46 protein-coding genes and 1 tRNA gene (1 of these 47 running past the window's edge) are annotated in these 57,671 nt (G+C 38.5%); 13 read left to right on the top strand and 34 right to left on the bottom strand.

Going from position 1 to position 57,671, the window contains the following annotated elements:
- The 3 genes from CBW18_RS18120 to CBW18_RS18110 all read right to left on the bottom strand — a co-directional run.
- Nucleotides 1-189 carry the start of a right-handed parallel beta-helix repeat-containing protein gene (locus CBW18_RS18120; protein ID WP_088302796.1) on the bottom strand. It extends 714 nt beyond the left edge of the window, so the window shows 189 of its 903 coding nt (coding positions 1-189); its start codon is at nt 187-189; its stop codon lies beyond the left edge, outside the window.
- A 270-nt stretch (nt 190-459) separates the two neighbouring features.
- On the bottom strand, nt 460-1,110 hold the full coding sequence (locus CBW18_RS18115) for an outer membrane lipoprotein carrier protein LolA (protein WP_088302795.1): 651 nt from the start codon (nt 1,108-1,110) through the stop codon (nt 460-462).
- A 60-nt stretch (nt 1,111-1,170) separates the two neighbouring features.
- Entirely contained in the window at nt 1,171-3,768 is a 2,598-nt protein-coding gene (locus CBW18_RS18110) for a DNA translocase FtsK (RefSeq protein ID WP_088302794.1), read from the bottom strand.
- 339 nt (nt 3,769-4,107) lie between these two features.
- On the opposite strand from CBW18_RS18110, the gene CBW18_RS18105 reads away from it, so the two are divergent.
- Nucleotides 4,108-4,761, top strand: a complete 654-nt coding sequence (locus CBW18_RS18105; RefSeq protein ID WP_088302793.1) for an ankyrin repeat domain-containing protein — start codon at nt 4,108-4,110, stop codon at nt 4,759-4,761.
- Nucleotides 4,762-4,803: 42 nt separating this feature from the next.
- Here the strand turns inward: CBW18_RS18105 and CBW18_RS18100 are convergent, their stop codons facing one another.
- The 5 genes from CBW18_RS18100 to pyrF form a co-directional block, all read right to left on the bottom strand.
- Nucleotides 4,804-5,022 carry a PspC domain-containing protein gene (locus tag CBW18_RS18100; protein ID WP_010601800.1) on the bottom strand — a complete coding sequence of 73 codons (219 nt, stop codon included), beginning with the start codon at nt 5,020-5,022 and terminating at the stop codon, nt 4,804-4,806.
- A gap of 129 nt (nt 5,023-5,151) precedes the next feature.
- Nucleotides 5,152-5,367: a hypothetical protein gene (locus tag CBW18_RS18095; protein WP_140418711.1), complete on the bottom strand. Its 216-nt coding sequence runs from the start codon at nt 5,365-5,367 to the stop codon at nt 5,152-5,154.
- A gap of 378 nt (nt 5,368-5,745) precedes the next feature.
- A complete protein-coding gene (locus tag CBW18_RS18090; RefSeq protein ID WP_088302791.1) occupies nt 5,746-7,050 on the bottom strand; it encodes a DUF2851 family protein in 1,305 nt (434 codons plus the stop codon).
- Nucleotides 7,051-7,172: 122 nt separating this feature from the next.
- Nucleotides 7,173-8,084: a DMT family transporter gene (locus CBW18_RS18085; protein ID WP_253249082.1), complete on the bottom strand. Its 912-nt coding sequence runs from the start codon at nt 8,082-8,084 to the stop codon at nt 7,173-7,175.
- A gap of 144 nt (nt 8,085-8,228) precedes the next feature.
- Nucleotides 8,229-9,059, bottom strand: a complete 831-nt coding sequence (pyrF, locus tag CBW18_RS18080) for an orotidine-5'-phosphate decarboxylase (RefSeq protein WP_088302790.1) — start codon at nt 9,057-9,059, stop codon at nt 8,229-8,231.
- A 420-nt stretch (nt 9,060-9,479) separates the two neighbouring features.
- On the opposite strand from pyrF, the gene rho reads away from it, so the two are divergent.
- Together rho and pssA are read left to right on the top strand one after the other, a co-directional pair.
- Nucleotides 9,480-11,201: a transcription termination factor Rho gene (gene rho / locus CBW18_RS18075; RefSeq protein ID WP_088302789.1), complete on the top strand. Its 1,722-nt coding sequence runs from the start codon at nt 9,480-9,482 to the stop codon at nt 11,199-11,201.
- A gap of 65 nt (nt 11,202-11,266) precedes the next feature.
- Nucleotides 11,267-11,959, top strand: coding sequence for a CDP-diacylglycerol--serine O-phosphatidyltransferase (gene pssA, locus CBW18_RS18070; protein WP_088302862.1), 693 nt, complete (start codon nt 11,267-11,269; stop codon nt 11,957-11,959).
- Between the two features lie 34 nt (nt 11,960-11,993).
- Here the strand turns inward: pssA and CBW18_RS18065 are convergent, their stop codons facing one another.
- Both CBW18_RS18065 and folK read right to left on the bottom strand, forming a co-directional pair.
- Nucleotides 11,994-12,365 carry an Hpt domain-containing protein gene (locus CBW18_RS18065; RefSeq protein WP_088302788.1) on the bottom strand — a complete coding sequence of 124 codons (372 nt, stop codon included), beginning with the start codon at nt 12,363-12,365 and terminating at the stop codon, nt 11,994-11,996.
- Between the two features lie 16 nt (nt 12,366-12,381).
- Nucleotides 12,382-12,888, bottom strand: a complete 507-nt coding sequence (folK, locus tag CBW18_RS18060) for a 2-amino-4-hydroxy-6-hydroxymethyldihydropteridine diphosphokinase (RefSeq protein WP_088302787.1) — start codon at nt 12,886-12,888, stop codon at nt 12,382-12,384.
- A gap of 38 nt (nt 12,889-12,926) precedes the next feature.
- Here folK and sppA point away from each other — a divergent pair, with 38 nt between their 5' ends.
- Nucleotides 12,927-14,693, top strand: a complete 1,767-nt coding sequence (gene sppA / locus CBW18_RS18055) for a signal peptide peptidase SppA (RefSeq protein WP_088302786.1) — start codon at nt 12,927-12,929, stop codon at nt 14,691-14,693.
- 79 nt (nt 14,694-14,772) lie between these two features.
- Here the strand turns inward: sppA and CBW18_RS18050 are convergent, their stop codons facing one another.
- From CBW18_RS18050 to CBW18_RS18040, 3 genes are all read right to left on the bottom strand, one after another.
- On the bottom strand, nt 14,773-16,533 hold the full coding sequence (locus tag CBW18_RS18050; RefSeq protein ID WP_088302785.1) for an ABC transporter ATP-binding protein: 1,761 nt from the start codon (nt 16,531-16,533) through the stop codon (nt 14,773-14,775).
- Complete coding sequence (locus CBW18_RS18045) at nt 16,517-18,253, bottom strand: ABC transporter ATP-binding protein (RefSeq protein WP_216359265.1); 1,737 nt, start codon at nt 18,251-18,253, stop codon at nt 16,517-16,519. The genes CBW18_RS18050 and CBW18_RS18045 overlap by 17 nt, the downstream gene beginning before the upstream one ends.
- Before the next feature lie 150 nt (nt 18,254-18,403).
- A complete protein-coding gene (locus tag CBW18_RS18040; RefSeq protein WP_088302783.1) occupies nt 18,404-19,003 on the bottom strand; it encodes an LURP-one-related/scramblase family protein in 600 nt (199 codons plus the stop codon).
- 117 nt (nt 19,004-19,120) lie between these two features.
- On the opposite strand from CBW18_RS18040, the gene CBW18_RS18035 reads away from it, so the two are divergent.
- Nucleotides 19,121-19,966 (top strand): S1 RNA-binding domain-containing protein, encoded by an 846-nt coding sequence (locus tag CBW18_RS18035; RefSeq protein ID WP_088302782.1) that lies wholly within the window; start codon nt 19,121-19,123, stop codon nt 19,964-19,966.
- Between the two features lie 82 nt (nt 19,967-20,048).
- Here CBW18_RS18035 and CBW18_RS18030 read toward each other — a convergent pair whose 3' ends face one another.
- The 3 genes from CBW18_RS18030 to CBW18_RS18015 form a co-directional block, all read right to left on the bottom strand.
- Entirely contained in the window at nt 20,049-20,714 is a 666-nt protein-coding gene (locus tag CBW18_RS18030) for an MCP four helix bundle domain-containing protein (protein WP_088302781.1), read from the bottom strand.
- Between the two features lie 190 nt (nt 20,715-20,904).
- Nucleotides 20,905-22,338, bottom strand: coding sequence for an ATP-dependent RecD-like DNA helicase (locus CBW18_RS18020; RefSeq protein ID WP_088302779.1), 1,434 nt, complete (start codon nt 22,336-22,338; stop codon nt 20,905-20,907).
- 247 nt (nt 22,339-22,585) lie between these two features.
- Nucleotides 22,586-23,725 carry a putative sensor domain DACNV-containing protein gene (locus CBW18_RS18015; protein ID WP_088302778.1) on the bottom strand — a complete coding sequence of 380 codons (1,140 nt, stop codon included), beginning with the start codon at nt 23,723-23,725 and terminating at the stop codon, nt 22,586-22,588.
- Between the two features lie 309 nt (nt 23,726-24,034).
- On the opposite strand from CBW18_RS18015, the gene CBW18_RS18010 reads away from it, so the two are divergent.
- Genes CBW18_RS18010 through coaD form a run of 3 tightly spaced genes read left to right on the top strand, consistent with a single transcriptional unit; the run spans nt 24,035 to nt 25,878 of the window.
- Nucleotides 24,035-24,841, top strand: coding sequence for a DUF3822 family protein (locus tag CBW18_RS18010; protein ID WP_088302777.1), 807 nt, complete (start codon nt 24,035-24,037; stop codon nt 24,839-24,841).
- Entirely contained in the window at nt 24,832-25,368 is a 537-nt protein-coding gene (gene rsmD / locus CBW18_RS18005; RefSeq protein WP_088302776.1) for a 16S rRNA (guanine(966)-N(2))-methyltransferase RsmD, read from the top strand. Before CBW18_RS18010 ends, rsmD begins: the two co-directional genes overlap by 10 nt.
- Before the next feature lie 48 nt (nt 25,369-25,416).
- On the top strand, nt 25,417-25,878 hold the full coding sequence (gene coaD, locus CBW18_RS18000; RefSeq protein WP_088302775.1) for a pantetheine-phosphate adenylyltransferase: 462 nt from the start codon (nt 25,417-25,419) through the stop codon (nt 25,876-25,878).
- A 594-nt stretch (nt 25,879-26,472) separates the two neighbouring features.
- Here the strand turns inward: coaD and CBW18_RS17990 are convergent.
- Entirely contained in the window at nt 26,473-27,084 is a 612-nt protein-coding gene (locus tag CBW18_RS17990) for an NUDIX domain-containing protein (RefSeq protein WP_088302773.1), read from the bottom strand.
- Here CBW18_RS17990 and pyrE point away from each other — a divergent pair.
- The 3 genes from pyrE (at nt 27,083) to clpB (ending at nt 31,133) form a co-directional block, all read left to right on the top strand.
- The gene (pyrE, locus tag CBW18_RS17985; protein WP_088302772.1) at nt 27,083-27,733 is read left to right on the top strand and encodes an orotate phosphoribosyltransferase; all 651 of its coding nucleotides are present in this window, start codon (nt 27,083-27,085) and stop codon (nt 27,731-27,733) included. The genes CBW18_RS17990 and pyrE overlap by 2 nt on opposite strands.
- Before the next feature lie 47 nt (nt 27,734-27,780).
- Nucleotides 27,781-28,179, top strand: a complete 399-nt coding sequence (locus CBW18_RS17980) for an SRPBCC family protein (protein ID WP_088302771.1) — start codon at nt 27,781-27,783, stop codon at nt 28,177-28,179.
- Nucleotides 28,180-28,520: 341 nt separating this feature from the next.
- A complete protein-coding gene (gene clpB, locus CBW18_RS17975) occupies nt 28,521-31,133 on the top strand; it encodes an ATP-dependent chaperone ClpB (protein WP_088302770.1) in 2,613 nt (870 codons plus the stop codon).
- 72 nt (nt 31,134-31,205) lie between these two features.
- On the opposite strand, the gene CBW18_RS17970 is transcribed toward clpB, so the two are convergent.
- Both CBW18_RS17970 and CBW18_RS17965 read right to left on the bottom strand, forming a co-directional pair.
- Nucleotides 31,206-31,412 (bottom strand): helix-turn-helix transcriptional regulator, encoded by a 207-nt coding sequence (locus CBW18_RS17970; protein WP_088302769.1) that lies wholly within the window; start codon nt 31,410-31,412, stop codon nt 31,206-31,208.
- Nucleotides 31,413-31,415: 3 nt separating this feature from the next.
- Nucleotides 31,416-31,907 carry a DUF2975 domain-containing protein gene (locus CBW18_RS17965; RefSeq protein WP_172406572.1) on the bottom strand — a complete coding sequence of 164 codons (492 nt, stop codon included), beginning with the start codon at nt 31,905-31,907 and terminating at the stop codon, nt 31,416-31,418.
- Between the two features lie 440 nt (nt 31,908-32,347).
- Between CBW18_RS17965 and CBW18_RS17960 the strand changes: the two genes are divergently transcribed.
- Nucleotides 32,348-33,208, top strand: a complete 861-nt coding sequence (locus CBW18_RS17960) for an RNA polymerase sigma factor RpoD/SigA (RefSeq protein ID WP_010601359.1) — start codon at nt 32,348-32,350, stop codon at nt 33,206-33,208.
- Nucleotides 33,209-34,420: 1,212 nt separating this feature from the next.
- Here the strand turns inward: CBW18_RS17960 and CBW18_RS17955 are convergent.
- From CBW18_RS17955 to CBW18_RS17920, 8 genes are all read right to left on the bottom strand, one after another.
- Nucleotides 34,421-35,284, bottom strand: a complete 864-nt coding sequence (locus tag CBW18_RS17955; protein WP_172406571.1) for an AMP nucleosidase — start codon at nt 35,282-35,284, stop codon at nt 34,421-34,423.
- An 82-nt stretch (nt 35,285-35,366) separates the two neighbouring features.
- On the bottom strand, nt 35,367-36,638 hold the full coding sequence (clpX, locus tag CBW18_RS17950) for an ATP-dependent Clp protease ATP-binding subunit ClpX (protein ID WP_371566952.1): 1,272 nt from the start codon (nt 36,636-36,638) through the stop codon (nt 35,367-35,369).
- The gene (gene clpP / locus CBW18_RS17945; protein WP_088302766.1) at nt 36,592-37,299 is read right to left on the bottom strand and encodes an ATP-dependent Clp endopeptidase proteolytic subunit ClpP; all 708 of its coding nucleotides are present in this window, start codon (nt 37,297-37,299) and stop codon (nt 36,592-36,594) included. The genes clpX and clpP overlap by 47 nt, the downstream gene beginning before the upstream one ends.
- Nucleotides 37,300-37,362: 63 nt before the next feature.
- Nucleotides 37,363-37,722 (bottom strand): four helix bundle protein, encoded by a 360-nt coding sequence (locus CBW18_RS17940; protein ID WP_029283759.1) that lies wholly within the window; start codon nt 37,720-37,722, stop codon nt 37,363-37,365.
- A gap of 60 nt (nt 37,723-37,782) precedes the next feature.
- Nucleotides 37,783-39,132: a trigger factor gene (gene tig, locus CBW18_RS17935; RefSeq protein WP_088302765.1), complete on the bottom strand. Its 1,350-nt coding sequence runs from the start codon at nt 39,130-39,132 to the stop codon at nt 37,783-37,785.
- A gap of 136 nt (nt 39,133-39,268) precedes the next feature.
- Nucleotides 39,269-39,350, bottom strand: a tRNA-Leu gene (locus CBW18_RS17930).
- Nucleotides 39,351-39,672: 322 nt separating this feature from the next.
- A complete protein-coding gene (locus CBW18_RS17925; protein ID WP_088302764.1) occupies nt 39,673-39,975 on the bottom strand; it encodes a hypothetical protein in 303 nt (100 codons plus the stop codon).
- A gap of 51 nt (nt 39,976-40,026) precedes the next feature.
- Nucleotides 40,027-40,827 (bottom strand): ABC transporter substrate-binding protein, encoded by an 801-nt coding sequence (locus tag CBW18_RS17920; RefSeq protein WP_088302763.1) that lies wholly within the window; start codon nt 40,825-40,827, stop codon nt 40,027-40,029.
- 80 nt (nt 40,828-40,907) lie between these two features.
- Here CBW18_RS17920 and CBW18_RS17915 point away from each other — a divergent pair, with 80 nt between their 5' ends.
- On the top strand, nt 40,908-42,014 hold the full coding sequence (locus tag CBW18_RS17915) for a major royal jelly family protein (RefSeq protein WP_253249081.1): 1,107 nt from the start codon (nt 40,908-40,910) through the stop codon (nt 42,012-42,014).
- Here CBW18_RS17915 and CBW18_RS17910 read toward each other — a convergent pair.
- The 7 genes from CBW18_RS17910 to CBW18_RS17880 all read right to left on the bottom strand — a co-directional run bounded on the left by CBW18_RS17910 (nt 41,998) and on the right by CBW18_RS17880 (nt 57,484).
- A complete protein-coding gene (locus CBW18_RS17910; RefSeq protein ID WP_088302761.1) occupies nt 41,998-42,693 on the bottom strand; it encodes an ABC transporter ATP-binding protein in 696 nt (231 codons plus the stop codon). The genes CBW18_RS17915 and CBW18_RS17910 overlap by 17 nt on opposite strands.
- A gap of 107 nt (nt 42,694-42,800) precedes the next feature.
- Nucleotides 42,801-45,206, bottom strand: coding sequence for an ABC transporter permease (locus CBW18_RS17905; protein WP_088302759.1), 2,406 nt, complete (start codon nt 45,204-45,206; stop codon nt 42,801-42,803).
- A 69-nt stretch (nt 45,207-45,275) separates the two neighbouring features.
- Entirely contained in the window at nt 45,276-47,666 is a 2,391-nt protein-coding gene (locus CBW18_RS17900) for an ABC transporter permease (protein WP_088302758.1), read from the bottom strand.
- Between the two features lie 74 nt (nt 47,667-47,740).
- A complete protein-coding gene (locus CBW18_RS17895) occupies nt 47,741-50,119 on the bottom strand; it encodes an ABC transporter permease (protein ID WP_088302757.1) in 2,379 nt (792 codons plus the stop codon).
- 78 nt (nt 50,120-50,197) lie between these two features.
- Nucleotides 50,198-52,576, bottom strand: a complete 2,379-nt coding sequence (locus CBW18_RS17890) for an ABC transporter permease (RefSeq protein ID WP_088302755.1) — start codon at nt 52,574-52,576, stop codon at nt 50,198-50,200.
- Between the two features lie 78 nt (nt 52,577-52,654).
- Nucleotides 52,655-55,033 (bottom strand): ABC transporter permease, encoded by a 2,379-nt coding sequence (locus CBW18_RS17885; protein ID WP_088302754.1) that lies wholly within the window; start codon nt 55,031-55,033, stop codon nt 52,655-52,657.
- Nucleotides 55,034-55,111: 78 nt separating this feature from the next.
- A complete protein-coding gene (locus CBW18_RS17880) occupies nt 55,112-57,484 on the bottom strand; it encodes an ABC transporter permease (protein WP_088302752.1) in 2,373 nt (790 codons plus the stop codon).
- Nucleotides 57,485-57,671: the final 187 nt, after the last annotated feature.

The following is a 57,671-nucleotide window of genomic DNA, read 5'->3' as shown; positions in this document are numbered from 1 at the left end:
TGATATGGCAGTTTTTAAAGCTGCTTCAGTAGTTACTGTAGCACTTACAGCCGCAGCTGCCAATCCCAATTTGTTTGGCTGAACGATGGATTGACCATCTGCAACTTCAGCCGTTGTAGTGTTGTCTTTCTTGCATCCGAACAATGCAATAGCCATCCCGAGTACGAGAATACCTGAGTTTTTTTTCATGATAATAGAATTATATTTGGTTATTAATGATGATGAAATTAATAATTAAACTACAATAATGTATCATAAATCATATATATCTATGCAATCGTTCCCGTAACTAAAAAAGAACTTAAATTACAAAACCGGATATCCAGTGGATACGCATGACTTGTAATTAAATAGGAAGTAAAAGGTATATCAAAGAAAAAGCGATCTAACCAGGGAATATCCTGATTAAATCGCTTATCATATCTATAGCGCTGAAACAAGCGCCGTCTGCTGAAGCTGTTACCGCAAATCAACTACTTCCACACCAGGATATTTTTTGGCATCAAAGGCAAAAGTCGTTTCCGGTACATTCACATTGGGCGAGAAAGTTTTCACGTTATACGTGTATTTGTTTCCATTCTTATCAAACAACACCACATTTGCAATCTGTTTGGCAGCCTTATCAATACTTAAGCGAACTTTAAAGATTGATTTTTTGGTATCAACCGGTGTTAAATCAATCATCTGATAGGTTTTCGCACCAGCCTTTTCTTCCCCGGTATAAACATATTTAAAACCTTTTTCATAAACGGTAAAGATTTTAGCCGGATTAATGGCATCACCACTGTTATCTACGTTACTCACCTGAACTTCTTTGTCTTTTTTAAGATAAGTCCACTGGCTTTTACCATCACTGAACAATTCCTGATTGGTCATGGCCACCTTATACTTATTGGAGTTGGCCTTAACATACAAGGTACCTTGCTGTGTTTCCTTCACCTTTGCTTTGGGGTTATCCAATGTGAAAGAAAAATCTGTTTTAACTACGTTGTACGACTTATATTTTTTACTTACTTCTGCTAAAATTGCTTTAGCCCTGGCATCAGTCTGGGCATAAGTTGATGTGGTAAAGGCAACAACCACCATGACTGCTGAAATTAATTTCTTCATTTTTGTGCTTTTAAATTTTCTTGTGAAAGGTCAGAGTAGATTTTTTACGATTGGTTTAATCTAATCTTTGCTATTCATCTCATTCAAGAATTGTTCCAAAGAATATTCATCCGGATATAAAACTTCACGTGCCTTACTGCCTTCAAAAGGACCGACAATACCGGCAGCTTCCAGTTGATCAATGATCCGGCCGGCACGGTTATAGCCCAGCTTCAGTTTACGCTGAATGAGGGAGGTAGAACCTTGCTGGTGCATCACAATCAGCCTTGCAGCATCCTCAAAAAACTTATCACGCTCATTCGGATCAAAATCTGCCTTACTGCCTTCACCAGCTTCATCGATATATTCAGGCAGTTGATACGCATCAGCATAACCACGTTGATTGCCGATAAATTCAGAAATCCGATCCACCTCTGGTGTATCCACAAATGCACATTGTAGGCGGATTAAGTCGCTTCCGGTAGATAAGAGCATATCTCCCCTGCCGATCAGCTGGTCGGCACCACCACTATCCAAAATGGTACGCGAATCAATTTTAGATAAAACCCTGAAGGCTAACCTGGCCGGGAAGTTGGCTTTGATGGTTCCGGTAATGATATTCACAGACGGACGCTGTGTCGCCAGTACCAGGTGAATCCCGATGGCCCGTGCCAGCTGTGCCAAACGGGCAATGGGCGCCTCCACTTCTTTACCAGCGGTCATCATTAAATCGGCGAACTCATCCACCACCAATACAATAAAAGGTAAAAAGCGGTGTCCGTTGTTTGGATTTAACTTCCGTTTGATGAATTTATCATTGTATTCCTTCAGGTTTCTGACCTGTGCATCTTTCAATAGATCATAGCGCTGATCCATCTCGATACAAAGTGAATTCAGGGTGTTTACCACCTTTTTGGTGTCGGTGATGATCGCATCCGCTTCTCCCGGTAGCTTGGCCAGGAAATGGCGTTCAATTCTGTTGAATAAGGTTAATTCTACTTTTTTCGGATCAACCAGTACAAATTTTAACTGTGCAGGATGTTTTTTAAATAACAGCGAAACCAGTATGGAGTTAATCCCTACTGACTTACCCTGCCCTGTTGCCCCGGCAACCAATAAGTGGGGCATTTTGGCTAAATCAGCAATAAAAACTTCATTACTGATCGTTTTACCGAGTGCGATCGGCAGATCCATCGTATTGGATGTCCATTTTTCGGTGTTCAGAATACTGCGCATCGGCACCATTTCCGGATGTTGATTCGGTACTTCAATACCAATGGTTCCTTTTCCGGGCATGGGTGCAATAATCCGGATCCCTAATGCCGCTAAAGAGAGTGCAATATCATCTTCCAGGTTTTTGATCTTTGAAATCCGGACACCAGGTGCCGGGATAATTTCATAGAGCGTAACCGTTGGACCAATGGTTGCCTTAATCTTATCAATTTCGATGTTATAATGATTAAGGGTTTCTACAATCTTGTTTTTATTGGCTTCCAGTTCTTCGGCATTAACTGAAATCTTATTGGTACCATAATTTTCCAGTAAATCTACCGTAGGGTATTTATAGCCGGACAAATCCAGCTTTTCATCGTAATTACCAAACTGTTCGACCAGGTCATCTGATTTTTTATCTTCTTCTGTTTTTTCTATGGTAAAAACAGGTTCTTTTTCTTCATCAATTACAGGCTCAACTGTTAGGGGCATGGATTCAGCCACCGAAGTGGCAATGGGTAAATTGGTGGCCATTGGCGATAACACTACTGGTGCAATTACCACATCTTCTACTTCTTTTTGTTCAAACCGGCTGGGCTGTAAAACCACGTTCTGCTGCTTTCTTTCATTTCCTGTTCCCGATTTATCCCGAACAGGAAATTCGATTGGTGCAGAGCGTTCATCTTCTTCTCTTTTGTTGGCAAATTTCTCGCGCACCTCATTTACAAAATCAGGCGTTTCATTGTCGAGATAAACTTCCTTTTCTTTACGTTCGGGAAATTTAAAATCAATGTTATAGGCAATGATCAGAATGGATAAGCCTGCAAAGGCAATTAAACCGGCAACCCCGGCGGCACCAATCTGCGCAGCCAGTAATTTGTTGCTCCAGTAGCCAAACTCACCTTCTACATAATGTGGCGATTCTGCCCAGAAGCCATGTGCAAAACCTAAGGTTAGGGAAATGAACAACAGAAAGAAAAAACTATACCCCAGTGTTTTAGAAATGGAAAGGATTTTGACTTTAAACAATAAGCGGTAGCCGATAATAAAAAACGCCAGTACAAATAAAAAGGAGGCAATGCCAAACCACTCATAAATAAACTGATGCGATAACAGCGCACCGAACTTTCCCAGCCAGTTCTGAACAACAGGCGTAGTCACACCGGCATCTTTCAACTCCTCTGCTGTCTTGAATAAATTCCCCCAGCCGCCGTTGGCGTCGATCACATAACTCTGATCGTCCTGCCAGGTAAATAAATAGGACGTAAAAGCGATTAAGAAATATAAGGAAAGGATGACAAAAAACAGTCCTGCAATTTTCACAGCACGGCCATCCTGCAAGTCGAAGCTCGGCAGATACTCTCTTTTTCCTTTAGGCTGGCGATTAAAAGATGACCTGCCTGATGCATTTTCAGCACCTTTATCTCTGAATGTATTGGTTTTAAACTGGTTTCCCCTTACCGCCATTTTCTATCCTAATAATGATTAACGAACAAATATAAATATATAGTTGTATCTATCATGATTTAAAATATCCACTACATAAAAGAATGATCAGCAGTTAAACCTTTAGCTCAAAATCACGTCTATGATTTAACAGCACACAGTTGTACGTTTTGTCAAATGAAACGGATTTGTTTTAGGTTTTACCCCCGTTTGGCCAGGAGTGGCGAAACGGGGTTTTTATTTAAAAGCCATACCAGATATTCTTTTTGTCAGAAAAAAATACGGCAAAAAGTTTCAAAAATTAAATAATTATTAATTTTTCACTACTTTAAGTCAGTTTTTACAAAAGATTAATTCTACATGAGCATAGCGAAACTTGAAGAACAGATAACGCTGGGAAATTTTCAGGCAGTTAAAGATATTTTGATCGAAAACCCGGCATTGGCCAATACCAACACATCACATCAGATTTCTCCCTTATTATTGGCCTGCTATTACAAAAAGCAGCAAATTGTCGATTTGATTGTGGAATTTACAGCTGATTTAAACTTGTTTGAGGCTTGTGCGGCAGGTAAATTTGATACGGCAACATTACTCGTTTTCCAAAATCCGGAGCATATCAATACCTGGTCTGATGATGGATTTACACCGCTGGGTTTGGCCTGTTATTTTGGCCATGAAGATTTGGCGCGGTTTCTTATACTCAAGGGTGCAGATGTGAACATTCCCTCTAAAAATGGCTTTAATGTCTTTCCGATCCACTCTGCTGTGGCATCAAATCATGTCAACCTGACTAAAATGCTTCTGGATGCAGGTGCCTATCCTAATGTTTGCCAAAAAGCAGGCTTAGCCCCATTACATACCGCAGCACAGCTGGGCAATATCGCGTTGATCATTCTCCTGCTGGAACATGGTGCTGAAGTAGGTTTAAGAATGGAAGGCGGAAAACTACCCGCAGATTTAGCTGCTGAAAAGGGTTTTCATGAAATTGCCGAAATATTAAGAGAAGATTAGTTTCTGTCATGGTGAATCGTCAGCTGTACATGACCCACTGATCTACTCCCAGATTCTCAACCGCATTTTTTTCATGTAAGTCCTGATGTCCAGCACCACTGCGGCCAGAAAGTAAAACAATATGGGGAAGCCAACCGCCAGAAATGACGAATAGATAAAAAATAAACGAACCTTAGCCGTACTCATGTTTAACTTATTGGCAAGATAAGTTGACACGCCGAAACTTTGCTGTTCAAAATAGGTGATGATTCTCTGAAACATTTTAAGCTTATTTTAAATCCAACGCAATAGAAAAATAAATCAAGCAAAATAATAATGCCAATTGAATACTAATTTAGGTATAATATTTAGATAAAAATGCATGAATTAAATATGATACCGATAAAGAAGTTAATCCAGCACCAGTTTATCAAAATCCTGCCTGTTCTCGTGTTTTATAAAAAGGATCTGCTGCTCATCTAAATGTGCAAATTTCTTTTTCAATTCATTCTTAAACTTTTCAATATCCACCGCTGCATGCAATATAACAGTTAAAGCATCGGCATTACCTCTTACCTCGATAATTTTATCCGGAAAATGCTCTCTAAGTTCGTGTGGGAATTCCATAATCATAAAACCTTTCTAACGCCATAAAGTTTGATCTCGGTGTTTTAATTTTTTTTATGGTATATGCCATGGGTAATCATTTTAAAAAAGTTAAAGCCCTACTTTGGTAAGGCTTTAACTGTTAACCCGCATCCATCCAAATGCCTGGTTTTAGTTTTAAAATCATACAGCATACCCTGACTGCTTGGTTTTTGTTAATCTAAATCGTCCCATTGATTTAACTATAACTACCACTAAGATAACAGATTAATAAATGCGCAAACGATCTTATTTGATAAAAGGGTAATTATACCCTTCAGTAATAAGGTTTATGCTGACTAAAAAAAAGTATTTTTACGGTACACTCATATTTAACCGATGACTGGATGTTGTTCATCATCAGGTATGATGAATGTTATTCAGATCAGGCTTTAATATGCTGATGCCTATGCCACACCGTAAGCATTTCTTCTGATCACAATATTGCTTTTTTAGCTGTAAAACGGCCTGAGAGGCAAAGGCTTTTTCAATGCTCACCCCCGCCCCGGTAAACTTTTCTGTAATGGCATTCTTTTCTGCCGGCAAACTTTCCAGCAGGCAAATTGCCCTGTCGATATAGTCCTGCATTCCAATATGCTTTCCATAAGCAAATAAGAATAGCGCAACAGTGTTTAATAAAATATTTTCGATAGATTTTTTACCGATCTGCGTATTTACACCTGCCGCTTTTTTATGAAAATGATAATGTTCCTCCCAATAAGGATTAACCGGCAGTTTTTCGAAAAGCCGGCCTAATTCACCAATATCTTTTATGGCTATAATTTTTGAAAAGAGATGGTTAGACTTTGAAATTAATGCAGCAAACTGTGCTAAACGAAGTGTAGGAAAATTCTGAGGCCTCATCCTCATAAATTTCCAATTAGACATTTCTATGGGTTTAATCTTATATTTTTTCTGAAGAAAAAGAAATTCCGCTTTAAGTTTGCGCGGGTATTCTTCTTCAGCATGATGGTTTAAAAAACCTGCAGCACCATAAACCAAAGCTTCAACCTGAAAGGGATTATCTTTGTGTTTCCTGTAAATTGATGAAGGCATGGCTTTTGCCAGAAACTCAAAAGGTAAAGCATTCACCTTAAAACCGAAATTCCTGGCCATGAACTGATAAAAAATTTCATCCCAGTTGCCCTTGGCCTCCTCCAGACTTTTAAACAGTAGCTCCGTTTTTTCCTCAAACCTTTCCGTTAAAGTCCTGGAAAGGAAAGAATCGATAATCACACGATTCACTGATGCAATCTGCGCGGCACATGGAAAATCATTTAAGTTAAGAAAAAGATTTTCATATTTCTCCAGCAGCTCCCTTGCTATTCTATTTTTTAAGATGAGTACAGGTATCACCGATCCATCCATCCGGTTGATTTCTACATCGTGTTCATATACCACGTGCAGAATTACATTCTCATAAGCCTTGTCGTTTTGATGGCGGTGCTTTAGCCAATCAGACGATTTAAGGTGGATTTCTACATTTCCGGCCCATAGCGTTTCAGCAATCTGAATTTTTGCCTGGCTAAAATCAGGACCTGCATCTTTATTCAGAAATCCATGATGGATAATTTGAAGTGTTTGCGCGTCAGCAGTTCTTAAATCAACATGATCAAATGATTTGAATTGCCAGACATAATGCAGGAAATCTTCAGAAAAGTTCATTTACTGAAGATAAAAAATATTCCTTTAAGTTTTATACCATTTCATTCGTCACCCTGAATTTATTTCAGGGTGTTCTGGTAAAAGATGCTGAAAATGCATTCAGCATGACGAAAGTAATTCATCTACAGCGGCTTGAATTGTGCTTTCTTCTTATAATTGGTAATAAAAACCCCTGCAATAATCAGTATTGTAGCCACAATCAAATCTACACCAACTTCCTCATTCAGCATCAGCCATCCTAAAAATATCGCGATCACAGTATTGAAATACGTAAGGATGGAGACCTCTGATGCGGTCACTTTTTTCAGCGCATAATGGTAACAAAAAAAGGCCAGTACAGAACCAAATATGGCCAGGTAAACCGCTGCAAAAATACTTTCTGTTTTCCAGGCACTTACTTCAGCCTGGCCTGAAAAAATGAACGCCAGGCACCACTGAACGAGTGCTGAAAAAACGAATTGGTAAAATAAATTTAAAAAGATATACTGTGGCTTGCCACTGTGTTTTTTAGAGTAAATGGTGCCTATTGTCCAGCCGGTAACGGCTAAAACAAGGGCAATGATGCCGTTCCGGTAACCTGGTTCCATCAAATCGGTAATTCCATCCCGAAAAATAAACACAACACCTAAAAAGCCAATAAAAACACCGGTAAAGCCTTTCAGGCTTGGTTTTTGAATTCCCAGAAAAACACAACCCAGAAATACCATCAATGGTGAGGTAGCATTAATTAAAGATGTTAAGCCACTTGGAATGGTTTTTTCAGCTACGGTGGTTAACCCGTTTGCAATAACCACCATTAAAATGGAAAGTATAATCTGCCTTTTAAAAGCCGACCAGCCAATCCACTTGAGTTCTTTTTGTTTAATCAGTATTAACAGAATAATCAGTGAAGCAATGCTTTGGCGGATGGCGGTGACGTACCAGGCTGGAATTGAAGATACGGCAATGCGGATCCCCAGATAGGTAGTTCCCCAAATCAGGGCTACACCTGTTAAGGCCAGTATAAGTTTTAAATCTAATGGGGGTTTCATCATGTGGAAATCAGCCGTAAAGGATGTGCTGCCTTACGTAAAGAAAAATGTTATTACCTGGAAACACGGCATATACAAAAAGCAAATCACTTTTCGTGTATGGGTAGCTTATCAAAACTAACCTGTGAAAAATCTGAAAATACTTGGCTAAATTAAACCGGCCCCGATTAAAATCTGCTCCATTTCTTTCTGCAGCTTCAATGCCTCTGCCCTTGCCTTTTCAGCAAAATCTTCGCCATTTCCGGCATAAATAATGCCCCGGGATGAGTTCACTAACAAGCCACATTGTGCATTCAATCCATATTGGCAAACTTCCTTTAAATCACCGCCCTGTGCACCTACACCAGGAACCAATAAAAAATGATCAGGTGCCAGTTTCCGGATATCAGCAAAGGCAGCACCACGTGTGGCCCCTACTACGTACATCATCTGTTCATCGGTAGCCCATTGCTGAGCGGTTTTTAATACTTTTTCAAAAAGCCTGTCGGTTCCGGTTTCCTGTAACTGAAAGTCAGCATGCCCGGTATTGGATGTTAAAGCCAGTAAGATCACCCATTTATTTTGAAATGTTAAAAAAGGTGTAACCGAATCACTTCCCATATAGGGTGCCACTGTAACAGAATCGAAACTCATTTCTGAAGATTTTTCATTAAAAAAAGTTTCTGCATACATGGCCGAAGTGTTGCCGATATCGCCACGCTTGGCATCTGCAATACTGAAAATATCTTTAGGCATGTATTTCCAGGTTTCAATTAAATTCTCCCAGCCTTTCTTCCCGTAACACTCATAAAAAGCTGTGTTTGGTTTATATGCTACACACAAATCTTTTGTGGCATCAATAATCTGCTTATTGAATTCCAAAATCGGATTTTCATATTGTAATAAGTGCTGGGGAATTTTATCCAGAGAAGAATCCAGCCCAACACATAAAAAAGAACGTTTTTTCTGTATCTGCCCGAAAAGTTGTTGCTTGGTCATATATGTGCTTATTTGCTGCAAATATGATGTTTTTTAAGATTTTTAGACGATTAAAATATTTTCACATTCATTATTTTATAAACATTTTAAACTTTTTCTTGCGGATTACGTTTCAAATACATACAATTGCATCATAATTTCTCAACCGTTTATCTGAATATCCCAGAAAAAATTATCAAAACTTGTTTTTTGTTACCATTTTTTGAAAACGATTCATCGTTTTTTATTCAGCATGTAAACAATTATGAAACCATTTTGAGGCTTCAAGTTAATCACTCATTTTTGGTTTTATAGCCTAAGAATTTATACGCATGAAATGTCTGGCTTTTTAAAACTAACATATTTTAGCCCTGACAGATTTATAACCGGAAACATCCGTTATAAAAAAATGAAAAATTTCTTGAAACATATATATTCAGAATGTTTAGCAAAACAGAATTAAATGATAAGCTCACACCAGAATTACGTGAGCTTGCAAAATCTTATGGCATTGAAGGTGCCGATTCCTTAAGAAAGATAGACCTTGTTGAAGTACTTCTGCATCAGCAGGAAATTATAAATGCCGCCAAAACAGGTACCGATCCTTATAGTGAACCAGCAGTTGCAGAAGCCAGTGTAGCAGCACCTGCTGTAACCAAAACCAAAGCAGTTAAAGCTGAAAAGACTCCAAAGATTGCTACAGCAGCAGCCAGTGCAACGGATAAGCCTGTGAAGAAAAGAGCAAGATTGAGTAAAGATGAATCCGTTACACCTGTTGAAAGAAAAAGGGAATCGGTTACTTTATTTGATGAGCCGCAGCACCAGCAAAGGGCAGAAAAACAACCAGACAGAATTGCAGAGCAGGAAGAAAGTGTTAAACCCATTTCTGCCCTGATTGAAGAAAGTGCGGAAGTATTACCTGTTCAGAAACAAAAGCAAGAGCCACGGGAAAAACAAGAAAAACCACAGCGCGAAGATAACCGCCAGCAGAAACAACCCGGAGGCGGCAACCACCATAAAAACGAAAACAGTTATTCTAATTTAGATTTTGATAACGTGATCACAAATGAAGGTGTTTTAGAAATTATGCCTGATGGTTACGGTTTCTTACGTTCTGCGGATTATAACTACTTAACCTCTCCTGATGATATTTATGTATCACAGTCGCAAATCAAACTTTTCGGCCTAAAAACCGGCGATACCGTTAAGGGCAGTATCCGTCCGCCAAAAGAAGGCGAAAAATATTTCCCTTTAGTTCGTGTGGAAACCATCAATGGCAGAATTCCTGCCGAGGTAAGGGATCGTGTACCTTTCGATTATTTAACCCCCTTATTTCCAACAGAAAAATTAAATTTATTTACGGACAACAGTAATTATTCTACCCGTATTATGGATTTATTTACACCAATTGGAAAAGGACAGCGTGGTTTGATTGTAGCGCAACCTAAAACCGGTAAAACCAATTTACTGAAAGAAGTGGCAAATGCCATCGCTAAAAACCACCCTGAAGTTTATTTAATTATTTTATTAATTGACGAACGTCCGGAAGAGGTAACAGATATGGCCCGCAGTGTGCGTGCCGAAGTAATTGCTTCTACTTTTGATGAGCCAGCTGAGCGCCATGTAAAAATTGCCAATATTGTTTTAGAGAAATCCAAGCGTTTGGTAGAAAGCGGACATGATGTGGTCATTTTACTGGATTCGATTACCCGTTTGGCCAGGGCTTACAATACCACTGCTCCGGCTTCGGGTAAAATTTTATCCGGTGGTGTGGATGCCAATGCCCTGCACAAACCAAAACGTTTCTTTGGAGCGGCCCGTAATATCGAAAATGGTGGTTCATTAACCATTTTGGCAACTGCATTAACGGATACAGGTTCTAAAATGGATGAAGTGATTTTCGAAGAATTTAAAGGAACGGGTAACATGGAGTTACAGTTAGACCGTAAATTATCGAACAAACGCATCTTCCCGGCAATTGATATTACCGCATCAAGCACCCGCCGTGATGATTTATTATTGGATAGAGATATTCTGCAACGTGTATGGATTTTACGTAACCACCTGGCAGACATGAACAGCCAGGAGGCGATGGAATTTGTACAGGCACAGATAAAAGGCACTAAAAGCAACGAAGAATTCCTAATTTCGATGAATAGCTAAATAAGTTTGGCGTTTGGGGTTTGGCGTAATGCGTTTCAAACCCCATGCGCTTAGCGCATAACCCCATGCTAAAAAAAAATATCCCCAATGCAATCACCTGTGCAAACCTTTTTTCAGGTTGCATCGGAATTGTTTTTGCATTTAAAGGCGACTTAAAAATTGCCGCGTATTTTGTTATTCTTTCCGGAATTTTTGATTTTTTTGATGGAATGGTGGCTCGTTTATTAAATGTAAAATCGGCCATTGGCAAAGACCTGGATTCCCTGGCAGATATGGTCAGCTTTGGATTTTTACCAGGGGTAATCATGTTTAACTTACTGCAATTAAGCGATTACACTTCTGCATACCTTCCATACCTGGGCTTTTTGATTACCATTTTTTCTGCTTTAAGATTGGCAAAATTTAATAACGATGAAAGACAAACGGAAGATTTCATCGGACTAAATACACCAATGAATACTTTATTTATCTGCTCGCTACCATATATTTACGATGATTACCCCAGTATAATCGGATCAACCATCCTGCTTATATCCATTATAGCAATCACCAGTTTCTTACTGATCAGCGAGATTAAGATATTCTCTTTAAAATTCAGTGATCTAAGCTGGGCAAAAAACAAAATTAAATTCATTTTTCTGATCCTCTCGGCTGCTTTAATAGCCGTATTACAATTCGCTGCCATTCCTTTTGTACTGGTATTGTATATTGCCTTATCTGTTTTGCATTTTAAACATGTTGCGGAAAAGATCAGTTAACAGCTGAATAATAAATGCTTAAAGACACCCAGGGTCAGTTGAGGGGTTGAATATCTTTCTTAACCGAATCCAGCTGTGAATAGATGATCTGCACGATTATTTTCAGCCGTTCTATAGCAGCAGGAATTTGGTTCACATCATGATTTCGGGCCTTCAGTTCAATTTCCTCTACAAAATCCTTTATATCATTGCGGCCGATATAACTAAATGTCGGTTTCAGTTTATGAGCACATCTGCTTACTTCATCCCAGTTTTTCAGGGCCAGAGCATCATCCATTTCTGCCAGATAGATCGGGGTTTGCTGAATAAATGTATCAAAAATCTCGATCATAAATTCAGGATGATGTCCCACCATTCCAACGAGGTATGATAAATCTAAAGGATGATGATCATCGATATTTTGCATAAAGCAAAACTAATCATTACAATTTCCTAATTTCCAAAACATCCGTAATATTTTCATAGATATTCTGAACCGTTTGTCCTAAAACGGGATGAACAACTTCGGGTGCAATTTCGGCCAGCGGTGCCATGACGAACTTCCGTTCCTGCATGTGGGGATGCGGTACATGAAGTAGATTTTGAATATCAATCACTGCATCGCCAAACAGGATCAGGTCGATATCAATCAACCGTTCACCCCATTTTTCTTTACGCACCCTTCCAAGAGATTGTTCAATATGAAGTGCTTTTTGCAATACCTCCAGGGCTGTAAAACCAGTTTTTACCGCAACCGCCTGATTTAAAAAAGCAGGCTGATTTTCCTTACCCCATGCCGCCGTCTCGTAAATGGAGGAAACCGATACGACCTCGCCAATTTCCAGCCCAATTAAAGAAATGGCCCGACTTAAATTATCCTCCCTGTTCCCTAAATTTCCACCGAGTAACAAATAAGCAATCGTATACTCTAAAGCCGTATTAACCGTCATGTATTTTTATATCTTTACGCCACAAAACTAACATTTAAATGAAAGATTTTTTCAAGTATCTCTTTGCCTCCATGCTGGGTTTTTTCCTTTCTGTGGTGATTATATTTATTATCGTAATTGTGATTATTTTCGGTGCCATTTCATCATTGGATGATGATAAATCGGTTACAGTATCGAATAATTCCATTCTGTTTTTAAACCTTGACCAGCCCATCACCGAGCGGACGCCTAAAAATCCTTTTGGCAACCTCCCGATAGTGGGCAGTGCAGAAAAGGACGGAATTGGATTAAACGACTTGTTGAAATCAATAAAAAAGGCCAAAACAGATGATAATATTAAATGCATCTACCTAAACGTGAGCAGCCCGAATGCGGGTTTTGCAACCATGCGCGAGGTGAGGAATGCATTAATTGATTTTAAAAAATCGCATAAAAAAATCATCTCATACAGTGAAGTGTATACGCAAGGTGCTTATTACCTGGCATCAGTAGCAGATAAAATTTATTTAAATCCGGAAGGTGCGCTGGAATTTAAAGGATTCAGTTCTGAACTTACTTTTTTTAAGGGCACGTTGGAAAAGGCTGGCGTAGAGATGCAGGTAATTAGAGTGGGTAACTATAAAAGTGCTGTTGAACCCTTTATTTTAGATAAAATGAGTGATTATAACCGCCAGCAGGTTACGGCTTATGTGGGTGGCTTATACAATACTTTTTTAACTGATATTGCCAAAAGCAGAAATATGGAACGTGATAGCTTGTTTTCCATTGCTGATCAATACAAAATTCAACAACCTCAGGATGCTTTAAACTATAAAATGATTGATGGCCTGAAATACAAAGATCAGATCCTGGAGGAACTTAAGGGCATTTCAGGCAGAACCAAAGGTGAAAATATCCGGTCGGTTGCAATCAATGATTATGCAAAGAACAACAGCGATGCGGGCAGCAGCAAAAACAAAGTCGCTGTTATTTATGCCAACGGAGAAATTAGCGGTGGTGAAGGCAATGATAATCAAATTGGTTCTGAACGCATATCCAGAGCCATCAGAAAGGCACGTTTGGATGATGACATCAAAGCGGTGGTGATTCGCGTAAATTCTCCTGGCGGAAGTGCACTAGCTTCGGATGTGATCTGGCGGGAAATTGTACTGACTAAAAAAGAAAAACCAGTTATTGCCTCCTTTGGTGATGTGGCTGCTTCTGGCGGATATTATATCGGCTGTGCAGCTGACAGTATATTTGTTCAGCCCAATACCATTACGGGTTCAATCGGTGTTTTTGGAATCATTCCGAATTTTCAAAACCTGATGACCAATAAACTGGGAATTACTTTTGACGGGGTTAAAACCGGTCAGTATGCTGATATCATGGCAACCAACAGGCCGATGACTGCTGGCGAGAGATTTATTATTCAGAATGAACTAAACCGGGTTTACAGCGGCTTTGTAAGTCGTGTAGCGGATGGCAGAAAGAAAAGCAAAGCTTATATCGACAGCATTGGCGGTGGACATGTGTGGATTGGTACGGATGCCGTTCAGATTGGCCTGGCAGATCGTATCGGCAGCTTTAATGATGCCATTAACGCTGCAGCGAAGAAAGCTAAAATAAAAGATTTTAAAGTGGTGGAATACCCTGATGTGATTGATCCCCTTAAATCTTTAATGGATGAAAGTACAGATAAAATCAAAACATACTACACCAAACAAGAGCTGGGCGATCATTACATGCTTTACCAGCAAATGAAAAAGGTAATGGCTAGTTCAGGCATTCAGGCCAGGATGCCTTTTGAAGCAGTTATCAGATAATTTCTTTTGATACACTGGCTGGTAAATTGCCAACCAGTGTATCATTTTCCAGGTAACGGGGTGAAACCAGACTTATATGCTAACTTACCCGCTTCCCTTTTGTCAGCATGTTTAATGCATCATTCAAAGTTCCGGCTTGTTGCACCTCTCCTTCATTCACGAAATAAATTTCATCAGCATTTTCAATGGTGTTTAACCGGTGGGCAATGATGACTAAGGTGGTTTCCTTTGATAGTTTATTTAAGATACTACTTAGTAATTGTTCTGTAATGGTATCAATATTTGCAGTTGCTTCATCTAAAATCAGTAATTCAGGGTTTCGGAGCACAGCCCGCATAAATGCAATGAGTTGCTTCTGACCTAAACTAATGCTGTCTGACCCTGAAGCAATTTTAGTACTGATACCTTCATCAAAAATTGCCAGCAATGCATTTAAATTCGCTTGTTCGATAATCCTGGTGAGTTCATCATCGCTCACATCTTTATACTGGCTGTTCCCATAAAGGATATTATCTTTAACCGTCCCGGTAAACAAAAAGGGTTCTTGTAAAATAAAGCCAATTTTCTGCGTGCGCTCTTCTGCGCTGAAAGACCGGATATCCTTTCCGTTTAATAAAACAGTTCCTTTTGTAGCGTCGTATAAACGTGAAATCAATGACGCCGTAGTGGTTTTACCGCCGCCTGTTGGCCCGATGAGGGCGTAGGTTTTCCCTTTTTCAAACTTCAGGTTGATGTGATGCAGAATTTCTTTTGAATCATCGTAAGAGAAGTGAACATCCTTAAATTCGATCAGGGCATCCGAAGTAGCGGTCTCCTCATTTTTGATTACCTGCAGGTTGTTCTCCAGCAATAAAATTTTAGAAATACGATCCCAACTGGCCATAGCTACCTGAAAACTGGTCCATAATGCTGCCAATTGCCTCAGCGGATTATAAAAATTGGTACAATAAGATAAATAACTCACCAGAAAACCTAAAGAAAACTGGCCTGTAGAAATGAGGTGTATACCGAAAAGCAAAACGATTAATTGTGCGATACTGGAAAGCAGCCCATAAACCGGAACAAAAATATTATTGGCCAGGCCTGCACCAATGGCGGTTTTGTAGTTTTCTTGGTTGGCCTCATCAAAACGTCGCCTAAAATAATCGCGGCGGTTGAAAGCTATAATCACCTTAAAATTATTCAGGCTTTCCTGAACCTCAGCACTTAGTCCGCCTACGCTTTTCAGGTTTTTAGCATTTTTACGCTTTATCCAGGGCGATAACACCATGGTAAAAACGACAATGGCAATGGCTGGTGAAAGGGCGGCGGCACCAAGTTCCAAATTAATAGATAACAAAAACACACCTGCACCAATCATGGTGACAATACTCCCGATAAACTGCATCAGCGATTGAGAAAAAAACTGATTCAGCTTGTCTGTATCACTGTTTACCCTTGAAATTAAATCACCGGCCTTATTCTGGTTGAAAAAAGAAACCGGCAATTCCTGCAACTTATTAAAAATGGCATTTCTAAGGGTATATAACATTCTTTGGCCGATACCTCCCATCAGTTTGGTTTGGATATATCCGGTAACCATGGCAATTAAGTACATGCCCAAAAGAATGCCGCCAAAAACCAGCACACCATGAAACTGCTTGGTTCTGATATAAGCATCAATGGTATGCCCCACCAAAAGTGGCCCGAGTAAAAGTAATCCCGAATTAATAAGGATAGCGATTAAGGCCAGTATAAGATTCTTTCGTTCCGCAGAGATGAATTTCAGCAATCTTTTAAGCGCCTGGTAGGTAGATTGCTTTTCCTGCTCGTCGTTGAGCTGGTTAAGATTGTAATTCATAATTGCTTGTGCTCTGTTGTGAATTGTAAATTTGAACATATTCAGGGCTGTGCTGAATCAATTCCTGGTGTGTTCCGGTAGCAATAACTTCCCCCTGCATCAATAAAATCACCTGATCGTAATTTTCAACTGCGGCAATTTTCTGTGTCACGGAGATCAGGGTTATACCTGGATAATGCTGCTGGATATTTTCAAGAATCCGCTTTTCGGTATTGGCATCTACCCTGGCGGTAAAATCATCCAGCAACAAAATTTTAGGGTTTACGGCCAATGCCCTGGCCAGCATGATGCGTTGCTTCTGTCCACCCGAAAGGCTGTTTCCACGTTCAGAAACAATGGTATCCAGTTTTTCAGGTAAGGCATCAATAAAATCCTTTAGTTCTGCGGTTTGAATGGCCATCGCCAAAGATTCGTCAGTAACCGTATTGCTAAAGGCGATATTCTCACGAATGCTCATGTTAAAAATAATACTGTCCTGAAAAACAAAGCCAACCTGCTGGTGAAAATTCTCCTGTTTATAGCTGTTGATTTCTTGATGATCATAAAGAATTTCACCGGTCTGGGGTTCGATCAATCCGGTCAAAATATAAAGCAGTTGCGTTTTTCCGGCAGCCGTAGGACCAATAATGGCTGTTCTGGACCCTGCCTTTGCAGCAAAAGAAACCTGCTTTAAAATGGGTTTCTGACCAAAGTTTAATTCAATATTCCGGGCTTCAACATAACCGGTTAGTACATTGGTTAGGGTACCGGGATGCTTTAATTCAGGTGCATGTAGTACACTTTCAATGCGTTGATAGGAAGCAGTAGCCTGGGCTATGACATTACTCATAAAACCGATCACCAAAATCGGAAATATAATCAGTGCCAGGTAACTGTTAAACGCCGCAAATTCACCAAGCGTCATGGTACCTGTGATCACAAAATGGCCTCCAAGTACAAGAATTGTAAGGCCGGAAAGGTTCGAAATAAAAACAATGATGGGAATCAGCCCTGCAAATAAACGGAGAATGGATAGGCCAAGATCACGTGCTTTGGCATTGGCATCTAAAAACTTCTGGTATTCAAGCTGTTGGGAATTGATCACACGAATCAGCGCTGACCCCAGAATACTCTCGCTGATTACTTTATTCAGCCAGTCGATCACTTCGCGACTTTTGATAAAGAGCACCCTCACTTTTTTCAATACCAGGTAAAATGCAATCCCTATGATTGGTACAATAGCAATTACACAAAGGGCAAGTTTCCAATTGATCATGAGGAGCAAAATGCTCGCCCCAACAATTAAAAATATTGACGATGCGAGTGACACAATCGCCTGCGACACAAACATTTTAATGGAATCTGCATCTGAAGTTAAGTTGGTGAGTAATTTGGACGGATTGGCTTCGATAACATAAGCGTGGCTCTGACGAGAAATCTGATCAGAAAGTTTTGACCTTAAATCTCTGGCTACCCGTTCTGATGCATAGGTTTGAACAATACTCTGCAAATAGGTAAAGATAAAAACCAATACGATGGCAATGGCAAACTGAAACAAAACCGAATCCAGATTAAATGTTTTGCTGGTATATGAATCGATGCCATGGGCAATAATTTTTGGCAGCAATAAGTTAATGCCGTTACTGAGCAGGGCAAATAAAATAAGTGAAAAGATTAAGCCTTTATAGGATGCCAGTAAACTAAAAACGCTTGGTTTTTTAGCTTCTTTGGGTTTTGTCATGTAGTTCATTAAATAGTGGACAGATCAAATTTAACCCAATTATTTGATACTGCCGGCAATAAAATATTAAAATATAAAAGGCGAATGATTAATAAAGTGGCTGAGGAATATCCGGATGCTACAAATTAACCATTCACCTTTTAAAATTGATTAGCTTTCTTTTAAAACCATATCAATGGTAATGGCTGTACATACGATGGCCACTTTCTGGTCGCTTTCTGCATAACCAGGATCTATCGATACATTGTATTTATCGGCTGTGGTGAACACTTCTTTTAATGCACCCGCCCATTTCTTACTAATCTTACCGACCTCGGCGCCAGTATTATTGGTGATGTTAAAATTCCAGGCCTTCCAATCGCCGGTTATTTTGGCAATTTCCGTTCCTGATACAGGGTTTGATATGGTGAATGTTGGTTTAAACAGTTTGAACTTCTGCTTGATAATGCCCACTTCAACACCCATCGGATCAGTCACGATAATTTTCGACATCCAGAAAGTCCAGCCCCGGCTAATGGTGGCCTGCAACTGACCGTTTACATCCGTAATCTCCAGTTTAAAAGGCATCATCCGTTTATCAACCAGTAAGGTTAAAGCCTTCTGCCAGCCACTTATACGCTGTTTAATCACCCCGATCTGCGTACCCTGATCATTGTAAACCTTATACTCATTTGCAAACTTCAGGAAGTTCACTTTTTCATCAATAAAATACTCGTCGCTCAAAAAAAAATCTGGAATCTGCTTATTCATATGGTAAAAATAGATTAAATGAGCAGCTAAATTATATAAAAAATTTAAATCAGATCTTGCCTTTAAAGATTAGTATCTTTGTACAAAAACCATTGAAGAAAATGGTTAACCATTACGATGATTGAAATAGGAAAATATAATGAATTAAGGGTTTTAAGTAAAACCGAAGCTGGCTTAAACTTAACGGATGGTGATAAACTGGTGATATTACCTTATCAGTACGTTCCAAAGGGCCTGGAAATAGGTGATAACGCAAAGGTTTTTGTTTACATTCAAAAAGACGGTCGCTTAACCGGAACCACACAAAAAGCTTATGCTGAAGTAGGCGATTTTGCTTTCTTAAAAGTGGTTTCTGACGGAGATGACGGCATTTTCATGGATCTGGGCATTGATAAAGATGTTTACGTTCCTACAAAAGAACAGAAAAGGCCGATGCAAAAAGGCTATAAATATGTGGTTTACCTTTACCTGGATGAAAACAGCGACCGTTTGCTGGCCTCCTCAAAACTTTATGATTTTGTTGAAGAAGAAAATTTCGATTTCGAAGAAGGTGATGAGGTGAGTTTACTGATTACGGAAGAAACTGACCTGGGCTTCAATGCCATTATCAACAATACCTATATTGGCTTACTTTACCATAACGAGGTTTTTGATAACATTCAGATTGGAGATTATCGTAAGGGCTGGATCAAAAAAATCCGTGTAGAAGGTAAAATTGACCTGACTTTACAACCCAGTGGTTACGGGCATATTTTAGATTCAAAAGAAGTCATTTTAAATGCATTAAAAAAGAATGGCGGCCTGATCGAGCTGGGTGATAAAAGCTCACCTGAAGAAATTTATCACCGTTTCCAGATCAGCAAAAGTGCCTTTAAGAAAACGATTGGTTCGCTTTATAAAGAACGATTGATAGTACTTTCTGATGATTCAATCCGCCTGGTAACGGATGAGGATGCAGAATAACTGAGTCATTTAGCCGCAGATTACGAATCTTGGATAGGTGCTGAAATAAATTCAGCATGCTAAATGAGTAATCTGCGGAATCTTAATTTAAATTAAACTTCTCGTTCTGAATTTTAACTATATTGGACGCGGAAATAATGGAAACAACCATCACCCCGATAAGGACGGCTAAAATTCCCTGCAGGGAAGAATATATTTTGGTTCCGGAAACAAAGATTTTGGAATCCTTTATTAATTCATGACCCACATTTGATTGAATTTTAATCAGCGCAGAAAGTTTGACGAGTGTTTGGTTAGCTATTTTTTTTCCTTCAGACTGATAAATTCTAAGTGCATCTTCTTCCGCCATTTTCAGCACCTTTAACTCCAGTTGCTTTTGCTGACCTAAGGCACTTTTTAGATCATTCAGAAATACCTCTTCCTGCTTAACCAGTAACGTGAGTTGGTATTTCTGAATCACTGAGTCAATCTTGAAGTTATACTGATCAATTTTTGCCTGACCACTTAATGGCAAAGAATTATTGATTAGCGCATCATTAAAAATCATATTTTTCTGGTAAAGATTTTCGGCAATGAAGTACAAATCAGTTGCCGGAACCAGCCGATCATTATACATAGAGATAAATGATTCATTAATTGTTGCTACACTTTTATCTTCCAAAAACCGGATTAACAACATGCAGCACATCATACAAAAGAGCAGGAAAGCAATTTTCAGCTTATTTTTAAGGCTAAATGCAAATTTCATGAGGTATTGAGGTTAGCCATTCAAGGTAAGAATTTAGAATGGTTTAGCTGCAGATATTATTGTAATTTTTGAAATGCCTGCATCATTAAAACATTTTTTATTGGGCAGAATTAAGCTGCGATCTGCAACTAAACTTGCTTCAGGTTTTCGCTCAGATAAAAATCCGTATTTCCACAGGAAGTTTAGCCGCTTAAAAATAATCTGCCTGAGCTGTTTTGGCAAAGAGCTGAGGCGCAAAATTAACTAAATATAACTCTTTCCTGGCCCGGGTTACGGCCGTGTATAACCAACGCAGAAAGTCCAGATCGATCATTTCTTCGGTTAAATAACCCTGGTCTGCAAAAACGGCGTCCCATTGTCCGCCCTGTGCTTTATGACAGGTTACCGCGTAAGCAAATTTAATTTGCAAGGCATTATAAAATGGATCAGCCTTGATGGCGAGCATCCTTTGGCGCTTATTGGCAATGTGTTCATAATCTTCATTCAGTCCATCAAAAAGCTTTTTATTTTGCTCGTATGGCAGGTTTGCGGATTCGAGGTTTAAGGTATCCAACATCACCTTGCAACTGATTTGCCCGGCTGCCGGAAAATCCATAAACTCTAAAGTAGCATCCGCAAAGCGGAAACCATAACGTTCTTCTTCTCCCCTGACGCGGATCACTTTAGCCATATCTCCATTGGCGATAAAAGCCGTTTCCTCATTTTCCGGAAGCCAGAAATAATTATTGCGCACCACCATAATCTGATCACCACCAGTTAACTCTTCTTCGCGGTACAACAACCTGGCGCGGATTTGCTGGTTGTAAATATTAGCCGATTTATTAGAACGGCAAACCACCAGTGTATTCTCCATTCCAAACTTACGGTAGGCATATTCTAATCCTTCTACCAGCCTGGCACCCGCCATATTGTAAATGTCAGTATAATTTTTGGTTAGGAATTTGGGCAGGGGTTTATCGGGATTTTTAGAAATTTGATTCCGAAGCATGGTGGCATTAGCCAGGATACCTGATTTTTTTCCCTGGCGAACCACCTCTTTCAATTCTACTGAAGTAATGGTTAGTGCAAATTTATCCTTTAAGTATTGTTCGTTTAAAGCCGGACTATCTAAACTCCCCACCGGGGGCAATTGTGCCGTATCGCCAACAAATAGCAAAAAACAATTTTTAGTATTATAGACAAATTCTAATAAATCCCTTAAAATAGAGGAACCCGTCTCGTTAAATTCATCGGCAATCATAGAGGCCTCATCGATGATAAACAGGGTATTTTCAGAAAGATTTGGGGCCATCTGAAACTGCATTTCCGGCGATGCCGCAGAGCGTTTCCGGTAAATTCTTTTATGAATGGTTAAGGCCTTCCGCGCAGCATACTGGCTCATTACCTTTGCCGCCCGGCCTGTTGGTGCCAGCAGCTCACTCTTTAAGTTAAATTTCGACAACACTTTCACCAAAGCTGCAACAGATGTCGTTTTACCCGTTCCGGCATAACCTTTTAATACAAAACAGCGATACTCATCTTCCTCCTGCAAAAACCTGGACATCCGTTCGCAAAAAAGCAATTGCTCTTTAGTAGGTATATGTTCATAAGCATCGGCAATGAGTTGACTTTTATCCGGGTACATTATTATTGAATCGTTTTATTGTTAAATTGTTTTGAAAAGCAAGTGCTGTAATGAATTGGAAAGCAATTGTGCTGCTAATCGGGCTCAAGGCTCCGTCTTTCCGTTACATCTCCGATAAAAATGGGATATACCATACAGTTTAGCAGGCAAAGCTACCAGCTCTTTTTAATGTTAACCCTGCAAAATACGTAAACGAAATAAATTTCCAGCGAATCCTTGCAACAGTAAAGCAATGGCGTAATTTATTTTACAATAATAAAGTTTCAATCCGGTGTGCCATCACCATTTTTTGCTGTTTGCTCCAGCTGAAGATCGTAAAATGTCCATCCTGTGAAGCCACTAATCCAATGGCTTCAGGCTGATCATTTACAAATTGTGCCACTGAAAAATGTCTTGTTCCACCTAGCTGACCCGGGTATAACAGTTTATCTTCTCCGCCAAGAATCGGTTCAGAAAAGGCAATCTGCTCAACAGTAGGCTTACCTTTAGCCCGGCCAATCTTTGCCCCAAAAGCAATCAGATCAAATTGATCATTTATAATGGTGGCCCCGTCAACGGCGGTTAATCCCGCCAGGTGTTCCACTTCGCGCCTTAATGCACCTTGTGAGAAAATTTCTGTCTGGTTACCGCTTTGTTTAGCCAGGTTTGATAAACCGGAGAAAGGAGGTTCAATTAAATATTGGATGGGCTGAATGATAGACTCTTTCCATTTGGTATTTTCTTTAGGTACAATTAATAGCGCACCACCACGCCCGTGCCCACGCATAGAAACCGAAAACTGAATCAGGATATTAATCGGATCATTCCAACTGGCCAATACCGTTAAATCCAGTAAAGCTTTTAAAATCGGCGGGCAATCACGATTCGTACAGGAAGTGTCATCCACAATTCTGATTTGTTCACCCTTTAAAACCGCTACATTGGTGTATTTTCCAATGCCGTAAATCCGGCGGTGTTTGATCACAATCAATCCAGGTTCAGAAACATCTACTACAAAACAAAAATTAGGGATATTTAAGGTGGTGCCCCAGATGTATAATTCACCATCTTCTTCCCATACCCCCAAATGGATCCCGGAACGCTCTATACCAGGTGCAATTTTAGTCAGGGTATTGGCATTTAAAGGTAAGGGTTTAGCAAACCTTAAAGGGTTTGAAGTTTGCGAAGGCGGTAAAAAAGCAACAGATATACGCGGTGAGTGCCCTTCTTCTTTCCGCAGGCTGCTCCAGAAAGCCACGTCTATCAACGCCTCTATTGTTTTCCTGTCTGGTTGTGAAGCCAGATCAACCTCTCCCTGTGCTGCGGCATTTTGATGCAAGCGAATAAAATGTTGCTCAATTTTGGCAGCAACCGTGTTCGCGGCTTTGTAAGTAGGCGTGTAACTCATGTTTCGAATTTAAGCCGAATATTTCAAATTTTTAATAAATGAAAGGTTTGATTTTGGTCAAAAGATTTGATTGATTTAACTCCTGTACATACAGATTTTTTATTCAGGCAGATAAAAAATACCCAAACAATTTACTGCAGAATTACAGAAATATAAATGAGATTTTCATATTAATCTATCTTTAGATAACTCATACATATAAAGGTTATTCCTTGAAAAGGACCAGATCTCCTTTCCAACTGAAGATGCTTTATGAAAAAACTTTGTGCCCTTTGCGGTTAATCTCCAAAAAACGCTATTTTTGCGATAATGAGTAATAACAGCCTATTATTGGTAGACCCGGATTTTAAAGCTGATGCATCAGTGAACTATCAGTTATTATTGAAAATAACAAACGATAGTTTTTCATATGCAGTGGTTGATCAGGACTCAGAACAAGTTAAGATCATTTTTGATCAGCAAGGCTGTGAAGATTTGCCACTTGTTTTACAGGATGCTTTTGAATCAGATCATCATCTTTCCCATTCTTATGGCTCTATAAAAGCTGCCATACACTCCTCAAATTTTGTTTTTATTCCGAATGAGTGGTTTAATGCCGATGATCTATCCGTTTATGCTAATTTTTTAGGTTCTGAAGGAAAGATATTAAGCAAAAGCCACCAGCATCTTGGCTTTAATACTGTTTTTTCTTTAGCAGAAAAAATAGAAGAGAAACTTCCGGAAAGCACAGTTGTGTATCCGCATTCTTCGCCTTTACTTGCTTTGTTTACCCAGTTAACCGGCAATGCCTTGTTGATTGATTTTACAGCATCTTCCTTTAATGTACTTTTTATAAAGGATAAAAAAATTAACTTTCAGAATCATTACTCAGCAGAAACAGCCGAAGAATTTAATTATTTTCTGTTACTGATCATAGATCAATTAGCCCTCACGGAATCTTGTCCCGTATACCTTCAGGGAATTATAAATGAAGATGATGATAATTACAATACACTACTAAAATATTTTAATAACCTCTACTTCTTCCTTCCTGCTGAAAAACAACATTGTGAATTGCTGGCGGATATGCCTAAACACTATTTCAGCGGTTTGCTGGCCTTAAGCTTATGCGAATAATTGGAGGAAAACTAAAAGGGATCCGTTTGCAGCCACCGGCAAACCTGCCTGTCCGCCCCACTACGGATATGGCCAAAGAAGCACTTTTTAATATTTTAAACAACAGATTTGATTTTGAAACCTGCACCGTACTTGATTTATTCTGCGGAACAGGAAACCTGACTTTTGAATTTGCTTCCCGCAATGCAGAAAAGATTTTAGCGGTCGATATGGATTATGGCTGTATAAACTGGGTAAAAAGTGCCGCACAAAAATATGAATTTAAGCAGGTGGAAGTGCGTAAGGCGGATGTTTTCAAGCTCCTGAAGCAGATGACAGGTGCTTATGATTTGATTTTTGCCGATCCGCCGTATCATATGCCCAATATCCCACAGCTCCCGGTTCTGGTTCAGGAAAGGCAATTGCTTAAGCCACACGGATTATTAATTGTGGAGCACCAAAGCAATATGAGAATGGGCAATCAGCCAGGCTATACTGAAACCCGCAAATATGGAAACTCATCGTTTAGTTTTTTTGAATATGTTTAAGCTTGGCTAAACCTTTCACCTTTCCGCTTAAAAATCTATATTTGAATCATGAAAATAGCGCTGTTTCCGGGCTCGTTTGATCCGATTACCATTGCACACGTCAACATTCTGCAACGTGCCACTCCCCTTTTTGATAAAATAGTGATCGGAATCGGATTGAATAGTTCCAAGCAAAATTTTCTGACGGCAGAACAAAGGCTCCATATCCTGGAAACGGTTTTCGCTGATTATCAAAACATAGAAATACAAACCTATCAGGGCCTAACGGTAGATTTCTGCAGAAAAATAAACGCCACCTACATGGTACGTGGGATTCGTTCCGCATCAGATTTTGAATACGAAAGAGCCATTGCACAAATTAACCAAACCATGATGCCTGAAGTGGAAACCATTTTGCTGCTCAGCAAACCGGAATACTCTGCCATCAGCTCAACCATTGTCCGAGATATTTTAAGAAACCATGGCGATGTGAGTCCTTTTGTGCCTAAAGAAGCTTTAGGGTTTTTATAGGCGTTTTTTTATTAGAATCCTGTTTCAGCATCTTATCTAAAAAGGTACTGAACTCCATTCTGCAGGACGATTAGACCAGTGCATTTCCACGAAAAATCGTTATTGCGAAGCAAATTTTTCATTTGCTGAAGCAATCTTCATTGAAAAATCTCAGCAAAAAAGATTGCTTCGTCGTACCTCCTCGCAATGACGATTCTACTTAAAAATCGTTTTCTTCATTCATTTTAGGATCTTATCTAGAAGATGCTGAACTCAATCCATCAGAACGATTAGACCAGTGCATTTCCACGAAATATCGTCATTGCGAAGCAAATTTTTCATTTGCTGAAGCAATCTCCATTGAAAAATCTCAGCAAAAAAGATTGCTTCGGCGTACCTCTTCGCAATGACGATTCTACTTGAAAATCGTTTTCCTTAGTTGATTTAAGCATCTTATCTAAAAGATGCTGAACTCCATTCTGCAGGACGATTAGACCAGTGCATCTCCACGAAATATCGTCATTGTGAAGCAAATTTTTCATTTGCTGAAGCAATCTCCATTGAAAAATCTCAGCAAAAAAGATTGCTTCGTCTTACCTCCTCGCAATTGTAAAGTTACAATATTCCTCCGGCCCTCATTACATCCATAATCGATGGAAAAGTATTTTTAACTATCGGAGTAAGGTGATTTTTATCCAGCCAGACTGCTTCATCAATCCCCTCCTCCTTTTGAGGAATTAATTTTGGCTCACCCTTAACCTTCATCTTGTACCAGTTTGTTTTCTTGATCACCATTTTTGATCCGTTTGGATAAACATGGTACGTTTTACAAAGTTTCTCTTCGCGTTTGAATATTTTAATCCCACATTCCTCCTCCACTTCCCTGACAGCAGCTTCCTTCATACTTTCGCCCAGTTCAAGCTTACCTTTTGGTAAATCCCACTTTTTGTTTCTGAAAATAAATAAGAAATTTCCGTTTGCACTTTCTACCAAGCCACCGGCAGCTTTTATGATCTCACAATTCTTTTTAAGCTTTTTAAAGGTTTCTTCCGGATTTTTAGTTAAAAACAAGTAGCTTTTTTTAGATCCGTTCTTTAATTTTTTATAAAATGTTTGTAAATCAAAATCTTGAAATTCAAGTTGTTGAATCTTTTCCTTCTGCTCTGGTAAAACATCTGATATAAACAAAGTGTTATCGTTGATATAAATTCTGTAATTTTGGGCCATGTATAATAAAAGTGATATTGAATTAAAGGTAGCGGAATTTTTATTACAAATAAAGGCAATTAAATTACAACCTAATAATCCTTTTACCTGGGCATCTGGTTGGAAGTCGCCTATTTATTGCGATAACCGTGTTACCCTTTCCCATCCTCAGGTGAGAACATACATCCGCCAAAAGCTTGCACAAGCCATTCAGGAAGAATTCGGTTCAGTTGATGTAATTGCAGGCGTTGCTACAGCCGGAATCCCACAGGGTGTTTTGGTTGCACAGGAACTTGGCCTTCCTTTTATTTATGTGCGGGCAAAAGCGAAAGAACATGGCACAGGTAGCTTAATTGAAGGCGAAGTGGTAGAAGGACAGCGTGTAGTGGTTATTGAAGATTTGATCTCTACCGGGAAAAGCAGCTTACAGGCTGTTGAAGCGTTGAGGTCAGCAGGTTTATCAGTTGCCGGCCTGGCTGCAATTTTTACCTATGGATTCGAAAAAGCAGATGAGAATTTCGCCGCTGCAAAATGTCGTTATCTTACCCTATCCAATTATGCTGCACTTATTGATTATGCTGCAGAACACAGTATCATCGCAAAAAGTGATATGGAATTATTAAGCAAATGGCGTTTAAACCCTTCAGAATGGGGACAAATATTGAGTTAAAATATTGATGCCTCTAACCAAATATATAATCAAATTAAGAAAACACAATGACAATTATTGAAAGCGCTGTAGATGTAAACAGATCCGTTGCTGAGGTTTATGCTTTTCTCTCCAATATGAATAACCATCAGAGGTTAATGCCCGAAAATATATACAACTGGGAATCGACAGAAGATGAGGCACGTTTTACCATTCAGAATATGGCCAAACTGGCCATTAAAATCTCTAACCGGGTTGAAAATCAGGAACTCACCGCTATCCCAACGGAAAAAGCACCTTTTGAAGTGGAATTAAAATGGACGGTAACGGATAATGGCAATGGAACAACAACTGCCAAACACATCATTACCGCAGATTTAAATATGATGATGAAAATGCTGGCTTCCGGTCCGCTACAAAAACTGGTTGATCATCAGACGGAAAGGTTAAAAGATATCTTAGGATAACTCAACCTCATTCTATTTTAACGTAGCGAAGATATTCTTCGCTTTTTTTATGCCTAAAAACTCTTTTGATGTTGGTTAACCAGGTGTCATTTAATAACAGATGAGTCTGTACCGTAAATGGAAAAGTGCATCAAAAATAGCAGCAGGGATTAGTTGCTGATAATCTTATTAAAAAAATAACCTGTTCTAATATTGGTTTTCATCTACCGCATTTCAGACAAAAATTCAGCATAAACCACTAAATATCAGAAATTTAGTCACCTTAAAAACAAAACAAGCGACAAAATTTCCGATTAAAAAATCAAAACTGACGTGGCATTTGTTTTGATCCAAAGGAAAATATGAACTTCAACAATTTCACTATAAAAGCCCAGGAAGCGATCCAACAGGCTTCTGAAATAGCCCAGGGCAATCAGCAACAGGCTATTGAAACCGCACACCTGCTTAAAGGTCTGCTCACTGTTGATGAAAACGTAGTTTCTTACGTGTTAAAAAAATTAAATGTAAACCTGAATGCGCTGAATCAGAATTTAGATGCAGATATTGCAAAATTCCCTAAAGTAAGCGGAAGCAATGTATACCTGTCATCCAATACCAACAGCGTTTTACAAAAGGCACAAACATTTTTAAAGGAATTTAAAGATGAATTTGTTTCGGTAGAACACCTTTTATTGGGCATTTTGGCTGTAAATGATAGCACCGCAAAACTTTTAAAGGAACAAGGTGTAAACGAAAAGGACCTGAAAAAAGCGATTGTGTCCTTACGTGGCGATAACAGGGTAACCGATCAAAACGCAGAAGCCACTTACCAGGCCCTCAGCAAATACGCCAGAAACTTAAATGAATACGCCGAAAGCGGAAAACTTGACCCGGTTATTGGCCGTGATGAAGAAATACGCCGGGTGATTCAGATTTTATCCCGCAGAACGAAAAACAACCCTATTTTAATTGGAGAGCCCGGCGTGGGTAAAACAGCTATTGCCGAAGGCATTGCTTTCAGGATCATTAAAGGCGATGTGCCTGAAAACCTGAAAAGCAAAACCGTCTTCTCCCTCGATATGGGTGCCCTAATTGCGGGAGCCAAGTACAAAGGTGAATTTGAAGAGCGTTTAAAGGCCGTTGTAAAAGAGGTGACGCAAAGTGATGGAGACATTATACTCTTTATCGATGAGATCCACACTTTAGTGGGTGCCGGCGGTGGTGAAGGTGCCATGGATGCAGCTAACATTTTAAAACCGGCTTTAGCCAGAGGCGAATTAAGGGCCATTGGTGCAACTACTTTAGACGAGTATCAAAAATATTTGGAAAAAGATAAAGCACTTGAACGCCGTTTCCAAAAGGTGATGGTAGAAGAACCTGATACACAGGATGCAATTTCGATCCTCCGCGGATTAAAAGAGCGTTACGAGACACACCATAAAGTGCGGATTAAAGATGAAGCCATTATTGCGGCGGTGGAAATGAGCCAGCGCTATATTGCAGATCGTTTCCTGCCGGATAAAGCGATCGATTTAATGGATGAAGCAGCCTCTAAACTCCGCATGGAAATGGATAGTGTTCCTGAAAATGTAGATGCATTAGATCGGGAAATTATGCGACTGGAAATTGAGCGTGAAGCCATTAAAAGGGAAAAAGACGATCGTAAAGTACAGGAATTATCAGAAGAAATTGCCAACCTTTCAGCAGAACGTGATGCCTTTAAAGCCAAATGGCAAGGTGAAAAAGACCTGGTAGATGCGGTTAATAATCAGCTGGAACAAATTGAACATTATAAACTGGAAGCTGAGCAGGCCGAACGCGCCGGAGATTATGGAAAAGTTGCCGAAATCCGTTACGGAAAAATTAAAGAAGCCCAGGATCAGGTGGAAAAATTAAAGGCAGATCTGGAAAGTCAGCAAACCGATAGCAGAATGCTTAAAGAAGAAGTAACTGCTGATGATATTGCAGGTGTGGTTGGCCGCTGGACGGGTATTCCGGTGACCAAACTGATTGCGAGTGAAAGAGAAAAACTGCTTAATCTGGAAGCTGAATTACACCATCGTGTAGCCGGACAGGATGAGGCTATTGAAGCAATTTCTGATGCCATTCGCCGCTCTAGAGCAGGCTTACAAGATAAACGTAAACCAATCGGTTCATTTATTTTCTTGGGAACAACTGGTGTGGGTAAAACTGAATTGGCTAAAGCACTGGCAGAGTTTTTATTCAATGATGAAAATGCACTGACCAGGATTGATATGAGTGAGTATCAGGAACGCCACGCCGTTTCCCGACTGATTGGAGCGCCTCCGGGCTATGTAGGTTATGATGAAGGTGGCCAGCTCACTGAGGCCGTAAGACGTAAACCTTACTCAGTGGTTTTATTAGATGAGATTGAAAAAGCACATCCTGATGTATTCAACATTTTGCTGCAGGTACTGGATGATGGACGTCTGACTGATAACAAAGGCCGGACAGTTAATTTTAAAAATACCATCATCATCATGACATCGAACATCGGTGCGCATCTGATTCAGGATAACTTTAAAGACCTGAGTGATGAAAACCGGGATGAAGTAATTGCCAAAACTAAGAATGAATTATTTGAAGTCCTGAAACAAACCATTCGGCCGGAGTTTCTGAACAGAATTGACGAATTGATTATGTTCACACCATTAAACCGGAACGAAATCAGGGATATTGTTGCACTGCAATTCAGACAGGTACAACAAACATTGGCTGAGATGGGCATTGAAATGGATGCCAGTGATGAAGCCCTGGATTGGCTGGCTCAATTGGGTTACGATCCTCAGTTTGGTGCAAGACCCCTAAAAAGGGTGATTCAAAAAAGAATACTGAATGAATTGTCGAAAGAAATTCTGGCAGGCAAGGTAGATAAAGACAGCAAAATCAAGCTGGACATGTTCGATCATAACTTTGTCTTCCTGAACCAAAAGCAAGATGAAGCAATGAATTAAACATTTTTAATCCATAAAAAAGGCTCCTGATGATGGTCAGGAGTTTTTTTATGGTATGCTTTTCATTACAAACTAACTTTTGCGAAATTCAAGCAGATCACCTGGCTGGCAATCTAATACTTGACAAATTGTCTCCAGCGTTTCCAGGCGGATTGCTTTTGCCTTTCCGGTTTTCAGAATAGACAAATTTGACATGGTAATCCCAACCAGTTCACTCAATTGAGTAAGCGACATCTTGCGGCGGGCAAGCATTACATCTAAATTTATAATGATTGGCATGAATTATATGGTTAAGTCACTTTCCTGCTTGAGCTCAATTCCCTTTTGAAATACAAAAGCTATTGTAAGCAATGTTAAGCCAAAAATAAGCAGCCATATCTCAAAATCAACGTGTTTAATTATTTCAGTCAACTGCATATGTTGAATACCGGAATGCCTGACATAATCGATCGCATTTAGCGCAAAAAGTAAAAATGGTAAAGACGTACAATAAAATCCCATCCTCATTAAACGTATTGTATTTTCTTCATTGAATACACTTCCCTGCTGCACAGAATCGATGAAACGATAAAGGTATACCAGCACCCTCAGCATAAAAAAAGAAATAAATAATAACAATATTCCATACATCCATCCCGGCGTATTTTCATTTCCAGCGGCATTATAGCCATCAATAAATCCCCTTTTTGCTTCATCAAGTGAAGATAAGAATACAGCAATCAGGGTAGTTATATATCCTATCTTAATGAAGCGGATCTGGTTTTTAATTTTCATGTGAGATAATTTAAGAGTATATTCTGATGGTGAATGTAATTTATTAATGCTGATCATTATACTTAAATAGTGCACTGGATGATATTAATGACCTGCAATAGGAAAACTCAAATTATTGAGACCTATACTTTATTAAAGTTGACAACAACAAATCTAAGAAACGTCATCTTTTATGCTGGATATGCTACAAACATAAAATATTTATTATTACAAAGCAAAATATATTTATTGCAAATCAATAAATATTAAGTAAAAGGCAATAATTAGCTAATCAATATATAAAGAGTGACAAAAACTTTATTGGAATGATTTTTGTTACAAGTAATAGTATAAAAAACATGTGCAAACAGCAACACTTTCAGTATTTTATCCTTTCGGATTGCCGTACAATTTCGTAACTTTGCACACTTCAATAATTAAAGAGCACACAAAACGTATAAATGAGACAACTCAAGATAACGCAGTCCATTACCAACCGTGAAAGTCAATCACTTGATAAATACTTACATGAAATTGGTAAAGTAGATTTAATAACAGCAGAAGAAGAGGTAATTTTAGCAAGAAAGATTCGTGAAGGCGATCAGGCTGCATTAGAGCGATTAACTAAAACCAATTTACGTTTCGTGGTATCTGTTGCAAAACAGTATCAAAATCAGGGTTTAACCTTAGGCGATTTAATTAATGAAGGAAATTTAGGTTTAATTAAAGCGGCAAAACGTTTTGATGAAACGAAAGGTTTTAAATTCATCTCTTATGCCGTTTGGTGGATTCGTCAATCCATTTTGCAAGCCATTGCTGAGCAAAGCCGTATTGTGCGTTTACCTTTAAATCAGGTAGGTTCATTAAGCAAAATCAGTAAAGCTTTCTCCAAATTGGAGCAGGAATATGAGCGTGAACCTTCTCCGGAAGAGTTGGCTGATATTTTAGAAACTACGGTTGATAAGATTTCTGATACTTTAAGTAATTCAGGCCGTCATGTTTCTATGGATGCACCTTTCGTTCAGGGTGAAGAGAATACCTTATTGGATGTATTGGAAAACCATGAGCCCAACACTGATAGTTCATTAATCAATGAGTCGCTTTCAGAAGAAATTAAACGTTCGCTGTCTACTTTAACAGAAAGAGAGAGAGAAATCATTGTATTATTCTTCGGACTAGGTTCAAACCACCCGTTATCTTTAGAGGAAATCGGAGAGAAATTTAACCTGACGCGTGAGCGTGTTCGTCAGATCAAAGATAAAGCGCTTCAGCGCCTTCGTCATACTTCAAGAAGTAAAATATTAAAATCATATTTAGGCTAACACTAATTATCCTAATTGAATTAGAAACGGATCGGCAATTGTCGGTCCGTTTTTGTTTACCAGCATGTTAAGTTCTTTTTATATTATTTAGATATTTCGATTAAGCTCTTAAAAACCCTAATGGATGGTATTTCATCAACCAGCATATCCTTCAACGTAAATAATCTTCATATTAACAATTAAAAGTCAAAACGTTTCCGGTTGGTGAGACACCAAACCGATAGATGGAATAAGATGGCTTAGTCGTTTATTCTCGCAAGAATAACCTTTCACTTATTGTGTTTAAGCAGGTAACATTTTTTAGTAAAATGCTCCTGCACCACCCTACTGGTTTGGTGTCTCACCAACCAGCATATCCTTCAACGTGAATAATCTTCAATATCAGCAATTTAAAGTCAAAACGTTTCCGGTTGGTGAGACACCAAACCGATATATGGAATAAGATGGCTTAGTCGTTTATCCTCGCAAGAATAACCTTTCACTTATTGTGTTTAAGAAGGAAACATTTTTTAGTAAATTGCTCCTGCACCCTACTGGTTTGGTGTCTCACCAACCAGCATATTCTTCAACATCAATAATCTTCAATATTAGCAATTTAAAGTCAAAACATTTTCGGTTGGTGAGACACCAAACCGATAGATGGAATAAGATTGCTTAGTCGTTTATCCTCACAAGAATAACCTTTCACTTATTGTGTTTAAGCAGGAAACATTTTTTAGTAAATTGCTCCTGCCCCCTACTGGTTTGGTGTCTCACCAACCAGCATATCCTTCAACATCAATAATCTTCAATATCAGCAATTTAAAGTCAAAACGTTTTCAGTTGGTGAGACACCAAACCGATAGATGGAATAAGATGGCTTAGTCGTTTATCTCGCAAGAATAACCTTTCACTTATTGTGTTTAAGCAGGAAACATTTTTTAGTAAATTGCTCCTGCCCCCTACTGGTTTGGTGTCTCACCAACCAGCATATCCTTCAACATCAATAATCTTCAATATCAGCAATTTAAAGTCAAAACGTTTTCAGTTGGTGAGACACCAAACCGATAGATTGCACGTTGTTGGATGACGAATAGACTGAGCACAAATACACCTGCTCTGAATTCAGTATCTGTTATGCGCATAAAAAAAGACCAGCATTTGCTGATCTGTGAATAGGAATAACTTACTATAACTTGAAGATTGTTTCGTTCCTTGCAATGACGATGAGGATTAAAACAACAAATGTTTAACCGTTAAGCCATTATTGATTAATTGTTTAAGCGAATCGATTCCAATTCTTAGGTGTGTCTCCACATATTTCTCCGTAACACTGCTATCGCTTTCAGCTGTTTTTACACCTTCAGGAATCATGGGTTGATCTGAAACCAGTAATAATGCACCTGCAGGTATTTTATTGGCAAAAGCGGTGGTAAATACAGTAGCAGTTTCCATGTCTACGGCCATGGCCCTTAAGGTTTTCAGGTATTTTTTAAATTCCTTATCATGTTCCCAAACCCTGCGGTTAGTGGTGTAACAAGTTCCGGTCCAGTAATCTCTGCCATGATCACGAATGGTAGTAGAAATGGCTTTCTGTAAGGCGAAGGCTGGCAATGCCGGCACCTCAGCAGGAAGATAATCATTTGATGTTCCTTCTCCCCTGATGGCCGCAATTGGCAGAATTAGATCGCCCAGTTGATTTTTCTTTTTCAAGCCACCACATTTACCCAAAAACAAAACAGCCTTAGGCATAATCGCAGTCAACAGATCCATCATGGTTGCCGCCAGCGGACTACCCATTCCGAAATTGATAATGGTAATTCCATTTGCGGTTACGCTCTGCATTGGTTTATCTAAACCCATAATCGGCGCATTGTCATTCCATTCGGAAAACATACTCACATACTTGCTAAAATTGGTAAGCAGGATATAATCACCAAACTGATCTAACGGGCGACCGGTATAACGCGGGAGCCAGTTTTTAACAATTTCATCCTTGGATTTTAGGCCAGATTTAACCGGACTTTCTACTTCCTTTACTTTTTTTGATTTCCCTACAATGGCTTCGTCTTTTTTTACGTCTTTTTCTTCATTCATAACCTTAAGTTTAGCGCCGAGCGCCGGGCGCTAAGCGTATTTACAAAAAATCCCCCCGATTTCGCGAGAGGATTTGATTTTTTTATGCGGCCTGCAACTTTTTAAAGTCTGCCTTTTCAAATTTTTCTATCGCATAATCGAGATTAATATGCAACTCCTTAACATCCGTTTGTGTGGGTGTATCAAACATGGCATCCAGCATAATCGCTTCACAAATTGACCTTAACCCACGTGCACCCAGTTTATATTCCATTGCCTTATCCACAATAAAATCAAGTACATCATCTTCGAACACTAAATCTACTTCTTCATATGCAAAAAGCTTCACATATTGCTTAATTAAAGAATTTTTAGGCGCAGTTAAAATATTACGCAAAGATTCTTTATCCAAAGGATTTAAGTGAGACAGCACCGGAATACGTCCAATCAGCTCCGGGATTAAACCAAAAGATTTCAAATCCTGTGGTGTAATATACTTATAGAGATTTTTAAGATCCAGAACGGTTTCATCTTTCTTTACTTTGTACCCTACTGCCTGCGTGCGTAAACGATTGGCGATTTTGCGCTCAATACCATCAAATGCTCCGCCACAAATAAATAAGATGTTATTGGTATTTACCGGAATCATCTTTTGATCCGGATGTTTACGTCCGCCCTGAGGTGGCACATTCACTACCGTTCCTTCTAAAATTTTCAGTAATGCCTGTTGCACACCTTCACCAGATACATCACGGGTGATGGAGGGGTTATCGCTCTTACGGGCAACCTTGTCCACTTCATCAATATAAACAATTCCACGCTCTGCAGCAGCAACATCATAATCAGCAGCCTGCAGTAAACGGGTTAAGATACTTTCAACATCCTCACCAACGTAACCTGCTTCTGTTAAAACAGTGGCATCACAGATACAAAAAGGCACATGCAAAATTTTAGCAATGGTTTTAGCTAAAAGTGTTTTACCTGTTCCGGTTTCGCCCACCAACATGATATTTGATTTTTCAATCTCAATCTCGTCTTCTTTATCAACCTTCTGATTTAAACGCTTGTAGTGATTGTACACCGCAACCGACAATACCTTTTTAGCATCATCCTGACCAATGACATACTGATCAAGGTGTTGCTTAATTTCAAGAGGCTTTAATAAATTAATAGCCTCCTGAATATTTTTTGTCCCTTTGGTTCCTAATTCCTGAGCAAGCAACTGATTGGCCTGGGTAACGCATTTATCACAGATAAACGCATCCATACCTTCAATTAACATTAACGTTTCATGCTTGCCAGAATGGCAGAATGAGCAACGGGATTCTTTATTTTGTTTCGCCATCTTTTTTCGCGTTTCTCGATAACACTTCATCAACCATACCAAATCCTTTTGCCTCGTCAGCTGTCATCCAGTAATCACGATCTGAAGCTTTCTCTACCCAGTCGTAAGTTTGACCAGAGTGCTCTGAAATAATATCGTATAATTCTTTTTTCAATTTTAACATTTCTCTCAAATTGATCTCCATATCAGATGCCACACCCTGTGCGCCGCCTGATGGTTGGTGAATCATTACTCTTGAGTGTGGTAAAGCAGCGCGCTTTCCTTTAGCACCAGCAACCAGTAATACTGCTCCCATTGATGCGGCCATACCTGTACAAATGGTAGCCACATCCGGCTGAATGTACTGCATGGTATCATAAATACCTAAACCGGCATATACTGAACCACCCGGAGAATTAATATAAATCTGAATATCACGCTCTGCATCTGTAGATTGTAAAAACAACAGTTGCGCCTGGATGATATTCGCATTATGATCATGAATGGCATCACCTAAAAAGATAATACGATCCATCATTAACCTCGAGAATACATCCATCTGAGCCACATTTAATTGACGCTCTTCAATAATGTATGGCGTCATATTCTGTGGGTTCAGATTGGCCTGTGCAATAAATTTATCTACGTGTAAACCGCCAATTCCCTGATGTTTAACGGCAAATTTTCTGAATTCTTGTGAATCTATGTTCATAATCTTGTCTTGCGTTTGGAGTTTGGCGTTAAGCGTCTGAATAACGAGAGCCAAACCGGATTATTATTTTAATAAGTATTTCCTGAAGTTTGTTAATTTCCGTGCCAATTTATCCAATTCTTCCAGATAATAAAGCAGTTCTGTGTCAGAAATATATTTTCTTCTTTCCAATACTACCAAAATATTTGCATTTTCGAAAGCAGATCGATGCGCAATATTCAGATAATGAGCAAATTCCTTGTTTGAAACAGATCCGGAACCCTCTGCAATATTATTAGATATGCTAAGAGCAGCCCCATTGAGCTGCTCTGCAAATCTATATTTTTTATCTACTGACAATCGGTCAGCAATATCAAGAAGTTTATCAGTTAATGCTATTGACAACTGCCAAACTTCGAGCGATTGAAATTTAAATTGAGCCATTACTAAATATAAGAATAGTTCAGGCAATTTAAAAGCTCCTTACGCCCACCGCCAAACACCCTACTTTTTATCTAACTCCACAAACTTATCGTAATCAATATCCTTTTGCTCAAGCGTAACGATAGATTTAATTTGTTCGAAAGTTTTTAATGCTTTTACTTCTTCGAAAACACGGTTAGCATTTTCTTTTTCCTGTAAGAATTGAACAGCGTATTGTGCCAGCTGATCTTCCGGAAGCGGAGCCGGGCTGTACATTCTGAATTGTGCATCCAGTTTTGCTTTAGCAGCCTGAACCACATCTTCATATTTAATTTCGATGCTGTTATCTTTAATGATTTTATTTTCAATCAACGTCCATTTCAGGTTTTTAGCAAAATCATCATAACCTTCCGCTAATTCTTCATCCGTTAATTTTTCGTTTGTGGCTTTTAACCAGCGACGTAAAAATTCATCAGGTAATTCAAAAGTATGTTTTTTCAACAGGTCTTCATAAATATCGTTAGATAACTTACGTTCTGCATCCTGTTTAAACATGCCTTCTACTTCTTCTGCAATTTTTGCCCTGAAAGCAGCTTCATCAGTTACAGCACCATCCGGAAAAATTTTATTGTAAAACTCCTGGTTTAAATCAGACTCTTCTAAACGGTTCACATTTTTAACCGTTAATTGGAAATCAGATTTTAAATCGGCAGCATCTTCTTCAGAGATATTTAATGCTTTTGCAACCGCAGCTTGATCATCAAGTGCTTTTGTTAAGTTAATGACTACCACATCGTCCTTTTTCAAACCAACTAAGGTTTTCAAAATCGCCTCATCTTTAATTAAATCTAAACGAAGCGTTGCACTATTTGCAATGCCACCTTCGATAACAGCACCATCTGCACCTAATTGCACCAGTTCAGCGTATAATACATCACCTTCGGCTGAAACCTCCGGATTGGTCATTTTGCCATAACTGCGACGGATATTTTTAACACGCTCTTCTAAAGTTTTTTCGTTAGCCTTAATCACATATTCTGTGTATTTATCTTTTGAAGATACATTTACATCAAAGGCAGGTGCTAAACCCAACTCATAATCGAACTCAAATTCGTCTGTATTATCCCATTTAAATTCACGCTCATTTTCCAACTGCGGCAACGGCTGACCCAAAATTTCTAATTTTTGTTCAGCGATGTAATTAGACAAAGTGTCATTTAAAAGGCTATTCACTTCTTCAACCAGAATACTTTTGCCATACATTTTTTTAATGTGGGCAGGCGGAACCATTCCTTTACGGAAACCCGGTAATTGTGCTTTTTTAGCCTGGTCTTTAATGGCTTTTTCTACTTTGGTACTATAATCAGCAGGTGCGATCTTGATTTTTACAACAGCATTTAAGTTGCCGGTTTTTTCCTGTGTAATATTCATTTTTTGAGATATGAGTATTGAGAAGTGAGATGTGAGACAAGCTTAATGTTCGCAAATCACCCCCGTTGTTATTAATCAATGTTTTAAAAAACAAAACCGTTCCGATGTTTAAATCGGAACGGCCTTGATCTTGTTGTGCGGAAGAAGGGACTCGAACCCCCACGCCGTGAAGCGCCAGATCCTAAGTCTGGTGCGGCTACCAATTACGCCACTTCCGCAGTTAGGATGTTGTAAGGACTGCAAAGATAGAAACAAGATTGAATATTCAAAAGGTATCGCATAAAAATCTTCAATTATATTTAGTCAAAAACGCTAAGTATTTAATTTTGAGGGAGAAAAATTTTATTTAAAATTCATTAGAAAAGCAGTTTCAGTGTTAATCGGTTTCGGCAGTCCCGCTTTTTGCTGCAAGCCCGGTAGAAAAAACCGGGGCTTTTCGCGACAATCGGGTTTAGTAAACTAACACTCCTGCTGATCACGCCGTACTAATGCATAAAATTAATGACATCAGCAGCAAAGTTGGCCAGCAGGAAGAGTACTCTAAAACTTAATTAAAGTCACATCTAACAATTCAGGCCCGCCATCAACAGGATAACCTTTAACCTTGTTGCCTTTCACCGTCACCTTTCTGTTCATGTACTGATCAAGGTTAATGGAGCCGCTTTTCAATGCATAAGTCTTATTTGCAGTGGTAAGCAAATGTGTACCATATTGAAAGGTTGTTACGCCAATTTTTTCAATGGTTCCGGTGGCTGTTGCACGATTTGCCGTATTTGAATCTTTAAAAGAGGTACAGCCGGAAAAAATGGCTATAAATAGTGATAATACAAGTGTTTTTTTCATAATTACGGATATAACGAGGTAAATCTTAATAATGCGACAATTTAAAAAATGCTACCCATAAAGTTCTTTCTGAAACTCAAAAAAATATTGAACGGCCTTTACCAAACGGCTGCCATACCAGCTAAACATTTCACCATCAACCAGCATGATCCTGACATCTGGAACAGCAGCCTGGATTTCATCAATATGCTTTGAACCAAATGGATAGGGCTCTGATGAAAGCAGGATCAGGTCGCAGTTTAACGTGCGCAATTCCTCAAGTGTAATTTCCGGATAGCGGTCTTCTTTTATGACATTGCTCATCCCGTTCAGCGACAAAATGTGATTAATAAAAGTATTTTTTCCGGCCGCCATAAAAGGTTTCCGCCAGATCAGATAGGCCACTTTTTTGTCGATCTTATTTTGCAACGCAAGGCTTTGCAAATCTCTGAAACCAGCAGTAATCAGGTGATTCAGGTAACCAGCTTCCGGCTCCCGATCAACCAATGCTCCGATTTGAGTAATGGTTTCCAAGGCATCTTCCAACGTAAAAATATCACTCATCCACACCGGGAAATCTATCGCCAATTCTTCAATATCACTTTGCGCGTTTTCCTCCTTATTGCCGATGATTAAATCCGGTTTCAGCGCCCTAATTAAATCTATATTCAGTTTTTTGGTGCCTCCCACTTTAGTTCGTTCTGCAAATTTTTCAATCGGATGAACACAAAACTTCGTCAAACCAATTATCTCCAGGTCTAACCCCAAATCGAAGAGCAGCTCAGTTTGCGAGGGTACAATAGAAATAATTCTTTTTGGTGGAAAATTAATGGTGATCTCCTTCCCCATCTGGTCTGTAAAAGATTTCTGCATAAAACAAAGATAACTTAACCGGGTGAAAAACATTCTGCTTTAGTTTAAGGTTATTCAAGAGTGACCTGGCGAATTCATTCATGAAAAAATACATCCTCCCTATACTGTTCTTTATCAGCATCTTATTTAACACCAAAATAATGGCTCAGGAATCTAAACTTATGGAAGTGGCTTCCTTTGGAAAATATCAGCCAATCGGGGTGACTGTCTCCGCCAAAACCAACCGACTGTTTGTGTCATTTCCGAAGCGGGAGCCATATTTATATGGTTTAACAGAAATCGTTAACGGCGAAAGAAAGCCTTTTCCGGATGAGGAATGGAATAAAACTGATACCATCAATATGAGAAACCATTTTGTCAGCGTACAGGATTTATATGCTGATGAAAAGAATTTCTTATGGGTCCTGGATTCCAGGCCTGGAGGCAGTGCATCTATTTTCGGGAGTGACCAGGCTCAAAAGAAAGAAGGCCATTTTAAATTATTACAAATTAACCTGGCAGACAACAAAGTAGTAAATGTTTACCATTTTGACGATTTACCAAAAGATAAAAGCGCACTGAATGATATCGTCGTTGATCACGACAAACAACTGGCTTATTTATCAGATCCGGGTTTAAGTGCGATTGTAGTATTAGAATTGAAAACCGGAAAGTCAAGAACAGTACTTCAAAAGGATACAGCTACATTAGCCAATCCAGGCTTTATCCTTCATTTAGATAATCGTGATGTGGTGGATCATGCAGGCAAACCCTTCACTTCCAATGTAAATGGGATAGCTTTAACACATGACAATCCATATTTTTATTTCAGGGCCATTAATCAAACTAAACTGTACCGAATTAAAACGGAATATTTGGCAGATACCAGGTTAAGTGAAACACAGATTTCTGAAGGGGTAGAAATGGTGGCTGAAACCGGCGTTTGTCATGGCATGATTGCCGATAAAAAAGGAAATATTTACCTCAGTTCATCACCTGATTATTCGGTTAAATATGTGAGCCCGGACGGAAAGCTGCATACCTTAGTAACCGATAAAAGGCTAAGCTGGCCAGATTCTTTCGGTATAGGTGATGACGGCTACCTGTACCTGAGTTGCGCGCAACTGAACCGGCAGGAAAAATACAATAAGGGCAAGGACAGAACAGACTATCCTTACCGGATATATAAAGTTAAACTGCCTGAATAGGCTTTACGGATACGTCATCTTTTACCACACCATCAGCAATATGCAAAATACGGCTACCATACGTTGCGTTCTTTTCTGCATGGGTAACCTGGATAATGGTGATGCCATCTTCTTTATTTAATTTCTGAAAAAGCTGCATAATTTCTTCCGCCTGTGCCGACTGAAGGTTACCGGTTGGTTCATCAGCCAGAATAATGCTAGGTTGTGCGGCCAGTGCCCTGGCAATGCCCACCAGTTGCTGCTGCCCTCCGGAAAGCTGGTTTGGAAATAAGTCTTTTTTCGCAACAATATTAAAACGATCTAATAAATCGGCAATTCTGCTGGCTCTTTCCGCACTGCCAACCTTTTTATACAATAACGGGGCTTCAATATTTTCGTAAACGGTCATCTCATCAATTAAATGATAAGCCTGAAACACAAAACCGATATGATTACGGTAAAGTTCTATCCTTTTCCGCTCATTTAAGGTAGTTACATCTTCGCCCAGAAACTCATAAGTGCCGTAAGTAGGTTCTTCCAGCATCCCCAAAATATTCAGCAAAGTGGATTTTCCGGCACCGGATGGGCCCATGATGGAAACAAATTCACCCTGTTTAATGCTGGTGGTGACGTGGCGCAATACATAGTGTTTAATGCCTTTGCTGGAATAGTATTTTTCAATGTTTTTAAGTTCGATCATTTTATTTTAGTATCAAGATTGTTTAAACAAGGTTAGAGGTTTAGGGGTTAGAAGCGATATGATGAAGAGACCTAAACCATTTAGCCTCCCCACCTAACCGCTTTGCGCTATTCATATTTAAGTGACTTGACAGGATTAGCAATAGCAGCCTTTCTGGCTTGAATGCTTACGGTTAAAACGGCTATAACTACAGAGGTAATTGTGGCCATGATAAAGGGTAAAACCGGCATATCAATCCGATAAACAAATCCATCAAGCCATTTTTTAATTAAGATATAGGCTACAGGCCAGCTGATGAGGTTAGCTACCATAACTAAAATCAGAAAGGATTTATTAAGCAGATTAACGATTTGCATATTTGATGCGCCTAGTACCTTTCTTACGGCAATTTCTTTTGTTCTTCGTTTCGAAACAAAGGTAGATAAGGCAAATAAACCAGATAAAGAAAGAGAAACGGAAACAACACTGAATATAATCATCATATTCATAAAACGATTATTTTCTGCTAAACTATTGGTGAATGCGTGACTCAAAGATTCATAATTCATAGGGTAATTTGGATAATATTTTTTCCATACTTCCTCAATTTTTCTGATGATACCCTCATATTGATCGGAGTTAAACCTAACCAGTAAATTTCCATTTGAACTCATTCCCCCCAGATAAGTCACCTTATAAATGGTCGGAATAATAGTTTTATCAAACGATTCTGCATGATAATCTTTAATCACACCAATGATTTGAAAAACATTTTCATAGGACCTGAATTGTTGTCCAACAACATTGCCCCCCAATGCCTTCGCTGCAGATTCATTAAGTACTACCGTATTTACAGTATCTTGTTTATAAAGTGATGAAAAAAGACGCCCCTGTAATGGCTTTATACCTAAGGCGGGGAATGCTTCCATGGTTACCGTAACCATATTTAAATCCAATTTTTTACCTTTAAAATTAATCTTGTCAGCATAGGCATAAGTGTTTCCGATGACTTGCGTGGTAGAGCCAACATATTGTACACCAGAAACCCTCCTGATCTCCTTTGCTATTTTCTCGTTATAGTTAGTACTGATATTGATCACACGGCTCTTATCAAAACCCAGATCTTTTTGATTCATAAAGCTTACCTGCCTTTGCATAATTCCTATGGCAATAATCAATGTGACCGAAATCACGAATTGCAATACAATTAATAAGTTACGTAAGGCCAAACCTTTATGACTGTTAGAAAAAACTCCTTTTAATACCGTAGCAGGTTTGTAATTTGACAGCACCTTTGCCGGATAAAAGCCGGCCAGCAGGGTGATGATTAAGAATAATCCAAATAGCTGCAACAGTATAAAAAACAATTTCTGATTTGACCAGAAAGTAATATGTAAGTCGAGCTGCTCATTAAAAACGGGTAAAAATAATTCGATGAGCACGCCACAAATTAATAAAGCAAATAAACTTTGCAGTCCTGTTTCCATTAAAAATTGCTTCATCAGTAAGCCTTTATTGGAGCCAAGCACTTTCTTAACACCAACTTCCTTCGCCCTTTGAAAAGATTGTGCTGTAGCCAAGTTAATAAAGTTAATAATGGAGATTAAGAGTAAAAAGGTCACGATCAGAGAAACAGGCTTTATCTTTTCTGTCCAGCCAGCGGTAAACGGCGGGTTTTGATGCGCTTCATTGATGGGCAACAGCTTACAATCTGGCACATTTCCAGATTTAAGATAATCTGCATACGAATTTTGGCCGTTGATAAATGTACTTTTAAGGTTATTGGTGTAAACTTTACGAATATTTTCATTTAGCTGATTCAGGTCAGCTTTGCTGAACAACCGGGCATAAATTTCTGTATACTTGTGAACAGATGGATGCTGATCATCTTTATCGAACATACCGGTACGAATAATACCGGAAAAATTAACACTTTGCGGCGTAACTGGCTCATCAACTACGCCTGTAATAGTAAAATCCGTTAGGGCATCACCTTCCCACCTTACTATGCTAATCGTTTTACCAATAACATCTTCTGTATCAAAAAGTCTTAATGCCACTTCTTTTTTTAAAACAATGCTCTTGGGTTTGTTTAGGGCAGTGATTCCATTGCCCTTTAAAAACCGGTATGGCATCACGTTAAAAAATGCCGAATCTGCATCGCGGATTCCCCTAACCATGAGCGATTTACGACCCTTAACCGTCAGGGCATAATTTTGATACCAATCATTTTCAACTTTTGTAATGGCACTGATTTGCGGAATGTTCTGTTTCAGCAATGCTGCAATTCTACTTTCATTTGACGTTTGCCAATATTGTCTGTTATCTGGCGAACTGTATGTATGATATGCCCTTACCTGATAAACATCCTTCAAATCTGGCGACCATGTATCATAACTTTCCTCATAATTAACATATAACAGCAGCAATACAAAGGCAGTTAACCCAATGGCCAAGCCTGAGATGTTAATGGAAGCGTATAACTTATTTTTCCAGAGGTTACGCCAAGCGATTTTTAGATTGAGTTTGAACATATTGGTATCAAGTATTTATTATCAAGTATCAGGACAATAGCAAATGCTTAGTCTTTGGTCTTTTTAACTTTATTCGTATTTAAGTGCATCAATCGTATTGGAAACAGCTGCTTTATAGGAGCGGATGCTCACAGTTATTAAAGTTATTGTCATAGATATTACCATTGCCAAAATGAATGGCCAGATGCTGATATCAATACGATAAGCGAAGCCGGAAAGCCATTTGAAAACGAATAAATACGCCAGCGGCCAGGCTACGAGATTTGCGATAAAAACCATTATAAGGAATGACCCGTTTAACATTTTCACCAATTCTATGGTTGAGGCGCCTAAAACTTTTCTGATGGCCACTTCTTTGGTTCGTTGTGTTGCAACGAAAGAAATTAATCCAAATAAACCTATGAAAGAAATGAAGATGATAATGCCTGCAAATACCTTGAATAAAAACCCCGTTACTTTTTCGTTTTCATAGTAATTGTTTATCCGGTCATTAACAAAAAAGGAATAATAAACATGATCGGGAAAGGTGCTGTTCCATAATGATTCAATATTTTGCGTCGCAAGTTTAAGTTGCCTGGTATCCATTTTGATAGCGGCCCTGTAATACTGGTTTTTACCTGCAGCAATGGTGAGCCCTGAGATGCTTTCTTTTAATGACTTATCATTAAAATCTTTTACCACACCTACAATCGGGATATTCTGACCATTAGAGTTAATTAACTTGCCTATTGCATCCTGCGGATTTATAATATGCACTTTTTTAAGAAATGTTTCATTTACAACGTAACCGTTAGCCGTATCACTTTTTGAAAATACCTTTCCGGCTATAATTTTTAAGTTGAACAGTTTAAAGTAGTTTTCATCTGCCTTTATCCTTCGTACTTCAAAATCTTTATTTTTTATTCCGTTAAAAGTAAAATCAGAAGAGTTTACATTTTGCGATAAGGGTGGGTCCTGGCAAAAACTGATCATTTCGACACCCGGTAATTTTGAAGCTTGCTCTTTAAAAGTATTTTGTTTGGTTAAACTCAAACTATCTGTAGGTATACTAATCATGACGACTTCGCTGGAATTAAAACCAAGAGGTTTTTGTTGTATATAATCCATTTGCTTCATTACCACTATTGTAGCTATGATCAGTATAATAGAAATTGAAAACTGTACAATGACCAAAATTTTACGAAGACTCAATCCTCCGCTGTTTAATGCAGCCTTGTTTTTAATGGCTAATGCAGGTTGAAATCCCGACATAATCAGTGCCGGATAAAAACCTGCTAAAAAACCAACCAATACGACCAATACAACCATAAATAGAAATATGACCGGATGCTGGAATAATCCTATAGGGATACTTACTTTGAATAAATTTTGCAGATGAGGAATGCCCAGTTCTGCCAGTACACATGCTATCAACATTGCAATAAGGGTAACCATAAAGGTCTCCAGAAGAAATTGTAAAACCAGCTGCCTCCGCATACCGCCCATTACTTTTCTTACACCAACCTCTTTCGCCCGGTTAATGGCTTGTGCCGTACTTAAATTAATAAAGTTAATGCAAGCTGTAATAACCAGAAAAAGCCCAATGATCACCAAACCATAAATTTCTGTTCGGCCGATTGATGTATCGGAAAAATTATCATACAATTCACTAAAATGAATTTCTTTTAATGCCTGAAGCTTATTTTCCTGATTGCCTGCAATCTTTTTATCTGCATAATGCTTTTTGTTAAACTGATTCACAGCAACAGTCATATCTGCTGCTTTCAAACCTTTCTGAAGCAAAACATAGAACTCATTGCCAGAACTTACACAATCCCAGCAATTATCATCTTTATCCGGAAAACTTTGATAGGCAACTACAATTTTTAAAGGAAAACTGCTGTTTTTGGGCATATCTTTGAAAACGCCGCTTACTTTACAAATATTTTTAGTCCCAAGTAAAAGACTTTTGCCCATGGCATTCTGAGCGTTACCAAAATATTTTTTCGCGCTTGTTTCAGATAGCACAACAGTATTTGGTTGACCTAATGCCTGAGTTGGATGACCAAAAATCCAGTTAATACCAAAAATCTCAAAGAAGTCTGGCTCCGCATAATATACATCTTCATCGCTTTTTATGATATCTCTTCCTTTCCGATCCTGAACGCGGACAATACTACCTCTTCTTACGATTGCTGCTGTTTTTTCTAATCCTGGAATTTCATCTTTTGCCACTTTTACCACTGGTATGGGAACACCAGCAGAATAATCATCAAATGCCTCATATTTCCAATCGGTAACAAATCTGAAAATACGGTTTTCATTCTTAAAGTCTTCATCAAAACTTAATTGGTAACGGATAAATAAAAAAATAAGAATACAACTGGCCATCCCTATCGAAAGACCGATCACATTAATAAATGTATAGCCCTTATTCCTCCAGAGATTTCGCCAGGCGATTTTTAGGTTTAGTTTGAACATTTTTGTAGTATCAAGTATTTAGTATCAAGTATCAAGACACCAGCAATTCGCTTTAGTCTTTGGTCTTTAAGCTTTCATTCATATTTCAATGCATCAACCGCGTTGGCTTTTGCTACTTTGAAAGTTTGCAAACTCACGGTTAAAACAGCTATAAAAACAGAAGCTAAAACAGCGAGTATGAAAGGCCAAAGTGTTATTGCAGTTTTATAATCATATTTTTGCAGCCATTGGGTAACAATAATGTATGCGACAGGAATTGCAATCACATTCGAAATCATAACCAATTTCATAAAATCCCTATTGAGCAAAACCAGAATATCCGACAGGTTAGCACCCAAAACTTTGCGGATACTGATCTCCTTGCTTCTTTGCTCTGCCATGTAAAGCGCTAATCCTAATAAACCAAGGCAAGAGATGAAAATGGCAAAACCACCGAAAATATTCGAAAGTACGCTTAGTAATTTCTCTGTTCTTAATTTTTCGGCCATACCTTCTGCTACAAAACTAATTTGCGCAGGATACGCCGGATTAATCTGCTGACCGATATTTTTAATTGTCTCTATAGACTTATTCAGCGATTGATCGGGATTTAAACGGAGCATCAAAACACCACAATCTTTTATGTTATAGTAAAAAACGGTTGGCTCAACGGCCTTACCTAACTGTTCATTAAAGTAATCTTTTATTACACCAACAATTTTCAAATTTTGGTTATCTCCCCAGCTTATTATGGTTCCGACAGGGTTTTTAAAGTTCATCAGTTTTACGGCCGTTTCATTTAATAATACGGATGAGCTGGTATCAGCAGGAAAATTTTTAGAGAAATCTCTGCCAGCAATAATTTTAGCACCTACCGTATTTGTAAAATTAAATCCGACAGCTCTGCAGCTGATGATAGCATTATTTCCGGCAGGTTTGCCTGGCCAACTAATGTCTCCTGTGATAGAGCCGCCATTCGTAAATTTTTGGGCAAATTCTGATGCAGAAACAACAGCACCATCTTTTAATAATTGATTTTTGAACAATTCCAGCTTGGAAGGCTTTCCTAATTCACCCTCTAAATCTAATTGTACCATATTGTTTTGCTCAAAACCCAATGGCTTATCCTTCAGGTATTGAATTTGCCTGTACACCACAATTGCAGAAATAATCATGCAAATTGATAAACTAAATTGAAGTACAACCAATAAACAACGAATGCTCAAAGAACCTGAACTGCCTTTGAAACCTTTCAAAACCTTTACCGGAATAAAGGATGATAAATAAAATGCGGGATAACTACCTGCCAATAATCCTGTAATTACGGCCAAACCGATTAAAATGCTCCAAAACAGATATGAATGATAATCAATCTGGATTTTGATATCCAGCAAATTGTTAAAATATGGCAGAGAAATTTCCAACAATACGAAAGCAATCAGCATTGCAAAAATCGACAACAAAACTGATTCCAGTATAAACTGCCCCATTAATGCACTTCGGGCAGAGCCTAAAGCTTTACGAACGCCAACCTCACGGGCCCTTTTTTCTGATCTTGCGGTAGACAGGTTCATGTAATTAATACAGGCGATAAGCAGTACGCATAGACCAAGAAAAGCAAACAATTTTACCTGGTCTATATTGCCTCCAACTACAACCCCGTTTTTAAATTCATTGTATAAATGAATTTTGCTCATCGGGAAAAGGAAAGGTTCGTATACATACGGTTTTACTTCAGGCTTTTTAGTTACTAAGAATTTTTTTATTCTGGCATTTATATCGTCTGGAGAAACATTGTCTTTTAGTTCAAATATGGTGCTGCAGTCAATACTTCCCCAACTCATATTTGGAATATCGGGATTAATTTGTTCGAAGAAACTCCATGGTTGCAAAACTTCAAACTGAATACTTTGATTTTTCGGCAAATCTTCGATTACAGCAGAAACTTTTAGCGCTTTCAGGTTATCCCATTTAATACGCTGACCTATGGGATTTTGTGTGCCAAATAATTTTTTAGCTGTTGAGGCCGTTAAAATAATAGATCCCGGCTCATCCAAAGCAGAAGCAGCGTTGCCATAAATAAAATTGTAGCTTAATATTTTTATAAAAGATTTATCTACATAAATTGAGGTTAGCTTGAATTTATTTTCGTTGTAACTGAATAATTTAATGTTATTCTGCGAAATTCTTGCTGCATCTTTAATACCTGGAACTTCCTGAAGCATTGCGCCGGCTAATTTATATGGAACAGCGTCTGTTGTTGTCAATTCTCCGTTAATCTTCAGTTTTAATTTGGCAGAATAAATATTATCGAGGTTTTTATATTGCTTATCATAGCTCCACTCATAATTTACATACAACATTAACATTAAACAACAAGCCAGGCCAATTGCTAATCCACCAATATTAATCAGGCTAAAACCCTTGTTTTTCCAAAGATTTCGCAAGGCGATTTTAAAGTTTAATTTGAACATTTTTGTAGTTTTACGTGGTAAGTTTTAAGTTATAAGTTTTTCACTTACAACTTAAAACGTATAACTTATTACTTATTTTTATTCATATTTCAACGCATCAACCGGGTTCGATTTTGCAGTTTTATAAGCCTGAAAACTCACGGTAATTACAGCCATCGTTAAAGTTGCTATTGCTGCGATAGGAATTATCCACCAGCTTATTTCAGTACGAAACTCAAAGTTATCCAGCCATTTATTCATCACAAAATAACTTACCGGCACCGCAATAAAAATGGCAACTACAATCATTTTGATAAAAGAAAGCGACAGCAATTGCATTAAATCCGCAACCGATGCGCCTAGTACTTTTCGCACACCAAACTCCTTTGTTCTTTGCTCGGCACTGTAAGCAACCAAGCCGAATAAACCCAGGCATGACACGAAAATTGCCAGTCCGCCGAACAAGTTGGAGAGAATACCTAAGGTTTTTTCTGATTTGTATTTCTCCTGATATAAGGAGTTTATAAAAGTAATTTCCGTTGGATATGCCGGATTAAAAACCTTTGCAATTCTGCTGATGGTTTCAATATTACTTTGCAAACTGTTTGCGTTATTCAGTCGCATTGTAATGGTACCTGTTTGCTTTGGATTTAAAAATACAACCTGTGGGTTATTAGATTTATAAGGCGAATCCCAAACATAATCGTCAAAAACACCAATAATATAAGCATTTGTACCATACAGATTTACCCTTTTGCCAATAGGATTTTTATACCCAAATACTTTCACAGCCGAGGCACTCACCAGCAAGGCACTGGTATCTGATGCGAAGTTTTTAGAGAAATCCCGCCCCTCGAGTAATTTAATACCATTTGTTTTGATAAAATCATACGAAGTCGCCACCTGGTTAAACAAGATAGTATTTTCAGGCTTCGTCATGCCATCCCATGTAATATCCATAAAGTTGCGACCATGATGAGAAAGACTAACAGACGATTGATACATCGACTTTATCGCTCCGGATTTAAGCAGTTCGGATTTGAATAACTCGAATTTGGTTTTTAATTCTCCATCCTGAGGAATCTCCACCAAAGCATTCACATCGAAGCCAACCGGCTTGTTTTTGATGTATTGAATTTGGCGATAGATGACCAAAGTTGCGATAATCAGAATAATGGCGAAGCAAAACTGACCAACAACCAGCACTTGCCTTAAACTTATGCGTAGAAATCCTTTAGCCGAAATCTTTCTTTTTAATGTTTGAATTGGATTAAAAGCTGATAAATAAAACGCCGGGTAACTGCCGGCAATTAATCCGGTGACAATTACGATTCCCAGGATACCAACCCAACTTGCCGTATTGAAGTATGAAATCCCGAGATTTATATTGAGGAGCGAATTAAATGCGGGTAGACAAAGTTCTATCAATGCTATTGCTACGACAACAGCAACCAGAGTTAATACCATTGATTCGGTTAAAAACTGAAAAATTAATGAACTGCGATTAGCACCGATGGTTTTCTTGATGCCCACTTCTTTTGACCGTTTTTCTGATTTGGCCGTAGCCATGTTCATAAAATTAATGCAGGCGATTAGCAATATACCAAAGGCCAAACCAACAAAAAGCCAGATTTGCTCAATGTCGCCGCCTACACTTTTACCATTTTCGAATTTGCCAAATAAATGTAGTCTGCTCGCCTGGTATAAAAAATGTGGTTGCGACTGCAGGGTTTGAGGCGTAGCTGCCTTTACCAAATCCTTAACTTTACGGTTTACCAACTCAATATTGGCATCCGGATTAAGCGAAACCATGGTTACAAAACTATAATTCGTCCAGTTTAAATCCTTTGCACTGTCGTCAATAATCTCGTAAAATGACCAAGGCATTAAAAAGTCGAAACGGTTAGAACTATTTTCAGGTAAATCTTTAATTACACCGGTAATGGTCAGGTTTTCTTTATCCTGATAACGAACGGATTTATTCAGCACATCAGCAGTTCCAAATAAGGTTCTAGCTGTACTTTCAGTTAAAATAACCGAAAGTGGATTGTTTAATGCCGTTTTCGGGTCGCCTGCAATAAACTCATAATCGTACAGTTTAAGGATATCGGGTTCGGCAAACTTAGAATTTTTTTTATAGCTATTTTGTCCGTTTGCAATGAGGCTTTTTGTACCATAATCCATACGGGCAATGTATTTCGCCTCCGGTAAATTTTGTTTCAAGAGCGGGCCCAATGCTGTGGTAGAACCATTAAAAGTACCTGCGATTTTATTACCTTCTCCGGGAACATTCGTCATGGCTACATAAACATTTTTCCAGTTTTTGGCCTGTTTATCGAAATTCCACTCGTAAGAAACATATGATAGCAACATTAAGCAAGCAGCTAAGCCGATAGCTAAACCAATAACGTTAATGAAAGAGGAGGTTTTATTCTTCCAAAGGTTTCGCAAAGCGATTTTTAAGTTTAATTTGAACATTTTTGTAGTTTTACGTGGTAAGTTTTAAGTTATAAGTTTTTCACTTACGACTTAAAACGTATAACTTATCCCTTATTTTTATTCGTATTTCAACGCATCAACCGGATTAGCCCTCACAGCTTTTTTTGCCTGAATGCTTACCGTTATCACCGTTAATAAAATGGTAATGATTGCACTGCTAACAAAAGGAAGGACAGGTAAATCAATCCGGTAGGCAAAAGTTTCCAGCCATTTCTTAGTAAGGATGTAAGCGACCGGCCATGAAATTACGTTAGCTGCAAGCACCATGATAAAAAATGAACTGTTAATCAATTTGAAGATCTGAACATCACTTGCACCTAAAATTTTGCGAACAGCTATTTCTTTAATCCGACCGTTAGTAATGTATTTTGCAAAGGCAAACAAACCTAAAATAGCAATGAAAATGGTGAGCAATGCCGCTGCAAAAAACACGGATTGTAGCTGCTCTTGTTTTTTAAAAAGTTTGCCATAAAGTTCATCTAAAAACTCATACCTGAAATCTTCACCATCCTGAGGGTTAATTTGAGGCCATTGTGCTTTCAAAGCAGCCAAAGCATCAGACATTTTATTTTCCTCAATTTTTAGCATGATTTGCGTCTTATAATTGCCGCAAGGATTTTTAATTGCGTAAATGGTTGGCTGAACGGCACTTTCAAAGCCTTGAGCCTTAAAATCTTTAATTACACCAACAATTTTATAATCAATATTGCAACCTCTGATTGTTTTTCCAACGGGGTTTTTCATGCCATATTTCGCAACAGTTCGCTCATTTATTATAGCAGAATTCGCAGTATCTGTACTAAATGACTTTGAGAAAAAACGCCCCTCTTTTAACTTGATATCCAGCGTCTCGAAATAATCAAAATCTACATCTATAAAATCAAGGCTGGATTGCACGCCCTCGAAAGTATAACCATTAGCCCCACCTTCTGCACCATCAGGGATATCAGTGGTCACGGTTGCCGATTTTATTCCAGGAATTTTTAAGATTTTATCTCTAACAGGAGTGAATTTTTCAGGCTTATTAAACATACTGATGTTCTTGATGTACACGACCTGGTTTGCCGTAAAACCTAAATCCTCACTCCTCATGTATTTAAGCTGAGCGTTAATGATAAACAAGCCAATAATGAAAATTACGGCGATACTGAATTGAAAAACCAATAATCCATTCCGCAACCAGGAACTTTGTTTGCTGGTCGAAAAATTCCCTTTCAAAACCAACGCCGGTTTAAAACCGGATAGCACTAAAGCGGGATAAGTTCCGGCAATTAAGGTAATCAGACATAAAATTAAAGGCAATTGCCAGAACAGATCATTATTGGCATGCCATATTGTTAAATTAATTTGGAATAAGTTGTTAAAGTATGGCAATGCCGATTCAGCAAAAACCAATGCCATAATTGTTGCAAACAGGCACTGAATAAATATTTCAGTTAAAAATTGAGCAGTTAGCTGAAGGCGATAGGCGCCCATTACTTTTTTAATGCCTACCTCTTTCGCTCTTTTAGCGGCCTGAGCAATGCTGAGATTAGTGAAATTAATACAGGCAATCACTAAGATTAAAACACCAAGAACAGAAAGTGCAATTAAAATTTTATAAGGGGTATCATTTCCTGCTTTAGGCCTTAAATGTTGATGAGCCAAAGGATCCAAAAATATAGACACGCCCTTAATTTCTTCAATTGTCTTTACATCGGTTTCACCTTTTAATAGCTCAGCTCTGTATAAATTGGTTATTTTGTTTTGAAGATTTTCAACATCCGTTCCCGGTTTTACCTGAATAAAGGTATTATAATTATTATATCCATAGTTTTCTCCTTTTCCAATCTCGTTGCCTATGGATACCCCGTCGAAGCTAAAATTTGAATGCTCATTGTTAACAATAGCCCCGGCGATGGTTCCGGTTATTCCTGAACTGGAAGATCCGAAGCTCACCATTTCGGGTTTATTGTCTTTCTTACCAGGAAACAGTGTTTTAACGTTTTCAACATTCAGATAAGTTAATCTTTCTACATCACCCGATGGCTGGATCAAGCCACCTATTGGATTAATGTCCAGAATTTTGGCGGCATTGTAATCTGCCTGCAAAATGTTTTTCGTAAAAATGGCATTTTTGCCATTTTTAATAGCCAACTCCAATGAATGGTTTATCTTGGTGATCCCTGCATTTTCTACTTCAGGAAAATTTAACTTAATCGCTTTTACGAGCGGAGGAGAAGTGTAATTGGTTTTAAAATCAGGCTCAATTCTACCAACCACATAAATATTATTGTAGTTAGGATTTGTCTGATCGAAGCTGGTTTCATAGGTAAAGTACATGGCTACCAAAATAAAAGCAGCCAAAGCTATAGCTAAACCACCAACATTAATGGCAGTTATTCCCCGGTTTCTCCAAAGGTTTCGCAAGGCGATTTTCAAGTTTAATTTGAACATTTTTGTAGTTTTACGTGGTAAGTTTTAAGTTATAAGTTTTTTACTTACGACTTAAAACGTATAACTTATCACTTATTTTTATTCATATTTAAGCGCATCAACCGGGTTCGCTTTCGCTACCTTTACCGACTGAATGCTCACGGTTAAAACGGCAATTATAATAGAAATAGCGATCGCCAATGCAAAAGGCATAATAGATATGCTTATCCGGTATTCGAAAGATGAAAGCCATTTATTAATAATGATATAAGCCAGTGGAAAAGCAATGATGTTGGCTATCGCCACCAGTTTGATAAAATCTTTATTTAAAAGTGTAAGAATATTTTTCGTGCTCGCGCCCAAAACTTTACGGATGCTGATTTCTTTTTTACGTTGCTCGGCCATGAAAAGCGCTAATCCTAATAAGCCTAAGCAAGAGATGAATATCGCAAAACCGCCGAACCAGTTTGAAAGTGTGCCTAAAAGTTTTTCAGACTGAAATTTTTCTTCGAAAGATTCGCTGACAAATCTTCTATCCACAGGATAATCCGGATTTATAGCTTTTACGAGTGCATCTATTTGTACCAGTGAGGCACTGATGTTTTGCGCTTCATTTAGTCGAATTAAGATTACTCCTCCTTCGTCACTATATATTTTATTAAAAATCATTGGTGCTACTTTTTGGTATGGAGATTCTGCAACAAAATCTTTCATTACGCCTATAATAGTAGCCTTGGAATCACCATAATTAATTATTGTACCCACCGGATTTTTAAGTCCCATTATTTTAACAGCAGCTTCATTTATCAAAACCTTGTTAGAATCACCTGGAAATTCGACAGCAAATTCTCTTCCTTTAATCATTTCAGTACCCGTAGTTGCTATAAAATCGTAACCAATCCCCCTTTGGTTAAATAATACCTTTTCATTGGGGTTTTTGCCCTGCCAGCTGATATCTGAGGTATTATTTCCACCTTCATCAATATTCATACTCATCAAAGAAACGTGTTGGGCGGCACCGGATTTGATAAGCTGCGTTTTTAATAAGTCGATTTTTTTTGTACTCGTTAAAGCACCTGCAGCTGCCATTTGTATCAGATTACCCTGATTATAGCCTATTGGTTTGTTTTTAATGTAGTTTAATTGCTGATAGATAACTGCAGTGCAAACAATTAGACTTGCCGCGAATACGAACTGAGAAACAACCAATACTTTTCTAATCGACATAGCCGATCCTGTCTTGAGTCTAAAGCCTTTAAGCACTTTTACAGGTTCAAAAGATGACAGGTAAAATGCCGGATAACTGCCTGCAAGTAAGCCGGTAAATAAAATTAATCCGGTTAAAGTCGCCCAATTTCTCCAATCATGGTATTGAATAATCAGATTAATATTTAACAGCGTATTAAAGTACGGCAAACTAATCTCAACTAAAGTAAAAGCAACAACAGTTCCAATTAAAGAGAGTAAAATGCTTTCCAGAATAAACTGAGCTATCAATGATTTTCTGCTTGATCCAATTGCTTTGCGAACACCAACTTCTTTTGCTCTTTTCTCTGATCGGGCGGTAGAAAGATTCATAAAGTTTACACAAGCAATAAGGAGGATACAAATTGCCAGCATAAAGAAAATCTTCAGTTGGTCTATTTTTCCACCAATAGTTACCCCATTTTCGAATTCATTATACAAATGCCATTTTGATAAGGGATGCAAAAACAATTCGTTGGTATTTGATTCATTATCATGGGTTTTATAAATATCTTTAACTTTAGCATTTACTCCATCCAATAAACTAGTATTTTGAAGTTGTACCAGGGTTAAACAGAAATTACTCCCCCATCCCTGCTTAGCTATCCATTCGTGTGTTTTTTCATTTAATTTCCAGGGCATTAAATAATCGAATTTGATACTGCTATTTGCTGGTATATCAGCAATTACCGCTTCAACTTTTAACCCCTCTTTATTATCCAGCTTCACTATTTTACCTAAAGGATTTTCGCCTGCAAATAATTTTTCTGCTAATGATTGAGTTAAAATAACGCTATTAATATCCTTAAGTGGCGTTACCGCATTACCACTTAGAAATTTATAATCCAGTATATCAAGAAAAGATGGGTCAGCAAACAAACCTCTGTTTTTAATTTTTTTATCATTATAGCTAATTAGTTGCTCAAATGGATAAGAAGATCTCGCAGCATTTACAATACCGGCATATTTCTCTTTTAGCTCCGGGGCTAATAAACCAGGTGTCCAGGCCCAACTGTGCACTTTACCATTGGCTGTCATATTGGTATGGGCAATATAAGTTGTATTGTAATTCTTAAACTGCCTATCAAACCCAAACTCGTATGACACATACAATAATAGCAGCATACAACTGGCTAAACCTATAGCCAAGCCACCAATATTTATTAAGGAGAAGCCCTTGTGCTTCCAAAGGTTTCGCAAGGCGATTTTCAAGTTTAATTTGAACATTTTTGTAGTTTTACGTGGTAAGTTTTAAGTTATAAGTTTTTCACTTACGACTTAAAACGTATAACTTATCACTTATTTTTATTCATATTTAAGCGCATCAACCGGGTTCGCTTTCGCTACCTTCACCGACTGAATGCTCACGGTTAAAACAGCAATTAAAACAGATATTGTAATGGCAAGTGCAAAT

Origin of the sequence: Pedobacter sp. AJM (assembly GCF_002197755.1) — a bacterium.
In the GTDB taxonomy this organism is placed as follows: Bacteria; Bacteroidota; Bacteroidia; order Sphingobacteriales; family Sphingobacteriaceae; genus Pedobacter.
Note: the sequence above shows the minus strand (reverse complement) of the source record. Positions and strands in the feature narration are given on the sequence as shown.

Excerpts from the sequence above, each read along its gene's own strand:
- CBW18_RS18115 (WP_088302795.1), bottom strand. The coding sequence starts at position 1,110 with ATGAAGAAATTAATTTCAGCAGTCATGGTGGTTGTTGCCTTTACCACA.
- CBW18_RS18110 (WP_088302794.1), bottom strand. The coding sequence starts at position 3,768 with ATGGCGGTAAGGGGAAACCAGTTTAAAACCAATACATTCAGAGATAAA.
- CBW18_RS18105 (WP_088302793.1), top strand. The coding sequence starts at position 4,108 with ATGAGCATAGCGAAACTTGAAGAACAGATAACGCTGGGAAATTTTCAG.
- CBW18_RS18100 (WP_010601800.1), bottom strand. The coding sequence starts at position 5,022 with ATGTTTCAGAGAATCATCACCTATTTTGAACAGCAAAGTTTCGGCGTG.
- CBW18_RS18095 (WP_140418711.1), bottom strand. The coding sequence starts at position 5,367 with ATGGAATTCCCACACGAACTTAGAGAGCATTTTCCGGATAAAATTATC.
- CBW18_RS18090 (WP_088302791.1), bottom strand. The coding sequence starts at position 7,050 with ATGAACTTTTCTGAAGATTTCCTGCATTATGTCTGGCAATTCAAATCA.
- CBW18_RS18085 (WP_253249082.1), bottom strand. The coding sequence starts at position 8,084 with ATGATGAAACCCCCATTAGATTTAAAACTTATACTGGCCTTAACAGGT.
- pyrF (WP_088302790.1), bottom strand. The coding sequence starts at position 9,059 with ATGACCAAGCAACAACTTTTCGGGCAGATACAGAAAAAACGTTCTTTT.
- rho (WP_088302789.1), top strand. The coding sequence starts at position 9,480 with ATGTTTAGCAAAACAGAATTAAATGATAAGCTCACACCAGAATTACGT.
- pssA (WP_088302862.1), top strand. The coding sequence starts at position 11,267 with ATGCTAAAAAAAAATATCCCCAATGCAATCACCTGTGCAAACCTTTTT.
- CBW18_RS18065 (WP_088302788.1), bottom strand. The coding sequence starts at position 12,365 with ATGCAAAATATCGATGATCATCATCCTTTAGATTTATCATACCTCGTT.
- folK (WP_088302787.1), bottom strand. The coding sequence starts at position 12,888 with ATGACGGTTAATACGGCTTTAGAGTATACGATTGCTTATTTGTTACTC.
- sppA (WP_088302786.1), top strand. The coding sequence starts at position 12,927 with ATGAAAGATTTTTTCAAGTATCTCTTTGCCTCCATGCTGGGTTTTTTC.
- CBW18_RS18050 (WP_088302785.1), bottom strand. The coding sequence starts at position 16,533 with ATGAATTACAATCTTAACCAGCTCAACGACGAGCAGGAAAAGCAATCT.
- CBW18_RS18045 (WP_216359265.1), bottom strand. The coding sequence starts at position 18,253 with ATGACAAAACCCAAAGAAGCTAAAAAACCAAGCGTTTTTAGTTTACTG.
- CBW18_RS18040 (WP_088302783.1), bottom strand. The coding sequence starts at position 19,003 with ATGAATAAGCAGATTCCAGATTTTTTTTTGAGCGACGAGTATTTTATT.
- CBW18_RS18035 (WP_088302782.1), top strand. The coding sequence starts at position 19,121 with ATGATTGAAATAGGAAAATATAATGAATTAAGGGTTTTAAGTAAAACC.
- CBW18_RS18030 (WP_088302781.1), bottom strand. The coding sequence starts at position 20,714 with ATGAAATTTGCATTTAGCCTTAAAAATAAGCTGAAAATTGCTTTCCTG.
- CBW18_RS18020 (WP_088302779.1), bottom strand. The coding sequence starts at position 22,338 with ATGTACCCGGATAAAAGTCAACTCATTGCCGATGCTTATGAACATATA.
- CBW18_RS18015 (WP_088302778.1), bottom strand. The coding sequence starts at position 23,725 with ATGAGTTACACGCCTACTTACAAAGCCGCGAACACGGTTGCTGCCAAA.
- CBW18_RS18010 (WP_088302777.1), top strand. The coding sequence starts at position 24,035 with ATGAGTAATAACAGCCTATTATTGGTAGACCCGGATTTTAAAGCTGAT.
- rsmD (WP_088302776.1), top strand. The coding sequence starts at position 24,832 with ATGCGAATAATTGGAGGAAAACTAAAAGGGATCCGTTTGCAGCCACCG.
- coaD (WP_088302775.1), top strand. The coding sequence starts at position 25,417 with ATGAAAATAGCGCTGTTTCCGGGCTCGTTTGATCCGATTACCATTGCA.
- pyrE (WP_088302772.1), top strand. The coding sequence starts at position 27,083 with ATGTATAATAAAAGTGATATTGAATTAAAGGTAGCGGAATTTTTATTA.
- CBW18_RS17990 (WP_088302773.1), bottom strand. The coding sequence starts at position 27,084 with ATGGCCCAAAATTACAGAATTTATATCAACGATAACACTTTGTTTATA.
- CBW18_RS17980 (WP_088302771.1), top strand. The coding sequence starts at position 27,781 with ATGACAATTATTGAAAGCGCTGTAGATGTAAACAGATCCGTTGCTGAG.
- clpB (WP_088302770.1), top strand. The coding sequence starts at position 28,521 with ATGAACTTCAACAATTTCACTATAAAAGCCCAGGAAGCGATCCAACAG.
- CBW18_RS17970 (WP_088302769.1), bottom strand. The coding sequence starts at position 31,412 with ATGCCAATCATTATAAATTTAGATGTAATGCTTGCCCGCCGCAAGATG.
- CBW18_RS17965 (WP_172406572.1), bottom strand. The coding sequence starts at position 31,907 with ATGAAAATTAAAAACCAGATCCGCTTCATTAAGATAGGATATATAACT.
- CBW18_RS17960 (WP_010601359.1), top strand. The coding sequence starts at position 32,348 with ATGAGACAACTCAAGATAACGCAGTCCATTACCAACCGTGAAAGTCAA.
- CBW18_RS17955 (WP_172406571.1), bottom strand. The coding sequence starts at position 35,284 with ATGAATGAAGAAAAAGACGTAAAAAAAGACGAAGCCATTGTAGGGAAA.
- clpX (WP_371566952.1), bottom strand. The coding sequence starts at position 36,638 with ATGAAGTGTTATCGAGAAACGCGAAAAAAGATGGCGAAACAAAATAAA.
- clpP (WP_088302766.1), bottom strand. The coding sequence starts at position 37,299 with ATGAACATAGATTCACAAGAATTCAGAAAATTTGCCGTTAAACATCAG.
- CBW18_RS17940 (WP_029283759.1), bottom strand. The coding sequence starts at position 37,722 with ATGGCTCAATTTAAATTTCAATCGCTCGAAGTTTGGCAGTTGTCAATA.
- tig (WP_088302765.1), bottom strand. The coding sequence starts at position 39,132 with ATGAATATTACACAGGAAAAAACCGGCAACTTAAATGCTGTTGTAAAA.
- CBW18_RS17925 (WP_088302764.1), bottom strand. The coding sequence starts at position 39,975 with ATGAAAAAAACACTTGTATTATCACTATTTATAGCCATTTTTTCCGGC.
- CBW18_RS17920 (WP_088302763.1), bottom strand. The coding sequence starts at position 40,827 with ATGCAGAAATCTTTTACAGACCAGATGGGGAAGGAGATCACCATTAAT.
- CBW18_RS17915 (WP_253249081.1), top strand. The coding sequence starts at position 40,908 with ATGAAAAAATACATCCTCCCTATACTGTTCTTTATCAGCATCTTATTT.
- CBW18_RS17910 (WP_088302761.1), bottom strand. The coding sequence starts at position 42,693 with ATGATCGAACTTAAAAACATTGAAAAATACTATTCCAGCAAAGGCATT.
- CBW18_RS17905 (WP_088302759.1), bottom strand. The coding sequence starts at position 45,206 with ATGTTCAAACTCAATCTAAAAATCGCTTGGCGTAACCTCTGGAAAAAT.
- CBW18_RS17900 (WP_088302758.1), bottom strand. The coding sequence starts at position 47,666 with ATGTTCAAACTAAACCTAAAAATCGCCTGGCGAAATCTCTGGAGGAAT.
- CBW18_RS17895 (WP_088302757.1), bottom strand. The coding sequence starts at position 50,119 with ATGTTCAAATTAAACTTTAAAATCGCCTTGCGAAATCTTTGGAAAAAC.
- CBW18_RS17890 (WP_088302755.1), bottom strand. The coding sequence starts at position 52,576 with ATGTTCAAATTAAACTTAAAAATCGCTTTGCGAAACCTTTGGAAGAAT.
- CBW18_RS17885 (WP_088302754.1), bottom strand. The coding sequence starts at position 55,033 with ATGTTCAAATTAAACTTGAAAATCGCCTTGCGAAACCTTTGGAGAAAC.
- CBW18_RS17880 (WP_088302752.1), bottom strand. The coding sequence starts at position 57,484 with ATGTTCAAATTAAACTTGAAAATCGCCTTGCGAAACCTTTGGAAGCAC.